This window comes from Herbiconiux daphne (assembly GCF_024979295.1).
GTDB lineage: Bacteria > Actinomycetota > Actinomycetes > Actinomycetales > Microbacteriaceae > Herbiconiux > Herbiconiux daphnes.
In genome coordinates this window covers 402,240-459,910 of record NZ_JANLCJ010000004.1, presented here as the reverse complement: position 1 = coordinate 459,910, position 57,671 = coordinate 402,240, and the positions used below count along the sequence as shown (strand labels likewise).

General features: G+C 70.0%; 49 protein-coding genes and 1 pseudogene (2 of these 50 cut by a window edge). 36 read left to right on the top strand and 14 right to left on the bottom strand.

Annotation, left to right across the window (positions count from 1 at the left end):
- Positions 1 to 189, bottom strand: the beginning of a protein-coding gene (locus tag N1032_RS13370; protein WP_259539596.1) for an SDR family oxidoreductase. 579 nt of this gene lie to the left of the window's left edge; only the first 189 of its 768 coding nucleotides appear in the window; the start codon lies at positions 187 to 189; its stop codon lies off the left edge, out of view.
- A 306-nt stretch (positions 190 to 495) separates the two neighbouring features.
- On the opposite strand from N1032_RS13370, the gene N1032_RS13365 reads away from it, so the two are divergent.
- From N1032_RS13365 to N1032_RS13315, 11 genes are all read left to right on the top strand, one after another.
- Complete coding sequence (locus tag N1032_RS13365; RefSeq protein WP_259539595.1) at positions 496 to 1,581, top strand: nitrilase-related carbon-nitrogen hydrolase; 1,086 nt, start codon at positions 496 to 498, stop codon at positions 1,579 to 1,581.
- A gap of 107 nt (positions 1,582 to 1,688) precedes the next feature.
- Complete coding sequence (locus tag N1032_RS13360; RefSeq protein WP_259539594.1) at positions 1,689 to 2,834, top strand: sugar ABC transporter substrate-binding protein; 1,146 nt, start codon at positions 1,689 to 1,691, stop codon at positions 2,832 to 2,834.
- Between the two features lie 90 nt (positions 2,835 to 2,924).
- Positions 2,925 to 3,911 (top strand): ABC transporter permease, encoded by a 987-nt coding sequence (locus tag N1032_RS13355; protein WP_259539592.1) that lies wholly within the window; start codon positions 2,925 to 2,927, stop codon positions 3,909 to 3,911.
- Positions 3,912 to 5,462: a sugar ABC transporter ATP-binding protein gene (locus N1032_RS13350; protein ID WP_259539591.1), complete on the top strand. Its 1,551-nt coding sequence runs from the start codon at positions 3,912 to 3,914 to the stop codon at positions 5,460 to 5,462. It abuts the gene before it with no gap.
- Entirely contained in the window at positions 5,462 to 6,514 is a 1,053-nt protein-coding gene (locus tag N1032_RS13345) for an ABC transporter permease (protein WP_259539590.1), read from the top strand. The genes N1032_RS13350 and N1032_RS13345 overlap by 1 nt, the downstream gene beginning before the upstream one ends.
- A gap of 33 nt (positions 6,515 to 6,547) precedes the next feature.
- Positions 6,548 to 8,248: a GMC family oxidoreductase gene (locus N1032_RS13340; RefSeq protein WP_259539588.1), complete on the top strand. Its 1,701-nt coding sequence runs from the start codon at positions 6,548 to 6,550 to the stop codon at positions 8,246 to 8,248.
- On the top strand, positions 8,245 to 8,955 hold the full coding sequence (locus N1032_RS13335) for a gluconate 2-dehydrogenase subunit 3 family protein (protein ID WP_259539587.1): 711 nt from the start codon (positions 8,245 to 8,247) through the stop codon (positions 8,953 to 8,955). Before N1032_RS13340 ends, N1032_RS13335 begins: the two co-directional genes overlap by 4 nt.
- Positions 8,952 to 9,404, top strand: coding sequence for a GlcG/HbpS family heme-binding protein (locus N1032_RS13330; RefSeq protein WP_259539586.1), 453 nt, complete (start codon positions 8,952 to 8,954; stop codon positions 9,402 to 9,404). Before N1032_RS13335 ends, N1032_RS13330 begins: the two co-directional genes overlap by 4 nt.
- Before the next feature lie 39 nt (positions 9,405 to 9,443).
- Positions 9,444 to 10,553 (top strand): LacI family DNA-binding transcriptional regulator, encoded by a 1,110-nt coding sequence (locus N1032_RS13325; RefSeq protein WP_259539584.1) that lies wholly within the window; start codon positions 9,444 to 9,446, stop codon positions 10,551 to 10,553.
- Complete coding sequence (locus tag N1032_RS13320) at positions 10,553 to 11,485, top strand: aldo/keto reductase (protein WP_259539583.1); 933 nt, start codon at positions 10,553 to 10,555, stop codon at positions 11,483 to 11,485. Before N1032_RS13325 ends, N1032_RS13320 begins: the two co-directional genes overlap by 1 nt.
- 115 nt (positions 11,486 to 11,600) lie before the next feature.
- Positions 11,601 to 12,593, top strand: coding sequence for a LacI family DNA-binding transcriptional regulator (locus N1032_RS13315; RefSeq protein WP_259539684.1), 993 nt, complete (start codon positions 11,601 to 11,603; stop codon positions 12,591 to 12,593).
- 53 nt (positions 12,594 to 12,646) lie between these two features.
- Here N1032_RS13315 and N1032_RS13310 read toward each other — a convergent pair whose 3' ends face one another.
- A complete protein-coding gene (locus N1032_RS13310) occupies positions 12,647 to 13,240 on the bottom strand; it encodes a TetR/AcrR family transcriptional regulator (RefSeq protein WP_259539582.1) in 594 nt (197 codons plus the stop codon).
- A gap of 136 nt (positions 13,241 to 13,376) precedes the next feature.
- Between N1032_RS13310 and N1032_RS13305 the strand changes: the two genes are divergently transcribed.
- Complete coding sequence (locus tag N1032_RS13305; protein ID WP_259539581.1) at positions 13,377 to 14,132, top strand: SDR family oxidoreductase; 756 nt, start codon at positions 13,377 to 13,379, stop codon at positions 14,130 to 14,132.
- Positions 14,133 to 14,203: 71 nt separating this feature from the next.
- Here the strand turns inward: N1032_RS13305 and N1032_RS13300 are convergent, their stop codons facing one another.
- Positions 14,204 to 16,579 (bottom strand): transglycosylase domain-containing protein, encoded by a 2,376-nt coding sequence (locus N1032_RS13300; RefSeq protein WP_259539580.1) that lies wholly within the window; start codon positions 16,577 to 16,579, stop codon positions 14,204 to 14,206.
- 59 nt (positions 16,580 to 16,638) lie between these two features.
- Between N1032_RS13300 and N1032_RS13295 the strand changes: the two genes are divergently transcribed.
- Positions 16,639 to 17,151: a mycothiol transferase gene (locus N1032_RS13295; protein WP_259539579.1), complete on the top strand. Its 513-nt coding sequence runs from the start codon at positions 16,639 to 16,641 to the stop codon at positions 17,149 to 17,151.
- Positions 17,152 to 17,229: 78 nt separating this feature from the next.
- Here N1032_RS13295 and N1032_RS13290 read toward each other — a convergent pair whose 3' ends face one another.
- The gene (locus tag N1032_RS13290) at positions 17,230 to 17,697 is read right to left on the bottom strand and encodes an NUDIX hydrolase (RefSeq protein ID WP_259539578.1); all 468 of its coding nucleotides are present in this window, start codon (positions 17,695 to 17,697) and stop codon (positions 17,230 to 17,232) included.
- A 62-nt stretch (positions 17,698 to 17,759) separates the two neighbouring features.
- Positions 17,760 to 19,217, bottom strand: a complete 1,458-nt coding sequence (purF, locus tag N1032_RS13285) for an amidophosphoribosyltransferase (RefSeq protein WP_259539577.1) — start codon at positions 19,215 to 19,217, stop codon at positions 17,760 to 17,762.
- An 87-nt stretch (positions 19,218 to 19,304) separates the two neighbouring features.
- Here purF and N1032_RS13280 point away from each other — a divergent pair, with 87 nt between their 5' ends.
- The 5 genes from N1032_RS13280 to N1032_RS13260 all read left to right on the top strand — a co-directional run bounded on the left by N1032_RS13280 (position 19,305) and on the right by N1032_RS13260 (position 24,319).
- Positions 19,305 to 20,354 (top strand): amidohydrolase family protein, encoded by a 1,050-nt coding sequence (locus N1032_RS13280; RefSeq protein ID WP_259539576.1) that lies wholly within the window; start codon positions 19,305 to 19,307, stop codon positions 20,352 to 20,354.
- On the top strand, positions 20,351 to 21,313 hold the full coding sequence (locus tag N1032_RS13275) for an aldo/keto reductase (RefSeq protein WP_259539574.1): 963 nt from the start codon (positions 20,351 to 20,353) through the stop codon (positions 21,311 to 21,313). The genes N1032_RS13280 and N1032_RS13275 overlap by 4 nt, the downstream gene beginning before the upstream one ends.
- 130 nt (positions 21,314 to 21,443) lie before the next feature.
- The gene (locus N1032_RS13270) at positions 21,444 to 22,583 is read left to right on the top strand and encodes a mandelate racemase/muconate lactonizing enzyme family protein (protein ID WP_259539573.1); all 1,140 of its coding nucleotides are present in this window, start codon (positions 21,444 to 21,446) and stop codon (positions 22,581 to 22,583) included.
- 40 nt (positions 22,584 to 22,623) lie between these two features.
- The gene (locus N1032_RS13265) at positions 22,624 to 23,475 is read left to right on the top strand and encodes a fumarylacetoacetate hydrolase family protein (RefSeq protein WP_259539572.1); all 852 of its coding nucleotides are present in this window, start codon (positions 22,624 to 22,626) and stop codon (positions 23,473 to 23,475) included.
- Positions 23,468 to 24,319, top strand: coding sequence for an SDR family NAD(P)-dependent oxidoreductase (locus N1032_RS13260; protein WP_259539571.1), 852 nt, complete (start codon positions 23,468 to 23,470; stop codon positions 24,317 to 24,319). Before N1032_RS13265 ends, N1032_RS13260 begins: the two co-directional genes overlap by 8 nt.
- 65 nt (positions 24,320 to 24,384) lie before the next feature.
- Here the strand turns inward: N1032_RS13260 and N1032_RS13255 are convergent, their stop codons facing one another.
- The gene (locus N1032_RS13255) at positions 24,385 to 25,134 is read right to left on the bottom strand and encodes a FadR/GntR family transcriptional regulator (protein WP_259539570.1); all 750 of its coding nucleotides are present in this window, start codon (positions 25,132 to 25,134) and stop codon (positions 24,385 to 24,387) included.
- A 169-nt stretch (positions 25,135 to 25,303) separates the two neighbouring features.
- On the opposite strand from N1032_RS13255, the gene N1032_RS13250 reads away from it, so the two are divergent.
- The 5 genes from N1032_RS13250 to N1032_RS13230 all read left to right on the top strand — a co-directional run bounded on the left by N1032_RS13250 (position 25,304) and on the right by N1032_RS13230 (position 31,679).
- The gene (locus N1032_RS13250; protein WP_259539569.1) at positions 25,304 to 26,659 is read left to right on the top strand and encodes an ABC transporter substrate-binding protein; all 1,356 of its coding nucleotides are present in this window, start codon (positions 25,304 to 25,306) and stop codon (positions 26,657 to 26,659) included.
- Between the two features lie 172 nt (positions 26,660 to 26,831).
- The gene (locus N1032_RS13245) at positions 26,832 to 27,620 is read left to right on the top strand and encodes a carbohydrate ABC transporter permease (protein WP_259539568.1); all 789 of its coding nucleotides are present in this window, start codon (positions 26,832 to 26,834) and stop codon (positions 27,618 to 27,620) included.
- Complete coding sequence (locus N1032_RS13240) at positions 27,607 to 28,506, top strand: carbohydrate ABC transporter permease (protein WP_259539566.1); 900 nt, start codon at positions 27,607 to 27,609, stop codon at positions 28,504 to 28,506. Before N1032_RS13245 ends, N1032_RS13240 begins: the two co-directional genes overlap by 14 nt.
- Before the next feature lie 168 nt (positions 28,507 to 28,674).
- A complete protein-coding gene (locus N1032_RS13235; RefSeq protein ID WP_259539565.1) occupies positions 28,675 to 30,204 on the top strand; it encodes a S1C family serine protease in 1,530 nt (509 codons plus the stop codon).
- A 74-nt stretch (positions 30,205 to 30,278) separates the two neighbouring features.
- Positions 30,279 to 31,679, top strand: coding sequence for an FAD-binding oxidoreductase (locus N1032_RS13230; protein WP_259539564.1), 1,401 nt, complete (start codon positions 30,279 to 30,281; stop codon positions 31,677 to 31,679).
- A gap of 85 nt (positions 31,680 to 31,764) precedes the next feature.
- Here the strand turns inward: N1032_RS13230 and N1032_RS13225 are convergent, their stop codons facing one another.
- Positions 31,765 to 35,379 carry a BTAD domain-containing putative transcriptional regulator gene (locus tag N1032_RS13225; protein ID WP_259539563.1) on the bottom strand — a complete coding sequence of 1,205 codons (3,615 nt, stop codon included), beginning with the start codon at positions 35,377 to 35,379 and terminating at the stop codon, positions 31,765 to 31,767.
- 193 nt (positions 35,380 to 35,572) lie between these two features.
- Between N1032_RS13225 and N1032_RS13220 the strand changes: the two genes are divergently transcribed.
- From N1032_RS13220 to N1032_RS13175, 9 genes are all read left to right on the top strand, one after another.
- The gene (locus tag N1032_RS13220) at positions 35,573 to 36,910 is read left to right on the top strand and encodes an efflux RND transporter periplasmic adaptor subunit (RefSeq protein WP_259539562.1); all 1,338 of its coding nucleotides are present in this window, start codon (positions 35,573 to 35,575) and stop codon (positions 36,908 to 36,910) included.
- Positions 36,903 to 37,829, top strand: a complete 927-nt coding sequence (locus tag N1032_RS13215) for an ABC transporter ATP-binding protein (protein ID WP_310795948.1) — start codon at positions 36,903 to 36,905, stop codon at positions 37,827 to 37,829. The genes N1032_RS13220 and N1032_RS13215 overlap by 8 nt, the downstream gene beginning before the upstream one ends.
- On the top strand, positions 37,826 to 39,058 hold the full coding sequence (locus N1032_RS13210; protein WP_259539561.1) for an ABC transporter permease: 1,233 nt from the start codon (positions 37,826 to 37,828) through the stop codon (positions 39,056 to 39,058). Before N1032_RS13215 ends, N1032_RS13210 begins: the two co-directional genes overlap by 4 nt.
- Positions 39,059 to 39,158: 100 nt before the next feature.
- Positions 39,159 to 40,334 carry a hypothetical protein gene (locus N1032_RS13205; protein ID WP_259539560.1) on the top strand — a complete coding sequence of 392 codons (1,176 nt, stop codon included), beginning with the start codon at positions 39,159 to 39,161 and terminating at the stop codon, positions 40,332 to 40,334.
- Between the two features lies 1 nt (position 40,335).
- A complete protein-coding gene (locus N1032_RS13200) occupies positions 40,336 to 42,738 on the top strand; it encodes an efflux RND transporter periplasmic adaptor subunit (RefSeq protein WP_259539559.1) in 2,403 nt (800 codons plus the stop codon).
- Between the two features lie 209 nt (positions 42,739 to 42,947).
- Complete coding sequence (locus tag N1032_RS13195; RefSeq protein ID WP_259539558.1) at positions 42,948 to 45,305, top strand: cell wall-binding repeat-containing protein; 2,358 nt, start codon at positions 42,948 to 42,950, stop codon at positions 45,303 to 45,305.
- 56 nt (positions 45,306 to 45,361) lie between these two features.
- Entirely contained in the window at positions 45,362 to 46,480 is a 1,119-nt protein-coding gene (purM, locus tag N1032_RS13190; protein ID WP_259539557.1) for a phosphoribosylformylglycinamidine cyclo-ligase, read from the top strand.
- 227 nt (positions 46,481 to 46,707) lie between these two features.
- Positions 46,708 to 48,189: an amidase family protein gene (locus tag N1032_RS13185; protein ID WP_259539556.1), complete on the top strand. Its 1,482-nt coding sequence runs from the start codon at positions 46,708 to 46,710 to the stop codon at positions 48,187 to 48,189.
- 298 nt (positions 48,190 to 48,487) lie between these two features.
- Entirely contained in the window at positions 48,488 to 48,850 is a 363-nt protein-coding gene (locus tag N1032_RS13175; RefSeq protein WP_259539555.1) for a TfoX/Sxy family protein, read from the top strand.
- A 25-nt stretch (positions 48,851 to 48,875) separates the two neighbouring features.
- Here the strand turns inward: N1032_RS13175 and N1032_RS13170 are convergent, their stop codons facing one another.
- Together N1032_RS13170 and N1032_RS13165 are read right to left on the bottom strand one after the other, a co-directional pair.
- Positions 48,876 to 49,583 carry a cadherin-like domain-containing protein gene (locus tag N1032_RS13170; RefSeq protein ID WP_259539554.1) on the bottom strand — a complete coding sequence of 236 codons (708 nt, stop codon included), beginning with the start codon at positions 49,581 to 49,583 and terminating at the stop codon, positions 48,876 to 48,878.
- Between the two features lie 85 nt (positions 49,584 to 49,668).
- On the bottom strand, positions 49,669 to 50,667 hold the full coding sequence (locus tag N1032_RS13165) for a DNA-3-methyladenine glycosylase family protein (protein WP_259539553.1): 999 nt from the start codon (positions 50,665 to 50,667) through the stop codon (positions 49,669 to 49,671).
- Positions 50,668 to 50,744: 77 nt separating this feature from the next.
- Between N1032_RS13165 and N1032_RS13160 the strand changes: the two genes are divergently transcribed.
- The 3 genes from N1032_RS13160 to N1032_RS13150 all read left to right on the top strand — a co-directional run bounded on the left by N1032_RS13160 (position 50,745) and on the right by N1032_RS13150 (position 53,040).
- A complete protein-coding gene (locus N1032_RS13160; protein WP_259539552.1) occupies positions 50,745 to 50,993 on the top strand; it encodes a response regulator in 249 nt (82 codons plus the stop codon).
- A gap of 102 nt (positions 50,994 to 51,095) precedes the next feature.
- A complete protein-coding gene (locus tag N1032_RS13155) occupies positions 51,096 to 52,139 on the top strand; it encodes an isopenicillin N synthase family dioxygenase (RefSeq protein WP_259539551.1) in 1,044 nt (347 codons plus the stop codon).
- A gap of 43 nt (positions 52,140 to 52,182) precedes the next feature.
- Positions 52,183 to 53,040 carry an alpha/beta fold hydrolase gene (locus N1032_RS13150; RefSeq protein WP_259539550.1) on the top strand — a complete coding sequence of 286 codons (858 nt, stop codon included), beginning with the start codon at positions 52,183 to 52,185 and terminating at the stop codon, positions 53,038 to 53,040.
- Between the two features lie 55 nt (positions 53,041 to 53,095).
- Here the strand turns inward: N1032_RS13150 and N1032_RS13145 are convergent, their stop codons facing one another.
- The 5 genes and pseudogenes from N1032_RS13145 to purD all read right to left on the bottom strand — a co-directional run.
- Positions 53,096 to 53,740: a cyclodeaminase/cyclohydrolase family protein gene (locus N1032_RS13145; protein ID WP_259539549.1), complete on the bottom strand. Its 645-nt coding sequence runs from the start codon at positions 53,738 to 53,740 to the stop codon at positions 53,096 to 53,098.
- A gap of 201 nt (positions 53,741 to 53,941) precedes the next feature.
- Positions 53,942 to 54,241: a hypothetical protein gene (locus N1032_RS13140; protein ID WP_259539548.1), complete on the bottom strand. Its 300-nt coding sequence runs from the start codon at positions 54,239 to 54,241 to the stop codon at positions 53,942 to 53,944.
- A 102-nt stretch (positions 54,242 to 54,343) separates the two neighbouring features.
- Positions 54,344 to 55,048, bottom strand: coding sequence for an alpha/beta fold hydrolase (locus tag N1032_RS13135; RefSeq protein ID WP_259539547.1), 705 nt, complete (start codon positions 55,046 to 55,048; stop codon positions 54,344 to 54,346).
- A gap of 88 nt (positions 55,049 to 55,136) precedes the next feature.
- Complete coding sequence (locus N1032_RS28410) at positions 55,137 to 56,084, bottom strand: phosphoribosylaminoimidazolesuccinocarboxamide synthase (RefSeq protein WP_407933038.1); 948 nt, start codon at positions 56,082 to 56,084, stop codon at positions 55,137 to 55,139.
- Between the two features lie 9 nt (positions 56,085 to 56,093).
- Positions 56,094 to 57,368, bottom strand: a pseudogene (gene purD, locus N1032_RS28405) (phosphoribosylamine--glycine ligase); the annotation flags it as partial.
- Between the two features lie 63 nt (positions 57,369 to 57,431).
- On the opposite strand from purD, the gene N1032_RS13125 reads away from it, so the two are divergent.
- Positions 57,432 to 57,671, top strand: the 5' portion of a protein-coding gene (locus tag N1032_RS13125) for a GNAT family N-acetyltransferase (RefSeq protein WP_259539545.1). Its footprint extends 201 nt past the window's final position; 240 of the gene's 441 nt are visible here — the first part of the coding sequence; the start codon lies at positions 57,432 to 57,434; the stop codon falls past the right edge of the window.

Below are 57,671 nucleotides of genomic sequence, written 5' to 3'. Positions count from 1 at the left end.
GAACGAGGGGGAGTTGGTCACGTCGACCACGACCTCGGCCCCCGTGAGAGCCTCGTCGAGCCCCTCGCCCGCCAGGGTGTTCACCCCGGTGTTGGGCGACGCGGCGGTCGCGGTGTGCCCGAGGGCGGTCAATCGCTTGATGACGTTCTTGCCGATGAGTCCGGTGCCCCCGACGACGACGATGTTCATGATGCTGCCTTTCTGCGACGCGACTCTCGCGCCCGTCATCAACTACGACCGGGCAGCCGTCTCGAATGTGACAAGGTCTGAGTTAGCGATAACTCGCCGTCTACAATCTTGAGTCGCCCGCGCTCACCTCGCTCGGAATTCCCCGATGTAACTGTGCGTTCAGAAATGACCCCTGATCAGGTAAACAACTCACATACGGAATTTGCATTAGCTAAGAATTCGGCCTCGATTCAAGAAAAGGCCTTGTCAACCGCGACTGATAGTGCGCTAACATAGCGATCACGAACCAACAACGAAGGAGTTGACGTGACTGAGCCGTACACCGTCGTGGCCCTCTCGCCACTGCAGATCCCGGTCGTCGAGCCGGAGGATGCGCTCAAGAACACGAAGCGCATCATCGGCTTCATGAAGACCGCGGTCGGAGTGGCCGCTACCGAAGGCCACCCGGTCAAGCTCGTGGTCATCCCCGAGATGGCCATCCAGGGCATGCACATGGCATTCAATGCCGGAAGCCGCGAGGCGGAGAAGAAGTTCGCCCGCACGATCCCGGGCCCCGAGACCGACGAACTCGGCAAAGCGGCACGGGAACTGAACACCTACATCGCCGGCGAGCTCTACCTCGTGGCCGACGATGACTTCCCCGACCGCTACTTCAACTGCGCATTCATCATCGACCCGAACGGCGACGTCATCTACCGGCGCGCCAAGGCGACGAGTGACGGATTCGAAGGCGGAACGCTGGGCACCACGAACCCGCACGACCTCTGGGACGAGTGGATCGTGAAGAAGGGCGACGGGAACGTGATGGACGCCATCTACCCGGTCGCCAAGACCCCGGACATCGGCAACATCGGCTACGTGATCTGCCACGAAGGTGCCTACCCCGAGATCGCTCGCGGCCTCGCCATGAACGGCGCCGAGATCATCATCCGGGCCACCTTGATCGAGCCCCAGACCTCGCACGGCATGTGGGAGGTGCAGAACAAGGCGCACGCCCTGTTCAACAACGCGATCGTCGTGGCGCCGAACCTCGGCCCCGAACTCGGACCGGACGGCGTCATCAACGACCTCTTCGGTGGTCGCTCGATGATCGTCAACCAGCGCGGCAAGATCATCGTCGAGACCCCGGGCGTCACCGCCGGCGACACGTTCGTCAGCACGACCATCGACGTCGACGCCCTCCGTCGCGATCGACAGTCGAACGGTGTCTTCAACGGCTTCAAAGACCTGCGCACGGAGCAGTACGCAGCCATCTACGAGAAGCCGATCTACCCGAAGAACCAGTACCTGGATGCGCCTCCCGGCGAGAACTGGCTGGCCCGCGAGCGCGAGACCCGTGCCCGCAACATCAAACTGCTCGAAGAGCGTGGGGTCTTCACCCCGCTCGACTGAGTCATCCGGCTGCCGGAGCCTCACCAGCTCCGGCAGCCGCGGAACGGCTCGATCTCCGGGCATTCCGCGCCCCTTCAATCACAGGTGAGTGCACAAAGGAGTGTCAAATGCAACGAATCACCAGCACGACGTCTCGCAGAGGTCGAGCCGTCCACCTCATCCGCCGCTCGGCCCTCGCGGGTCTGGTCGCGTCCACCGTTCTCGTAGCGGCAGGGTGCTCCACCGGCGGAGCGTCGAACGCCGATTCCGGCGAGACCTGTGACGAGACGAACACGCATCTCGTGATGAGCTTCCGCGGAATCGACAACGAGTACTACATCGCAGTCGAGGCGGGGGCGAAGGCCTTCGCCGAGTCCGTCGGCGCGGGCGACCGCTACCAGTGGATCGAGAACAAGAACGATTCCGCGAAGCAAGTGGCACAGATCACCCAGATCCTCGCAGAGACGGGCAAATGCACCGCGATCAACGTCGACCCGAACGAGAACGCCATCGTTCCGGCGATCCTCAACGCCGCCAAGAAGGTAGGCGCCAAGGTCGTCGTGCAATGGACCCTTCCGCCGGGCGACGTCACGCCCGAATCCTACGGCTCGACCTTCACCTCCTTCATGGCGGAGAACGCAGAAACCCAGGGCTACGGCATCGCGAAGGCGCTGTTCGACTCGATGGGCGGCAAGGGCAACGTCGTCGCGATCCAGGGTCTGCTGGACAACACCGCCCAGCAGGGCCGGCAGGCCGGCCTCGAGCGAGCCCTCGAGGAGTACCCCGACATCACGTTGCTCGACGCTCAACCGGCCGACTGGGATCGCACTCTCGCCCAGAACCTGATGCAGTCGTACCTGACCAAGTACGGTGACCAGATCAACGGCGTCTGGGCAGCGAACGACTCGCTGGGGCTCGGAGCACTGGCAGCGCTGAGGGCGCAGGGCCGCACCGACGTGGGAGTCGTCGGCATCGACGGCCTGGAAGAGTCGCTCAACGAGATCGCCAAGGGCACCGGCAAGGGTGGCTACATCGCGACGAACATGTCCAAGGGATCCATCCAGGGCGGTATCGGACTCGACATCGCCTACCAGGCCGTGACGGGAGCCATCGATCCCGACAAGGAGCCCTCGCTGAACAGGGCCTTCTATCTCGAGACCGAGATCATCACCAAGGACAACGCCGAAACGGCGCTCAGCGCTCCGCTCGTGGCCGACATGGACTTCGACGACCCGTTCGCCGTCGCGTTCGAGCCCGTCTTCGACGACAAGTAGTCCCTCGCGGTCGGCCGTGGGGTCACGCCTGCGAATCGCGGGCGTCCACGGCCGACCGCCCATCCGTTCCGCTTCCGAGAAGGACTCATCGTGGACAATTCTCTCCTCGCGCGCTTCCGGCGCGCGACTCACGGACAACCGGTGCCGGCGCTCATCGCGCTCGCGCTGATCGTCGTTGTGATCGCAGCACAGGCGCCGGTTTTCATGACTGCGGGCAACATCGCAAACGTCATCGATCAAGCGGCCATCCCGGCGATCATCGTGGTCGGCCTGAGCTTCGTGATCCTCATGGGCAGCATCGACCTCTCCGTCGAGGGGGTCATGGCCGTCGGTTCGATGTCGGCTGCGCTCCTGGTGGCGAACGACCGCAACTCGCTCGACTTCGGTCTCTGGGCCCTCCCCGTGGTGATGATCATCGGTGGCGTGCTCGGACTCGTGAGCGGCCTCGCCGTCACACGGCTCCGCATCCCGTCGTTCCTCGCCACCATCGCCATCGCCAGCGTTGCTTCGGGCATCGCCCTGATCCTGTTCGGCACCAGCGCCAAGCCGCAGATCGTGGACCCGGTGTTCATCGATCTGACCCAGGGCACCTTCCTCGGTTTCACGAAGGTGTCGTGGCTCGCCTTGGTCATCGTGTTGCTCGGCCTCGTGATCCAGCGCTATACCCGCTTCGGCCGGTACGCGTACGTCATCGGGGGGAGCGAGGAGATCGCCAAACTCTCCGGCATCGACGTGAGGCGCTACCGCCTCCTGGCTTTCGTGATCGCCGGGATGTGCTCGTCGCTCGCAGGGGCGTTGACCGCCAGCCGCACGAGCATCGGCTCGACCACGCCGGGAGACGGCCTGTTGTTCCTCACGATCGCGAGCGTCGTCATCGGCGGAACGATCCTGACGGGCGGGCGGGGCGGGGTGCTCCACTCCGTCATCGGCGTGCTCATCATGGGCGTGATCGTGACCGGGATGGTGCTCATCGGGGTGAGCGGGTTCTACCAGCAGATCATCCAAGGCGTGGTGCTCCTCGTCGCCGTCACGGCGGTGGCATGGAAGCTCCGCCGACCCATGAGAGTGGTGATGTAAGTGTCCGCAGCAGAACCGACAGTGGCGCAGACCTCGACCGAGGCGCCCGCGTTGCGTCTGACCGACGTTTCCAAGTCGTTCGGCGTCGTCAACGCCCTGACGAAGGTCTCGCTCGAGATCCGTCCACGCGAAGTCGTGGGGCTGATCGGGGAGAACGGAGCCGGGAAGTCGTCGCTCCTGAAGATCTTGAGCGGCAACCAGACGGCCGACAGCGGCACCATGGAGCTCAGGGGGCGGCCGGTGACGTTCTCTTCGATCTCGCAGGCGATGTCGAACGGCGTCGCGATGGTCTACCAGGAACAATCGCTCCTGCCGAACGTCAGTGTTGCTGAGAACATTCTGCTCGGGAACGAGCGTGGTGCGGTGCGGGACGGGTTCTATCGCTGGAAGCAGATGCACCGCACGGCTCAGCGTCATCTCGACGAGGTCAAAAGCGGAGTGTCCCCGAGCGACATCACCGACACGCTTCCCTTCGCCCAACGTCAGATGGTCGAGGTCGCCAAGGCTCTTGCGACCGGCGACGGCTCGCCTTACGACCCGGTGATCCTGCTCGACGAACCGACCTCGGTGCTCGAATCGGGTGACATCGAGACGTTGTTCTCCGTCATCCGCCGGGTCAAGGAGCACGCATCCATCGTCTTCGTCTCGCATCGCCTCGAGGAGGTGCTCGAGATCTGCGATCGCGTCTACGTCATGCGAGACGGCGAGGTGGTCGCCGAGGTCGACCCTGCCGAGGCCGACGTCGACCAGCTGTTCCGGCTCATGGTCGGACGCGATCTCACGAGCGGGTACTTCCGGGAAGATCTCTCGACGGAGCCCACGCCCGACGTGCGGCTCGCGATCGAATCGCTCACCGGCCCAGGATTCTCCGATGTATCGCTCGGAATCAATCGGGGCGAGATCGTCTCGATTCTCGGCGTGCAGGATTCCGGACGAGAGAACCTCGGCCGCGTACTCTTCGGGGCGCTGCCGGCCGCGCACGGATCGGTCAGGATCGACGGCGAACGGGTGGGCCTGCGCAGCACGCGCGATGCGGTAGCGAGAGGGATCGGTTACCTTCCCAGCGAGCGCAAGATCGACGGCGCGATCATGGGTATGTCGGTGGCCGACAACATGACACTCGCGCATCCTGACGTCGTGTCGACACTCGGTGTGATGCGATCCCGCCGAGTGCGCGAGGTCGCAGACGAATGGATCCGCCGGCTCGCCATAAAGACCTCAGGGCCGGCAGCCGAGATGGTGAATCTCAGCGGCGGCAACCAGCAGAAGGTCGTGCTGGCCAAATGGATGCTGGCTCCCGACCTCCGGGTGCTCATCCTCGACACCCCCACTCGCGGACTCGATGTCGGTGCGAAGTCAGAGGTCTACGCGATCCTCCACGGACTCGCCGCGAAGGGGGTTTCGATCATCCTGCTCGCCGATTCGCTCGAGGAAGGCATCTACGTCTCCCATCGGGTCATCACCATGGCCGACGGCAAGGTCACGGGGGAGTTCACGTCACGGCCGGGCAACCGCCCGAGCCGAACCTCGCTCATCGAAAGGATGCTGTGATGCCGACCAGCTCAGAGGTCACGCCTGTGGTCGAGGTCGAGAAGGGGCGCCGCCCGGCTGGATCGACAACGCGCTCGGCGAAACGAGGGGAACGGAAGGGCGCGGCCGCACGGGTGCTCGGCTTCGTCAACCAGAAGGGGCTGACGCCGGCGATCGTCGTCGTTCTCATGATCGTGGTCTTCTGGGCCATGAATCCGTCCGGCGTCACGCTGAACACGCTCTCCACACTGTTCGACCAGTCCGCGGCCTTGCTGATGTTGGCGCTCGCGCAGTCTCTGGTCGTTCTGATGGGGCGGATCGATCTCGCGAACAGCGCGTTGGCATCGTTCCTCTGTGTGCTGCTCGTCATCTGGCTGAACACACTCGGGCCGATAGCGATCCCCCTCGTGCTTCTTCTCGGGGTGGCCATCGGTGCGCTTCAGGGCTGGGTGCACATGTACTTCCAGATTCCGTCGTTCGTCGTGACGCTCGCCGTCTCGGGGATCGTCGGAGGGGCAGGCCTCATCGCGTCGGGTGCTTCGGCGGTCAGTCTCATCCAGAACTTCGAACTGGTGCAGTGGTTCTATGAGTCGCCCGGCGGAATTCCGCTCGCCTTCGTGATCGGTGCAGCGATCGCGGCGGTTCTCGCGTTCTTCGTCGCGAAGACGGCACGCGGGCGCACACTGAAGGCGATCGGATCGAACCAGCGCGCCACGGCGTACAGCGGAATCAGGACGACGGTCACCGTCGTGCTCGGGTTCGCCCTGGCGGGCCTTCTGATCGGCATTGCGGCCATCATGACCGTGGGTCAGCTCGGCACGGCATCGTCGGGAATCGCGAACAGCCTTCTCTTGCCGAGTATTGCAGCGGTGGTGGTGGGTGGAACCGCCATCTCCGGCGGCACCGGTGGCCCGGGACGGATCGTATTCGGCGCCTTGATCATCGCCCTGTTGCGCATCGGGCTCGACATCATCGGCGTGCCCCAGGAGTTCCAGCCGATCGTCTACGGCGTGATCGTCATCGCCGCGATCGCCATCACCGTCAACCGTTCGCGCACGCTGTCCGTGGTCTAGGGCCACAGCGCGTCGACTGAAGAAGGAAGCAGCATGACCAACAGCGACAAGACGACTCCGGAGCACGCCGATGTGCTGATCGTTGGGATGGGCGCTTCAGGAGGAACGGCCGCAAAGGTGCTCTCCGAAGCCGGCTACAGCGTGGTGGGCCTCGAGCGAGGTCCGTGGTTGACACCCGCGAAGCACTTCTCGGGTGACGAGGTGAAGTTCGTCAACCGCAACTATCTCTGGGCCGATCCGCGGATCGCGCCGCGCACGCTCCGCATGTCGGAGGACGAGGTGGCGGAACGTTATCCCTTCTCCATGGTTCCCTTCACCGTGGGAGGCGGAACGACCCACTGGGCGGGCTGGTTTCCACGGCCGCGAGAGTCCGACTTCCTGCAGCGGAGCCTGCATGGCGACATCCCCGGCGCGAGCCTGGTCGACTGGCCGTTCCGATATGAACATCTCGAGCCGTACCTGACCAAGGTCGAGTGGGCATTCGGATGCGCCGGGCTCGCCGGCGCCGACAAGTACGAACCGTTCCGGAGCGCCGGATACCCGACGGCACCGCTTCCGCCCACCAAGTTCGGCAAACGGTTCTACGACGCGTGCAACAGGTTGGGGATCAACGGATTCCCGATTCCGCAGGCGACGATCTCCGAACCGTATCGTGGTCGCACACCGACGAACTGGACGGGATTCTGGAACACCTACGGCGATCCGACATCCACTCGTTCGTCGACCCTGACCACGTTCATCCCGGATGCCGTCGCCACAGGCAACTTGGAACTCCGGCCGGAATGCTACGTGCGAGAGGTGATGGTCGGACCGGACGGGCGTGCGACCGGTGTGCTCTACACCGACGCCGACGGACGCGATGTCGTCCAAACCGCGAATGTCGTCATTCTCTGCCTTGGCGCCATCGAATCCGCGCGCCTGATGCTGCAGTCGACCTCGAGCAGTTTCCCCGATGGCATCGGAAACTCCAGCGGGCAGGTCGGCCGAAACGCGACCTTCCACGAGTACGTCTTCGCCGTCGGCCTCTTCGATGAGCCACTCGACGGCTGGGTGGGCAACTACATCAGCGGGGGATCGTTCGAGTTCTACGAGACCGACGAATCGCGTGGCTTCATCAACGGCGGTTTCATCGGAGCGTCGATGACGGGGCAGCCCGGGAACTGGATCCTGCCCGGCCGCCCCGCCTGGGGTCAGTCGGCGAAGGACGCCGACCGCGAGTTCTTCGGTCGGGCGATGAAGATCGGGAACACGGTGCATGACCTTCCGGTGGAATCGAACCGTGTCGATCTCGACCCGACCGTGAAGGACGCCTGGGGTTTGCCCGTGGCGCGCATCACGCATCGATCGCATCCGAACGACGTGGCCCTGTCGAGATGGCAGGTGAACAAGAACGCGGAGATTCTCGAAGCCGCCGGCGCCCGCAAGACCATCCCTGTCTACATCAACGAAGGCCACAGCACCGGCAACTCGTGTCATCAGCACGGCACCGCGCGCATGGGCACCGACCCGTCGAAGAGCGTGCTGAACGAGTGGGGACAGTCCCATGACGTCGACAATCTCTTCGTGCTCGACGGCTCCGGGTTCCCGACGGCTACCGGAGTGAACCCCACGCTCACGATCATGGCGAACGCGTGGCGGTGCGCGGAGTACATCGACGAGGTGTACGCGCGAGGCCGGGAGGCGGAGATTCCACGAGAGCATCGAACCTCGTCCTCGAAGGTGGGCACCCGATGAGCTCCAGCAAAGCCGACTGGCGAGTGGTCGTGCCCGAAACGGTCGACGACAACCAGCCCTTGTTCTTCAGCCCGCACGAATGGTCGACGATCGAGGCGGCTACCGCCCGGATCATGCCCACCGACCACGACCCCGGGGCGAGAGAAGCGGGAGTGGTGCGCTTCATCGACAGATACCTCTCGGGGATCACGTACATCTACGCAGCTGCAGACGGGTCGGGGTTTCTCGAACTCGCCGGCAAAGAAGCTGAAGCGTGGCGGGCGCGCATCTTCGACATGCGGCACACCTACCGCTGCGGCATCCGTGATCTCGACGCGTCCGCCGCGGGCCGGAGCGGGGGCCTCGACTTCGTGAGCCTCAGCGAGCCGGAACAGGATGCCGCGCTCGAGGAGCTCTCTGGTGCGAACAAGCCGGACCCATTGAGTTTCGAGACCGACACCATCGCCGGTGCGTTCCAAATGGGTGCGTTCGATGAGGGCCTGCCGTTCTTTCAGGCGCTCCTGCTGCACACCCGGCAGGGCTTCTATGGCGACCCGGTGTACGGAGGCAACCGCGACCGCGTGGGGTGGAAAGTGATCGGGTTCCCCGGCCCGGACTCCCTGGCCGACACCATCTCGGGAGCGTACAGCCTGCGCGATTCCTATCTCGCGGACTACTCCTGGCCAGAACTCATTCCGCACCTGAGAACGAAAGAAGCACGATCATGACTGCAGGACTGGTCTCCCTCGAGAGCGTCGGATTGGACCTCGCTCGCGCCGGCGTCGACGCGGCGGTGGCTGAATCGCGAGCGCGAGAGTTGCGCACGTGCTGCGCGATCGTCGATGCCGCTGGGCACCTCGTAGCGTTTGCGCGGATGGACGGGGCGCCTTTTCAGACCATCGACATCGCACGGGCCAAGGCCTTCTCCGTGGCCGGCAACTTGACGGCAACGCATCAGTACTGGGCCGATATCGCCGACGACGCTTGGCTCGTCCACGGGGTGCGGAACATCGACGGGCTCTCCCTCCTCGGGGGCGGAATTCCCATCCGCATGGGCGATACCGTCGTGGGTGCTGTCGGGGTCTCGGGTCAGAGTTCGATGAGCGATGACCAGGCCATCGCGGAGGTCGCCGCCGCCGCCATCGAGAGGCTTCTCGGATCAAGGCCGTCCCCGTGACGGGCTGGCATTCGATCGGCCGCCGTGGGGGCGGAAGCCATGACCGAGAATGACCCGAATTCCCCGATACCCGGGCCTTCACCTTTTCCGGCGGGGCCACCGGCAAAGAAGTCCGTGCGGATGGTCGAGGTCGCGCGGCTCGCAGGCGTTTCTCAGCAGACGGTCTCCCGGGTCGTCAACGGCAATCCGAACGTCGGAAAGGACGTCTTCCGTCGCGTCGACGAGGCCATTCGCCAGCTGGACTACCGGCCCAACAAGGCGGCGCGCGCACTGGCCACGAACAGGAGCATGAATCTCGGCGTCATCAGCTTCGGTCTGGCGCAGTACGGCCCGTCGGTCGCGCTGTTCGGCATCGCGGAGGAAGCACGTCGACACGGCTACGCCACGAGCCTGGTCACCCTCGGCGACGTCGACAAGCGAACCATCCAGTCGGCCCTCGATCATCTGACGGCGACCTCCGTGGACGGCGTTCTGGTGCTCGCGCCGGTGCAGGCAGCACGCGTCGCGCTCAGCGGAATGGACTACGGGATACCGCTCGTGGTGTTCGACCCTGGGAGCGAAGGGCTTCCCAATCATGTCGCGGTCGACGAGGTCAGGGGAGCCCGGCTCGCGACGAGGCATCTGCTCGAGCTCGGGCATGAGACCGTGTGGCACGTGCGAGGGCCGGCCGGCTGGACCGGCGCTGAGGCGAGGGTGCGTGGTTGGGCCGCCGAACTGTCGGCCCAGCACCGGTTCGCACCCGATACGTTCGACGGCGACTGGACGAGTGAATCCGGCTACCGCGCCGGCCAGCTGGTAGCCGCAGACCCACGCATCACTGCCGTCCTCGTCGCCAATGATCAGATGGCTCTCGGACTGATGAAGGCGCTCTCGGAAAACGCTGTGCACATTCCGGGTGACGTCAGCGTCGTCGGGTTCGACGACATCCCCGAGTCTGCCTACTTCCGGCCGAGCCTCACGACCGTGCGGCTCGACTTCGACGAGGTGGGTAGCCGCGCGTTCGACCGCATCCTCGACCTGATGAAAGGCGCGCGGACCGACGACCCCATCCCGCTGATCGCTTCCGACCTCATCCTGCGAGACACCACCGGACCGCCGCCATCGCGCGCCCGCGGTCAGCAAACACAAGTCACACGAAAGGACCAATGATGACCACAACGACGAGCACACGAACACTGGGACGAACGGGGCTCGACGTCTCGACGCTCTGTGTGGGCACCAGTGCGCTGGGCAGCTTTCCCGAGCAATACGGCTACGAGGTCGACGAGGGGGTCGCGATCTCGACGATCCGGCGGGTGTTCGACAGCTCGATCACCTTCATCGACACCTCGAACGAGTACGGCAACGGCGACAGTGAGCGGCGTATCGGCGCGGCGATCGCAGCGGCCGGTGGCGTACCTGCGGGCACGGTTGTCGCAACGAAGGTCGATCCCCTTCGTGGTAGTGACGATTTCTCCGGAGCCCGCGTCAGAGCCTCGGTGGAGGAGAGCCTGGAGCGCCTGGGCCTGGACCGCCTCCCGCTGGTCTACTTCCACGATCCCGAGAAGATCGAGTTCGACGACGCCATGGCGTCCGGCGGCGCTGTGGAGGCGCTCGTCGCCCTCAAAGAACAGGGTGTCATCGAGCATCTGGGCGTGGCGGGCGGTCCGATCGATCTCGAGCTGCGCTACGTGCGCACCGGCATCTTCGACGTGGTGCTCAGCCACAACCGCTACACGCTGATCGACCAGACCGCCGCCCCGCTCATCGATGAAGCATTCGAAGCAGGGGTGGGATTCGTGAATGCAGCTCCGTTCGGCGGCGGCATGCTCGTGAAGGGGCCGGATGTGGTCAAGACCTACATGTATTCGCCCGCCAGCCAGTCGACTCTCGACCGGGTCGCCACCATCAAGTCCCATTGCGACCGGCACGGGGTTCCGTTGGCGGCACTCGCCCTGCAGTTCTCGACGCGGAACACCAAGGTCGCCTCGACCGTGGTGGGGATGTCCGACCCAGTGCGGGTGGATCAGACCCTCGAGCTCGCACACTGGGCCATCCCCGACGAGCTGTGGGACGATGTGCTGCCTCTGACCCGCGCGTAGGGGAGCCGGCCCCGCGAGCCGGGTTGCATAATGGGGTCATGCGGATCATCTCAGTCGGTCGTGACTCCGCGATCTGTTCATGAACAGAGCCGCATCCCGATCGCGGGGCCCCCGGATGGTCGACGTGGCGAAACTCGCCGGGGTGTCGCAGCAGACCGTTTCGCGGGTGGTCAACAATGCCACCAACGTGAGCCCCGACATTCGGGAGCGCGTCGAGACGGCGATCGAGCAGCTGCGCTACCGGCGCAACACCGCGGCCGCCGCCCTCGCGAGCAATCGCACCATGAATCTCGGGGTGGTGAGCTACGCGCTGTCGGTGCACGGCCCCTCCGTCGCCCTGTTCGGCATCTCGGAGGAGGCGAGGCTCAATGGCTACTCGACGCGCCTCATCACCATCGGGTCACTCGACCGGGCCAGCATGAGGGCAGCCCTTCGCGAATTGAACTCCGACGAGGTGGACGGCGTGATCGTGCTGGCCCCGCTCTATTCGGCGGTCGAGATGCTGCGCGGCATCGAGACGGATGTGCCGGTGATCACCTTCGAGCAGGGATCTCCCGAGACCTCGATGAGTGTGTCGATCGACGAGGTGACGGGCGCTCGCCGCGTGGTGCGGCATCTGCTCGACCTCGGGCACGAGACGGTCTGGCACGTCGAGGGACCTCCCGGCTGGATGGCCAGCACGGCTCGACACCGGGGTTGGTCCGCGGAACTCTCCGCCGCCGGGCGGGTCGTTCCGCCGGTGGTGACGACCGCCGATTGGAGCGCGGAATCGGGTTACCGTGCCGGCCTCGAACTGGCCGACCGACCGGGAATCACCGCGGTGTTCGCCGCGAACGACCCCTTCGCGCTCGGCGTGATGAAAGCGTTCGACGAGCGGAGGATTGCCGTGCCCGCCGACGTCAGCGTCGTGGGCTTCGACGATGTCGCCGAGGCCCGTTACTTCCAGCCCGCGCTGACAACCGTGGTGCTCGACTTCGAAGAGGTCGGGCGGGTCGCGGTCGAGCGTATCCTCGCGATGATGCGCGGCGAAGACGCCGAGACCATCCCCTTGATCGAGCCGATGCTGGTCGTGCGAGACAGCACCGCACCACCTCCCGAGCGCGGATAACCGATCGCTCCATGTGACACGGATGCCGCGGCCGACGCGCGGGCCGGCTCGAGTCAGGGCGCTCCCGCCGCCGGCAGCGCCGTGCGCGCGGCCGACGTCTGCAGCCCGTCGAGCGCGAGCGCGAGGTAGCGTCGCCACAGCTCGGGCCGCGTCGCACTGAGGGGCGCGGCGGTCTGGTAGATGCCGCTCAGCAGCAGCACGATGTCGTCGCCGGTCACGTCGGGCCGCAGAGCCCCCTGGCTCTGAGCGCGGGCGGTCAGTCGCGCGACCACGTCTTCCAGCGCCGCGATCGACTCCCGGATGCGCCTGTCACCCACGGCTGTTCCCGCCACGACCTCGCAGAATGCGCGGTCGTGCGCCTGCAGTTCGATGGTCTCGCTCATGAACGCCTCGAGCGCCGCGGCGGCATCCGGAGCCGTTGTGAGGTCTTCGCCGCGGCGCAGCAGCGTGTCGAGCACGTCGCCCACGATGGTGCCGAGCAGTTCGTCTTTCGAGGCGAAATGCCGGAACACGGTGCCCTTGCCCACCCCGGCACGCTCGGCGATGTCGGCAACGGATGCCTCGGTGCCCACCGTCGCGAACGCCTCCGCCGCGGCGCTCACCAGCCGCTGCCGGTTGCGCCGGGCGTCGGATCGCTGTTCGCTCATGGCTCGAGTCTAACGTGACCGGACGGTCCGCTTGTCGACTACTGTGAATGTGACCGCCTGGTCCGTTTCGGAACCGGCGCTCGACGACCAGCACTCGAGACCAGCACGCGAAGACCAGCACTGAAGGAGATCCACGATGAACACCACGCCCACACACACCAGCACGCTGACCGGCAAGGTCGCCTTGATCACCGGAGCGTCATCGGGCATCGGCGAGGCGATCGCCCTGACCCTCTCGCAGGCCGGAGCCCTCGTCGCCGTCGGAGCGCGACGCACCGAGCGGCTCGCAGGCCTGACAGAACGGATGCCGGGGGAGACACTCGTGCTGCACCTCGACGTCACCGACGCCGAGTCGGTGCGCGCCGCCGTCGACGCCACGGTCGAGCGCTTCGGGCGACTCGACGTGCTCGTCAACAACGCCGGTGTGATGCTGAGCGGGCCTGTCGCGGGGGCCGACCCGGCCGAGTGGAAGACGATGATCGACACCAATCTGCTCGGCACGATGTATGCGACGCACGCCGCCCTGCCTCATCTGCTGCAGAGCAAAGGCACGATCGTGCAGACGTCGTCGACGTCGGGTCGCGTCGCCTCGGCAGCGGGAGCCGTGTATTCGGCCTCGAAGTTCGGCGTGAACGCCTTCTCGGAGGGGCTGCGGCAGGAGGTCACGGCCGAGGGCGTGCGGGTCGTGGTGATCGAGCCCGGCTTCGTGGCCACCGAACTGGCGAGCCACACCACGAACGCCGATATGCGAGCCCTGGCCCAGCAGCTGCATGAGTCGATGCGCGCGCTCCAGCCCGACGACATCGCCCGGGCCGTGCTCTACGCGGTGAGCCAGCCCGAGCACGTCTCGGTGAACGAGCTGCTCATCCGCCCCACCGATCAGGTGCGCTGACCGCCGAGGGCGAGTGGGAGCGAGCGCGACCGGGCGGGCGGGAGCGGGCGGCACCGCGCCGCGTCCCGCGCCTACTGGCCCGGGGCCGGCGCGGCGCCGCCCGTGCCCGGGTCGGCGCCCGGCGTGGGCGCGACCGTGGGCTCGGGGGCAGGAGTCGGCTCGGCGGGAGCCTGGGTCGGCGCGGGGGCCGGGACATCCGGAACCGTCGCCGGGGGAACCGTCGGCGTCGTGCCGTCGGAATCACCCGAGCCCGAACCCGTGCCCGAATCCGACCCCGACCCGGTGCTCGTGCCGTTCGAGTCGAAGCGGGTCGTCGAGCCGTCGACGAGCGCCTCGTCGGGCTCGGGGAACTCACCGCCGCCCAGCACGTCGTCGTTCGCCGTCATCACCGACCGCCAGATGCGGTGGCGCACGGTGCTGCCGGCGTAGTCATTGGGATCGATCTCGGTCATCGACACGTTGCCCGACACGTTGCCCACCCACACGGCGGTCGCGGCGGCGGTCGAGGCGCCCACCATCCAGGTGTCCTTCTCGTTGTCGGTGGTGCCGGTCTTGCCGATGTGGGTGATGTCGTCGTTCGGGTTCGACGCGGTGGCGGTGCCGTCTTCGATCGGGCCCAGCATCGCGTAGGCGAGCGTGGCGGCGATGTTCGGCTGCACCGCCTGCGTGCAGTTCGCCTGCGGCGGGGTGATCTCGGTGCCCTCGGGGTCGACGATGCGGTCGATCGCCACGGGCGCGCAGTAGAGGCCGCTCGCCGCGATGCCGGCGTAGGCGGCGGCCATGGTGAGCGGCGCGATCTCGTTGGTGCCCAGGATGTCGCTGGGGTTCGTGCCGAGCTCGTCGCCGTCGGCCCGGTGCACGCCGAGCGACTCGGCCGACTTCTTGATGTCACACATGTCGAGCTGCTCGGCCATCACGGCGAAGGCGTTGTTGACGGAGTTGGTGAGCGCCGACTGCACGCTCATCGTGCCGGGGCGGGCACTGCCGTCGTTCTTCGGGGTCCAGGTGCCGCTCGTCGGTCCCGTGCACGAGTTCGTGAACTGCGAGAAGTCGTAGGTCTGCTCGTTGCCGCTGACCCGGTCGCTCAGCGTGTGGCCCTTCGAGAGCCAGTCGGCGAGGGTGAAGACCTTGTAGGTAGAGCCGACCTGGAACCCCGACGACCCTCCGTAGTCGATGTCGGTGTTGTAGTTGACCGCGGTCGCGCCGGGGGTGGTGGTCGACGGGTCGTCGTCGAAGGTCGTGTTCTGGGCCATGGCCAGGATGCGCCCGGTGCCCGGCTCGACCGTCACGATCGTGGAGCCGAGGTCGGCCCCGTCGTAGGTGGCCGGGATGTACTCCTTCATCGTCTCGTCGGCGTTGGCCTGCAGCGCGGTGTTGAGCGTGGTGTAGATCTTGTAGCCGCCCTGCTTGAAGTGCTGCCAGCGCTGGTCGGCGGTGTCGCCGAACGTGGGGTCGTTCTTCACGATCCAGGTCACGTAGTCGCAGAAGTAGGCGGCGCCGCTCGCGGCGGCCTGGCATCCGGTGGTCGGCTCGGTGATGTTGGGGGTGACCGGGGTGGCGACCGCCTCGTCGTACTGCGCCTTCGTGATGGACTGCTCCTTCAGCATCGAGGCGAGCACGTCTTCGTTGCGGCGGGCCTCGTTGTCGGCGATGTTCTCGGGCCGGTCGATGCGCAGGCCGTTCGGCTCGTTGACGGTGGCCGCGAGCGTCGCCGCCTGGGCGATGGTGAGATCGCGTGCCGACACCCCGAAGTAGTACTGGGCGGCCGCTTCGATGCCGTAGACCGAGCCGCCGAAGTTGGCGATGTTGAGGTAGCCGAGCAGGATGTCGTCTTTGGAGTACTGCTTCTCGAGCGCGATCGCGTAGCGCATCTCCATCAGTTTGCGGTCGAGCGATTCCGTGGTCGCGGCCTCGTAGGCGGCATCCCGTTCGGCTTTGGTGTCGAGCATCTCGGCCTGCTGCACCAGGATGTTGCGCACGTACTGCATGGTGATTGTCGAGGCGCCGCTCTCGACGCCGCCCGACGTGAGGTTGCCCACCGCGGCGCGCAGGGTCGACGCGAGGTCGACTCCGCTGTGCTCGTAGAACCGCGGGTCTTCCGTCGACACGACGGCGTCTTTGACGTATTGCGAGATGTCGTCCCAGCCGACCTCCTGGCGGTTCTGGTCGAACACGGTGGCGAGCAGGCTGGTCGAGCCGTCGCTGTTCGTGGCGTAGATCTCGGACTTCTGCGCGAGCGTGCCGGGCCGGATGCCGTCAGGCAGCGTGTCGAGCACGTCGACCGACCGCGAGGCGTAGACCCCCGTGACGGCCATCGCCGGCACCGCCATCACCGTCACGAGCAGCGCGGCGACGACCGAGAGACCGAGGATCATGCCGACAGGACGCTTGGTGCCGTCGACCAGCCGCTGGAAGGCGTTGACGAGACGGTTGGGACTTTCGGGCATATCGGCCAGGGTACGGCGCTTCGTTCAGAAGACCCTGATAGCGGCGTAGGGTGGCGCGCATGACGACCAGCACCGACCTTCTCGAAGACGCGTTCACGCGCATCCGCGACACCGTGCGCCGGGCCGCCGGCGGGCTCTCCGACGACGACCTGGCGTTCCGCGTCGACCCGGCGGCCAATTCGATCGCGTGGCTGGTGTGGCACCTCACCCGCGTGCAGGACGACCACATCGCGGATGTCGCGGGCACCGAACAGGTGTGGACGCGCGACGGCTGGCAGCAGAGGTTCGGCCTGCCGTTCGACGCCGACGCGACCGGCTACGGGCAGTCGCCCGAGCAGGTAGGGCAGGTGAAGGATGTCTCGGCCGAGCTGCTGGTCGACTACCACGAGGCCGTCTACTCCTCGACCGTCACCTACCTGCGGTCGCTCGGCGAGGTCGATCTCGCGCGCGTGGTCGACGAGTCGTGGAACCCGCCGGTGACGCTCGCCGTGCGGCTCGTCAGTGTGATCAACGACGACCTGCAGCACGCCGGCCAGGCGTCGTTCGTGCGCGGCATCGTCTCGCGGCGCTGAGTCGCTGCGGGTGGGGCGCAGCCGGGCGGCAGCACCGAACCGCCGCGCCGCCGCCGAACGGCCGCCCCGCCGCAGCCCTCAGCTCTCGAAGCGCGCCCGCTCCACCCCGTCGAGCGCGTGCCGCACCCGGGCGCGCATCTCGTCGCTCATCTCGGGCAGCTCGTGCGGCGCGAACCAGCGCGCCTCGGTGTTCTCGCCGTCGGCCGGGAACGGCTCGCCCGACTCGTAGCGCATGCGGAAGGTGATGTCGAGATAGAGCGAGCGGTCGCCGTTGGGGTAGACCACCTCGGGAATGGTGTGCACCCACGCGAGGTGCTCCGCGGATGCCACGACCGAAGCCTCTTCGAGCACTTCTCGCGCCGCGGCGATCGCGGGCTCCTCGCCCGGGTCGACGATGCCGGTCACCGGGGTCCAGGCGCCGTTGTCGCTGCGCCTCACGAGCAACAGGTCGTCGCCGCGGGTCACCACGGCGGTGATGCCGGTGAGCCAGAGCTGGTCGTTGCCGATCTTCTCGCGCAGCGCGAGCACGAAGTCAGGGGTGGCCATGTCTCGAGCCTAGCGGCGCCTGCTGCCGCGACATCCCACCCGCCGCCGGGGGTGCACCGCGGTCAGGAGAGCTGGTTGGCCTCGACCCAGGCGAGGTATTCGGGGCTGACGCTGCCGGTGACGTAGTCACCCGTGAAGCAGCTCATCTCGAGGTCGGTCACGTCGGAGCCGAGCGTGATGGCCTTGCGCATGTCTTCCACCTCTTGATAGATGAGGTGGTCGGCGCCGATGGCCTGCGCGATCTCGGGGATCTTGCGGTCGTGCGCCACGAGCTCGTGCCGCGACGGCATGTTGATGCCGTAGACGTGCGGGTAGCGCACGGGAGGCGCGGCCGAGGCGAAGGTGACCTTGTTGGCGCCGGCCTGGCGTGCCATGTCGACGATCTCTTTCGACGTGGTGCCGCGCACGATCGAGTCGTCGACGATCAGGATGTTCTTGCCCTTGAACTCGCTCGACATGGCGTTGAGCTTCTGCCGCACCGACTTCTTGCGCGCGGCCTGCCCGGGCATGATGAACGTGCGGCCGACGTAGCGGTTCTTGTAGAACCCCTCGCGATATTCGACGCCGAGCTTCTGCGCCACCTGCATGGCCGCGGGCCGCGACGAGTCGGGAATCGGCATGACCACGTCGATGTCGCCCATCGGCGTGTAGCGCGCCACCGTGTCGGCGAGGTAGTCGCCGAGTCGCAGCCGCGCCTCGTAGACCGAGATGCCCGACATCACCGAGTCGGGCCGGGCGAGGTAGACGTATTCGAACGAGCACGGCACGAGCACCGAGTTCGGCGCGCACTGCTTCGTGATGAGTTCGCCGGCGAGCGTGATGAACACGGCCTCACCCGGCGCGACATCCCGCAGCACCGTGTAGCCGAGGCTCTCCATGACGAGCGACTCGGATGCCACGACGTATTCCATCTGGCCCGAGTCGAGCAGCCGGCTGCCGAGCGTGAGCGGCCGGATGCCGAACGGGTCGCGGAACGCGAGCAGCCCGTGCCCGGCGATCATCGCGATGGTGGCGTAGGAGCCCTCCACCCGCTCGTGCACACGCTCGACGGCGGTGAAGATCTGGTCGGGGTCGAGCGAGAGGCCGGTGATCTGCGACTGCAGTTCGTTGGCGAAGACGTTGAGCAGCACCTCGGTGTCGGAGTTCGTGTTGAGGTGCCGGCGGTCGATGCTGTAGAGCTCGTCGGTGAGCTCGCGCGTGTTCGTGAGGTTGCCGTTGTGCACGAGGATGATGCCGTAGGGCGCGTTCACGTAGAACGGCTGGGCCTCCTGCTCAGCCGAGGCGGTGCCCTGGGTGGCGTAGCGCACGTGCCCGAGCCCCATGGTGCCGAGCAGCGAGCGCATGTCACGGGTGCGGAACGCCTCGCGCACCTGGCCCTTGGCCTTCACGATGTGGAAGATGCTGCCCTCGGCGGTGGCGATGCCCGTCGAATCCTGCCCCCGGTGCTGCAACAGGAGGAGGGAGTCGTAGACGAGTTGGTTGACGGGGTCTGACGAGACGATTCCCACGATTCCGCACATTGCGCCAATTCTACCGTGCCGAGGAGGTGCCCGGTCGAGAGTTCGGTGAGCGCGAACCCGACCCTGTTGGCGTTAAAGATCACATGTATGATCAGCCGCGTGCGCACCCTCGTCGACTCCCACGCCCACGTCTGGAATCGCGCCCGCACACCGATCGACTGGATCGACGAATCACTGCCCGAGATCGACCGCGACTTCTCGGTCGCCGAGCTCGACGACGTGGCTGGTGCTGCGGCGGGCGGCTCGGCGGGCGTGCGGATGGGCGCCGCCGTGCTCGTGCAGGCGCTCAACGACGCGGGCGAGACGCGCGACCTGCTCGCGACGGCTCGGGGACCGGTGGTGGGCTGGGTCGACCTCGCCGCCCACGACGTGAGCGAGCGATTGGATGCCACGCGCGAGCTGCCGGGGGGCGCGCGCCTCGCCGGCATCCGTCATCTGGCGCACGTCGACGCCGACCCCGAGTGGCTGCTGCGCCCCGAGGTCGGCCGGGGGCTCGAGGCCCTCGCCGAGCGCGGGCTCGTGTTCGACCTCGTGGTGCGCGCCTGGCAGCTCCCGCAGGCGGCGCGGCTCGCCGATGCGCACCCCGACCTGCTCTTCGTGCTCGATCACCTCGGCCAGCCGCCCGCCGGCACGACGGATGCGCCGCTCGACACAGACGGCAACGGCGGCGGCGGTAGCGCCGGTGGCGACGGCGCGCCCGGCTTCGAGCGGTGGGCGGCCGACCTGCGAGCGCTCGCCCGACGCCCGAACGTGCGGGCGAAGGTCTCGGGCGTCGCCGTGCGGGGCGCGGCGGCGAGTGCCGCGCGCCTCGAGCGCGTGGGAGCGGTGGGGCTCGAGGCGTTCGGGCCCCACCGGCTCATGTTCGGGTCGGACTGGCCCCTCGTGCGCCTCGCCGACGGCTACGGCGCCTGGCTCGAGCAGTACCTCGCGTGGTCGTCCGTGCTCTCGCACGATGAACGCCGCTCGATCGACGAGCTCGCCGCCACCGAGGCCTACGGTCTCGGGCGAGTCGCCGCCGCGCCCGACAGACCCGCCGCGCCCGACAGCGCCCCCGCACTCGACAGCGCCGCCGCACCCGAGGCCGCCCCCGCACCCACCGCACCCCACCCGCCCCGACCCCAAGGAGCCGCCGGATGACCCGACCCCTCCCCGTGCGCGCCCTCGCCGGCACGCCGATCACGGTCACCGAGCTCGGGTTCGGCGCCGCGAGTCTCGGCAACCTCTACCGCGAGACCTCCGATGCCGAGGCCCGAGCGGCCGTCGACCGGGCGTGGGAGCGCGGCATCCGCCTTTTCGACACCGCGCCGCACTACGGGCTCGGGCTCTCCGAGAGGCGTCTGGGCGAGGCGCTCGCGGCTCATCCCCGCGACGACTACGTGCTCTCGACCAAGGTGGGGTGCCTGCTCGTGCCCAACGAGCATCCGACCGGCCGCGACGCCGATTTCGTGGTTCCGGATGCGCTCCGTCGCCAGTGGGACTTCTCGCGCGACGGCATCCTGCGCTCCCTCGATCAGAGCCTCGCGCGTCTGGGCACCGACCGCATCGACATCGTCTACGCCCACGACCCCGACCAGTTCGGCGAGCGGGCGGCCTGGGATGCCGCGGAGACCCTCACCGAACTGCGCGACCAGGGCGTGATCGGCGCCCGCGGTGTCGGCACCAATGACGCAAGCCAGCTGGCCGAGCTCTTCGCCGCCGATGCCATCGACGTGGCCATGCTCGCGGGCCGCTACACGTTGCTCGAGCAGGAGTCGGCGCTCGCGGCTCTCGAGGCGGCGGTCGCCCATGCCAAGTCGGTGGTGGCGGTGGCGGTGTTCAACTCGGGGCTGCTGGCCACCGATCGGCCGGCGCCCGATGCCCGCTACGACTACGGCCCGGTGCCCGACGAGCTGCGCGCGCGGGCGATCGCGCTCGCCGAACGGTGCGAGGCGTTCGGGGTCACCCTGCCGCAGGCGGCCATCGCCTTTCCGCTCACCCACCCGGCGGTGGTGAACGTGACCCTCGGTATGCGGACGGCAGCGCAGGTCGACCGCAACGCCGACCTCTACGAGAGGCGCGTGCCGCCCGAGGTCTGGGCTGCGGTCACCGACCTCTAGCGGCCGACATCCGGACTCCACACCTCACGCGATTGGGAGGGGCGCGAGACGAAGAACGTATGATGTATGCTCTTTAGCAGCCGCACCGCCGCGGTGCAGAGCGCCCCGCGCCGACGGAATCAGGGACAGCATGAAGATCACCGGCTTCACGAGCCTCAGCACCGTGCACGACTGGGGCCGCCCGGTCGGCGACGTCAACGGCGTGATCACCGGGGGAGTCACCGAGGTGGGTGTGCTGCTGCTGCACACCGACGCGGGGCTCACCGGAGTCGGGCTCGGCGCTCACGGCGACATCGGCCGGGTCTTTCCTGCGATCGAGGGCGAAGACCCGCGGGCCGTCATCGCGCTCTACGACCGCATGCTCGCCCACGTGTTCAAGACCGGCCACGCCGGCGCGACGTTCGGCACCATCGGAGCCGTCGACATGGCGCTCTGGGACCTCAAGGCCAAGATGGCCGACGAGCCGCTCTGGCGCACCCTCGGCGCCCGCGACAGATTTGTGCCGGCCTACGCGTCGGGCCTCGACATCGCGCTCGGCGACGAAGAACTGCTCGCTCTCTACGAGCGCTACGCCGACCACGGGTTCACGAGCGCGAAGCTCAAGGGCGGGCTGGATGCCGAGACCGACATCGCGCGGCTCAAGGGCGTGAGCGACGTGCTGCGCCGCAACACTCCTCGACCGGCGCTGATGCTCGACGCGAACGAGGCGTGGAACCGCAAACAGGCCGTGCGCTACGTCTCCGAGGTCGAGGCGCAGGTGCCGCTCACCTGGATCGAGGAGCCCGTCAGGCGATGGGATGCCGAGGGCCACGCCGTGGTGGGCCGCTCGGTGAAGGCCTCGATCGCCACGGGTGAGAACCTGGTGGGGCTCGAGCAGTACGGCCCGTTGCTCGCGGCCAACGCCGTCGACGTCGTTCAGGCCGGCATGATCTGGGGCATCACCCACTTCCTGCGGGTGTCGGCCGTCGCCCACGCCCGCGACCTGCCGGTGAGCCCCGTCGGCTACAACGGCAACCCGGTCGCCCACGCCGCCGCGGCCGTGCCGAACCACCTCACCACCGAGGTGCAGGATCTCGCCTTCCCCGTGGGCCTCGCCGTCGACCAGACCATCGCCGACGGCGGCATCGTGCTCGGCGACTCGCCCGGGCTCGGCATCACCGTCGATCTCGACGCCATCGCCGCTCTCGACGAGACCCCGGGTTGGCGCCTGCCCGCCGGGCCGCACGTGCGCCCGGAGCGCGCAGGGCTGCGCCTCGTTCCCGGGCAGTGAGCATCCGTCTTCTCCGTTCCCCGAGCAGAAAGCACTCCGCATGAAGTTGCAACGCCGTGGCCCCCTCGGCCACGAGACCCCCGCCGTTCTGGTCGACGGGGTCGCCTACGACCTCTCGCCCGTCACCGCCGACATCGACGGCGCCTTCTTGGCCGGTGACGGTGTCGCCCGGGCCGAGGCCGCGCTCGAGGCCGGCGAACTGACCCCCCTCGCCGATCAGCAGGCGCGGCTCGGCGCGCCGCTCGCGCAGCCGACCAAGATCGTCTGCATCGGCCTGAACTACCGCGACCACGCCGATGAGACCGGCGCCGCCTACCCACCCGAACCCGTGGTTTTCATGAAGGACCCGTCGACCCTCGGTGGCGCGACCGACCAGGTGCCGATTCCGCGCGCGTCGGTCAAGACCGACTGGGAGGTCGAGCTGGGCATCGTGATCGGGCGCACCGCGCGCTACCTCGACTCGGTCGACGAGGCTGCCGGGCACATCGCCGGCTACGTGCTCTCGCACGACGTGTCGGAGCGCGAGTTCCAGCTCGAGCGCGGCGGCCAGTGGGACAAGGGCAAGAGCTGCGAGGGCTTCAACCCGCTCGGCCCGTGGTTCGCCACCGCCGACGAGTTCGACGACCCGCAGGCACTCGGCCTGCGCCTCTGGGTGAACGGTGAGCTGCGGCAGAACGGCTCCACCGCCAACCAGATCTTCGGTCTGCAGCACGTGGTGTGGTACCTCAGCCAGTTCATGGTGCTGCGCCCCGGCGACATCATCAACACCGGCACCCCGGCGGGTGTCGCCATGGGCATGCCCGACCAGCCCTACCTGCGGGTGGGCGACGTGGTCGAACTCGAGATCGACGGCCTCGGCCGCGCACGGCAGGAGTTCGTGAGCCATGACTGACCCCAGCGGCACCGACACCGGCAGCGACATCCGCACCGCCGCCACCAGCACCGCCGCCATCAGCACCACGGATGCCGGCACCACCGCCCCCGGCGAACTCGCCGGCCTGACCGCGATCGTCACCGGCGGCGCCTCGGGAATCGGGCTCGCCACATCCCGCCTGCTCGCCGCCCGCGGTGCCCGCGTGGCGGTGCTCGACCTCAACGCCGACGGGCTTCCCGAGGGGCTGACCGGCTTCACGACCGACGTCACCTCGCGAGAATCGGTCGACGCCGCCGTCGCCGCCGTGGCCGAATGGGCCGGTGGCATCGACATCGTCATCAACAACGCCGGCGTCAGCGCCATCGGCACGGTCGAGGCCAACGGCGACGACGACTGGCGCCGGGTGCTCGACATCAACGTCATCGGCGTGGCCCGCGTCTCGGCCGCGGCGCTTCCGTGGCTGCGGCGCTCGGCGCACGCCGCGATCGTGAACACCTGCTCGGTGGCGGCGAGCAACGGCATCCCCGACCGGGCGCTCTACAGCGCCTCGAAGGGCGCCGTGCTCGCGCTCACCTACGGCATGGCGGTCGACCACGTTCGCGACGGCGTGCGCGTGAACTGCGTGCGGCCCGGCACCGTCGACACCCCGTTCGTGTCGAACTACCTCAAGCGCTACGACGACCCCGCCGCCGAGCGCGCGGCCCTGGACGCCCGGCAGCCGACAGGACGCATGGTCACGCCCGAGGAGGTCGCGCACGCGATCGCCTACCTGGCGAGCCCGTTCGCCTCGTCGACCACCGGCACCGCGCTCGACGTCGACGGCGGACTGACGACCCTGCGCATCCGCCCGCTCGCGACCTGACGGGGCGGCCGCAGCGTCGGCCGAAGCAGCGACTCCTAGTCGCGGCCGCGGCTCCCAGCCTGGAACTACCGCGGCAGCCGGCGCCGCTCCCACGACCGCGCGATGTGCTCGCGCATCGCCTCGGCGGCGTCGTCGGCATCGCCCGCGGCGACGGCGTCGAGCACGCGCTGGTGCTCCACGAGCGTGAGCGCGAAGCCCTCCGGGCCGGGATCGCCGTGGAAGCGCGCGTACTCGCTGGCGCGCTGCACCAGGGTGTGGGCGATCGACTCCGCCAGCCGGCTGCCGGAGGTCTTCATGACCACGTCGTGAAAACGGCGGTCGAGCTGCTGGAACGCGTCGAGGTCGCCGAGCGCCTCCCGCTGCACCTGCAGCGCCGCCGTCAGGTGCTCCACATCGTTCTCGGTGCGTCGCCGGGCCGCCTCGGCCGCCATCGACGACTCCAGGTCGCCGCGCACCTGGGCCAGCTCGTCGAGGATGCCGAGGGTCTCGTCGTTCTCGATCATGGTCGAGATCACCACCCGGTCGAGCAGGTTCCATTCCGAGGGAGCCGTCACGACGGTGCCGCGACCCTGCGACACCGTCACCAGGCCCTTCTCCTCCAGTCGCTTCACCGACTCGCGCACGACCGTGCGGCTGACTCCGAACGAGCTCACGAGGTCGCCCTCGGGGGGCAGCGGCTCGCCCGGCTTCACCGCGCCGGTCACGATCGCGGCGACGAGATCGTGCACCACGGCGACGCCCAGTCGTGCCGCCGGAGCCCGTCTCTCGCCACTGCCCAGGATGCCCGAAGTCGCGGGGGTGCTCGCCACAGTCATGTCGCACAGTGTAGACGGCGTACGTATGATGACTCCGCTCGGCGCGGAGAACTGCGAAGATGGAGCCGTGGCAGCGCTAACTATTGCTCATACGTAAGATGTATGATCTGATAGAGCCACCGCCGCACAGCGGCAGATCGTCAACGACGCCGACACGAAGGATCCGCTCATGGCAGCACAGCACCGCCGCCCACTCACCCGACTTCTCGCCACCGCCACGGCGGTCGTGGGCATCGCCGCACTCGCCGGATGCTCCGGCGGCGGCAGCGAGGTGAACAGCGACTACGGCTTCGCCTCGGCCGAGCAGACGGCCGACAGCACCATCACCGTCTGGGTCGACGCCGCTCGCGAGCCCGTCGCGAAGGCCTTCGAAGAGGCCAACCCCGACGTGCCGATCAGCATCGAGACCTACGACGGCAACGCAGGCGGATCGGGCTCGTTCCAGACCAAGGTCGCCCTGTTCGACCAGTCGGGCGAGGGATGGCCGGATGTCGTCTTCTCGACGCAGACGAACGACGCGTCGTGGGCGGCCAAAGAGACCAACGGCGTGCAGGCCTTCGCGGCCCCGCTCAACAAGGGCTACCTCTCCGACGACTTCCTCTCAGGATTCACCGACGGCGCGAACGACCCGATGACGGTCGACGGCACGGTCTACGGCCTGCGCAACGACCTCGCCCCGGTGGTGCTCTGGTACAACCAGAAGCTGCTCGACGAGTTCGGTTACGCCATCCCCACCACGTGGGAGGAATACCAGGCCCTCGGCGACAAGCTCGCGGCCGAGCACCCCGGCTACATCCTCGGCTCGATCGGCGACTCCTTCGTCGGCACCTACGTCTACTACTGGGGCGCGCAGGCACCGATCTTCCAGCTCGACGGCGACACCTTCTCGTCCGACTTCGACGACGACCACTCGGTGGCCATGACCGACATGCTCGACAGCATGGTGGCCAACGGCACGCTCGTGCAGGACAGCGTCTTCAGCGCTCCCTTCGTCGAGAACTACTCCGACAAGATCGTCGCCATGCCGGGCCCGGCGTGGTACGCAGGCGCCCTGTTCCAGAACCCCGACAGCCTCAACTCCACGGCGGGCGAGATCGGCGCCGCCGACCCGCTCTACTGGGAGGGTGAAGACAAGGTCACCGGCAACGTCGGCGGTGGTGTCTGGTATGCCTCGAGCCACTCCAAGAACCTCGCGGCGGCCAAGACGTTCCTCGAGTTCGTGACCTCGTCCGACGAAGCGGCGGCGCTGGCCTCCGGCCTGCCGGCCTACGACTCGGCCGCCTCCACCTGGCTCGACACGCAGGCCGAGAGCAACTTCTTCACCGGCGACTTCAAGTCGGCCGTGCAGACCGCCGCCGGTAGCGTGTGGGGCGGCTGGGGCTTCCCGAGCTTCAGCCCGGAGACGGCCTATGCCGCCGTGGTGGTGCCGGCCCTGGCCGACGGAAAGACCATCGCCGACGTCGTGCCCGAGTGGCACGACCAGATTCTGAACGAAGCCCAGGTTCAGGGCTACACCGTCAAGTAGACAGGCGAGCATCATCACCACCACCGCTCAGATCACGGCTCCCGCCGTCGGCCCCCTCGATGAGGAGGGCCGGCGGCGCAGCCGCCGTCGTCGCAAGCCCGACCGCAGCCAGACCCGCATCGGCTACATCTTCTCGAGCGGCTACGCCGTTCTGCTGATCGTCTTCGGCATCGTGCCGGCGATCTACGCGGTGTTCCTCGCCTTCACCAAGAATGGCGCGTTCGTCGGAGTCGACAACTTCGTCAAGGTCTTCGGCGACTACCGCTTCTGGCCCGCCGTGCAGCACGTGGCGCTGTTCGTGGTGATCTGGCTCATCTCGCTGACCATCCTCGTGGTGCTGCTGGCACTGCTCGTGCACGCCGTGCGGGTGCGCTGGCTCTCGTCGGCCTCGCGATTCCTCTTCTACATCCCCGGCGCGCTGGCGGGAGCGTCGAGCGTCATGCTCTGGCTGTTCCTGCTCGACCCCGCCGTGAGCCCGGTAGCCGGCATCCTGCGCCTGTTCGGCTTCGAGACCTTCGTGCAGACCGTGTCGATCGGCAACCTGCCCGTCATCTTCACCCTGATCGCCTTCTGGGCGGGGGCCGGCGGCTGGATCATCATCATGTACGGCGCGCTGAACAACATCCCGGTCGAGGTGATGGAGGCGGCGCGCATCGACGGCGCCGGCCCCGTGAAGACGGCCTGGCACATCCAGATCCCGCTGATGCGCAAATGGATCTCGTACATGGCCGTCATGTCGCTCGCCGCCGGCACCCAGCTGTTCGTCGAACCGCGCGTGCTCTCGCAGGCGTCGAAGGGCGTCGTGCCACCCGACTACTCGCTCAACCAATTGGCCTATCTCTTCGCCTTCCGCCAGAACGACTTCAACGGCTCGGCTGCGATCTCGCTGCTGCTGCTCGTGGTCGCCGCCGGGCTCTCGGCACTGTTCGTCTTCCGAGGAGGCCTCTTTGAGCGCGACTGAGCGACTCGCACCGTCGCCCGCCCCCGCCCGCTGGATCGGGCGGGTGCTCGGCTGGAGCGTCATCGGCGTCTTCGTGCTGTTCTTCGTCATCCCGATCGTCTGGCTCGTGCTGGCCCCCACCAAGACGGCCCGTCAGCTGCTGCTCGACGGCCCCTTCACCTTCGGCGCCTTCGACACGCTCGCGTCGAACTGGTCGGAGCTGATGGCGTTCCAAGACGGCATCGTCTGGGTGTGGCTCGGCAACGCGACCCTCTACACGGGCGTCGCGCTCGTCATCACCCTCGTGGTGAGCATCCCGGCCGGCTACGCGCTGGCCATGGTGGAGTTCCGGTTCCGGCGGGCGCTGCTCGTCACGACCCTGATCGTCATGCTCATTCCCAACACGGCGCTCGTGCTGCCGATCTTCCTCGAGCTGAGCTCGGTGCGGCTGGTGGGAACGCCGCTGTCGGTCATCCTGCCGTTCTCGTTCTTCCCGTTCGGGGTCTACCTGACCTACATCTACTTCTCGACCGCGGTCTCGCGTGATCTGCTGAACGCGGCCCGCATCGACGGGGCCGGGGAGTTCCGCGTGTTCGCGCAGGTGGCCATGCCGCTCGCCACCCCCGTGGTGGCACTCGTCGGGTTCTTCAGCCTGGTCGGCAACTGGAACAACTACTTCCTGCCGTTCGTGATGGTGCCGGGGCGCAAGTCGCCCATCCAGGTGGGGCTCGCCGAACTGCTGTCGAACGTTCCGCTGTTCAACCCCACCACCGCGGGCTCGGTGACCATCTCGCTGCCCGTGCTCGCGCTCGCGACCATCCTCTCGGTGGCGCCGGTGCTCGTGATCTTCCTGTTCTCGCAGCGGTTCCTGGTGAGCGGGCTGACCGCGGGCGGCACCAAGGAGTAACCGCCGGCGTCGCCAAGCGAACGCCAAGAATCCGCAAGAACCCCCAAGAACGCGCCAACCGGCGTGCGGGATCGTCTATCTGCGCCACTTCGGCCCTTCGGGTCGGGCGCCACCGGCCATTGCCAGACGATCCTCACGCCCGTTTCCGTTCAAGGAGTTCTCACCACCATGTCCACCCGGTCTGCGGCCCTCGCCGCTCCCGTTCTCCTGCTCGGAGCAGCCTTCGCGCTCTCCGGCTGTTCCTTCTCCCTCCCCGGCATCTCGCCGGCCGGAGGCGACACCTCGGCCGCCGTCGACTTCGACGGCGTGCAGTCGGCCACCGTGCAGATCGAGTCGGTCGGCACCTTCGTCTCGCCCGAGGAGGGCGGCTACGAAGCCGCCGGCCGCGGCTCGGGATTCGTCATCTCGCCCGACGGTCTCGTGGTCACCAACAACCACGTCGTCGCCGGCGCCGGCACGCTCAAGGTGTGGCTCGGCGGCGACACCTCGACCACCTTGAACGCCAAAGTGCTCGGCTCGTCGGAGTGCATGGATCTCGCCGTCATCCAGTTGCAGCAGGGCGACTACCCCTACTTCGACTGGCGCGAGGGTGAGATCGAGACGGCGACCGATGTCTACGCCGCCGGCTACCCGCTCGGCGACCCCACCTTCACCGAGACCCGCGGCATCGTGTCGAAGGCGTCGACCGCCGGTGAGACCCCGTGGGCCTCGATCGACAGCGTCATCGAGCACGACGCGCGCATCCGGCCCGGCAACTCGGGCGGGCCGCTCGTCGACACCAGCGGACACGTCGTCGGCGTCAACTACGCCGGCAACGACCTCTACGACACCAACCTGGCCATCCACCGCGACCAGGTGCTCGCCGTGCTCGACGACCTCCAGCAGGGGGTCGACCACGACAGCATCGGCGTCAACGCCGAGGCCATCACCGACGACGAGGGCAACGGCCTCGGCGTCTGGGCCTCATCGGTGGTCGCGGGATCGGCTGCCGATCAGGCCGGCATCCAGCCCGGCGACCTCATCACCCGCATGGCGGGGGTGACGCTCGCGACCGACGGCACCATGGCCGACTACTGCGACGTGCTGCGCACCCAGGGCAGCGACGCCGCCATCGACGTCGAGGTCTTCCGCCCGAGCGAGGGCGTCTACTACGACGGTCAGGTGAACGGCACACCGCTCGCCGCCGTGCAGCAGATCGCCCAGGGCGGCTCCACCGCCGACGGCGACTACACCACGATCACCGACGACAACGGCATCATCCAGGTGGAGGTGCCGAGCACGTGGTCGGATGTCGACGGCGCACCGTTCACCGACGAGACCGGCGCCGCGTGGGCGGGCATCATCGCGAGCCCCGACGTCGCCTCGTTCACCTCGAGCTGGGACACCCCCGGCGTCTCGATCGCCGCCTCGCACGACGCCGTGCCCACGAGCACCGTCGACGGGCTGCTGCAGCCGTCGATCGACTTCCTCAACACCCAGGGCTGCACGGCCCAGGGCGTCGAGGAGTATGCCGACGGCTACCACACCGGCCGCTACGAGATCTTCGACAACTGCGGCGGCGTCGGCGCGAAATACGTCACCCTCGCCGCGGTGGCCGACGACGGCTCCTACGTCATCACGGTGAACGTGCAGGCGAACACCGACGACGACCTCGCGGCCATCGACCGCATCGTCGGCAGCTTCATCGCCGAGTTCTGATGCGCCTCCACCGATCCCACCGACCACAACCACCACACCCACTCACCACCCCACCTCAAGGAGAAGAAGACACCATGACCACCATCCCCGTGCTCACCGAGGGCACCTTCGATGAGCTCGCCGCGAGCCTCAGCGGTGCGCTGCACCTGCCCGGCACGGCCGACTACGAGCGGCTCGCCACCCCCTGGAACGTGGCCGTGCCGGCCCGCGCCGCCGCGGTCGTCGAGGCGGCCGACGCCGCCGACGTGGCGACCGCTGTGCGGTTCGCCAATCGTGCGGGCATCGTGGTGGCGGTGCGCGCAACCGGCCACGGCGCCTCGAGCGATCTCGACGGCCAGCTGCTCGTGCACACCGGCCGCCTCGACGAGCTCGTCGTGCACGAGGAGGGCTGGGCGCGCATCGGGTCGGGCGTCAAATGGGGCCCGGTGCTCGAGGCGGCCGCGCCGTTCGGGCTCGCCCCGCTGGTGGGTTCGGCTCCGGATGTCGGCGCCGTCGGCTACCTCACGGGCGGCGGACTCGGCCCGGTGGCCCGCACCTACGGCATCGCCTCCGACACGGTGCGCGCGTTCGACGTGGTCACCGGCGACGGCGAACTGCGCCGCGCGACGCCCGACGAGAACCCCTCGCTGTTCTGGGCCCTCCGCGGCGGAAAAGGCGCGCTCGGCATCGTGACCGCCGTCGAGATCGATCTCGTGCGTCAGCCCACCGTCTATGGCGGAGCGCTGTTCTTCTCGGCTGCCGACACCGACGACGTGGTGCGGGCCTGGGCCGAGTGGAGCCCCGGCCTCGACCGTCAGGGCACCACCTCGCTGGCCATCAACCGGCTGCCGGAGCTGCCGTTCCTGCCGGAGCCCATCGCCGGCAAGCAGACGGTCTCGGTGCGGTTCGCCTGGACCGGCGACCCGGCCGAGGGCGAACGGGCCTTCGCCGCGATGGCGTCGGCGGCCGCGCCGGTGTTCGGCGGCATCGGCGTGATGCCCTACGCGGCGATCGGCATGATCCACTCCGACCCGGTCGACCCGCTGCCGAGCCACGAGGAATTCAGCCTGCTGCGCGGCTTGCCCGCCGACGCCGTCGAGGCGCTTCTCGACGTGGCCGGCGCCGGCGCGGCGAGTCTGCAGCTGGTGACCGAACTGCGCCTGCTGGGCGGCGCCCTCGATGAGCCCTCGGCGCAGCCGAGCGCTTTCGGAGAGATCGACGCGGCTTACACGTTGCTCACGGTGGGCATCGCGGCGGGCCCCGCCGTCGACCTCTCGGTAACGGATGGCCGCGGCATCCACGAGGCCCTGGCTCCGTGGGCCACCGGTCGTCAGCTGCCGAACTTCGCCCCGGCCGACGATGCCGAGCACATCCGGCGCATCTACGACGAGTCCACGCTCGCGCGGCTCGCCAGCCTCATCGCGGCGTTCGACCCCCGTGGCGTGATCGCGGTCGGCCGCCCGCTGCGCGCGGCGGTCGCCGCCGCGACGGCGTAGCGCCCGCTGGGTCACTTTGCTGCGGGCATCGGGCCGATTCGGGAGGAGGTGACGCGAGCCGGGCGCCATAGAGGCCCGCTTCGCGTCACCTCCTCCCGAGATTCCGTTCGGCGGCTTCGTCGGCGCGATCGGCGGCCTCGCGGGCCTGCCGGGCCACGCCGTGCATGCCGAGGCGAGTGGCATCGTGGGCGATCTCGTCGTAGACGGAGGCCGCCGCCTGGTCGAGCTCGGCCTCGAGCAGGCGGCACCGCAGCAGGGCGCACCGGCCGCCGTTCGACTCCGCCAGGGCGCGGGCCGCGGCCACGCGCCGCCGGGCGTCGTCTCGGCGCCCGAGCAGGGCGTCGAGTCGTGCGAGGGCGAGACTCACGGGCCCGGCGCCACCGATCTGGCCGAAGATGGCGATGAAGCCCTCGAAGGGTTCGAGCCGGGCGGCGAGCGCCTCGGCATGACGGGGGCGCCTGGCATCCGCCATCTGATGGGCCAGGAAGGCCATCTCGCCGAGGGTCGTCCAGAACTCGCCGGTGGGGCGGGCGAGCACCTCGCCGAGCAGGCGGTCGGCCTCGTCGGGATCGTCGGCGAAGGTCAGCGCGGCGACGGCCCAGGGCAGCGCGGCGGCGTTGTCTTCGGGCATGGCGTTCACCTCGTCGAGCCGGCCCTGCTCCCAGCGCAGCAGCAGCATCGCGATGTCGTAGACGCCCGAGGTGTACATCTCGGTCTGGATCTGCAGCTGGATCGCCAGATCGTAGAGTGCCTCGGCCCGGTCGAGGTCGCCCGACCAGAGGGCGAGCTCGCCTTCCGACCAGCGCATCTGCATGCGGGTGACCGGCAGCCGCAACGCGTCGCTGCCCGTGGTGCCGTCGCGGATGAGCTGTTCCACCCGGTCGCGGTCGCCGACCATCGCGTAGCAGAGGTGCAGCAGAGCGGTGCCGATCACCTCGTCGATGCGTCCGGTGGTGTGCGGAAGGGCGCGCGGCCGGCCGACGAGCTCGAGCTGCTCGGTGCGGTGACTCGGCACCGCCGTGAAGGCCAGCGCGCGACCGAGCAGCGCGTCGGCCAGTGCATCCGGGTCGCCGAGCCGCTCGGCGATCTCGATCGCCCGGCGGCTCAAACGGTCGGGAACCTCGGCGTCGATCTCGTAGTAGCTGCCGACCGCGAGGGCGGCGAGCACCCTCACGTGCGCGGCCGCGTCGGTCGCCACGAGCGGTTCGATGCCGGCGAGGCGGGCGAGGAGTCGCTCGGGGTGGTCGCTGTAGATCCAGGGCCACGAGCCCGCCGTGCGCAACAGTGTCGACGCGAGGCGCCCCGCCGAGTTGGTGCGCCCCTCGCGCATGGCGTCGAGCAGGGCCTCGTCGACCACATCGAGCACCGTCTGCCGCCGGCCGGCGCGGGCGAGGGCGGCGACGCGGGCCACGAGCAGGTCGTCGCGCACCGATTCCGAGCGGTCGGCGGTCGGAAGCCACTCCCACGCCTGGAGGGCCCGGCCCCACCAGTCGGCGGCGGCCTCGGAGTTCCAGCGCTCTTCGGCGTCGAGCGCGGCGTCGCGGCAGCCGTCGAGCACGTCGGCCGCGGCGACGAACGGATGCGCCGCCACGAGGTTCACGGCCCGCCGGGCCACCCAGTCGTCGCCGCTCTGCCGCAGGGCGTCGGCGATGCGGGCGTGCAACCGCTGCCGCCGGGGAGCGCTCAGGCCGGCCAGCACCTCGTCGCGCAGCAGGCCGTGGGCGAAGATGTAGGTGGCGCTGCCCGGCGCCAGCACGATCAGCTGCTCGTCGGCGGCCTCGTCGAGCAGATCGGCGAGCTCGTCGCGGCTCAGGCGGGTGACGGTGCAGAGCAGGTCGATGTCGAGCGGGTCTCCGGCCACGGCCGCCGTGCGCAGCACCTGCAGCACGTCGGCGTCGACGGCGGCGAGCCGCCGCCCGAGCACCGAGCTCACGGCCACGGGCACACCGGCCGTCGCCCGCTCCTCGCGCGGCACGCGGGCGTATTCGGCCACGAGGAACGGGTTGCCGCCCGTCTGACCCGAGAGCTCGAGTGCCTCGGCCGCGCCCACCTCGTCGCCGCTGACGCGACCGGCGAGCGTGGCGATCTCGCCCACGGCGAGCGGGGGCACCGTGAGCTGGCGGGCTCCCTGGTGGCGGGCCAGGGTGGCGAGCAGTTTGTCGAGCTCAGGGGAGTCGACCCCGCTGCGCACCGTGGTGACGAAGGCGAGCGGGATGTCGTGCACCGACGAGGCGACATGGGTGAGCCAGCGGAACGTGCTGCTGTCGGCCCATTGCACGTCGTCGACCAGCACCGCGAGACCGTGTTGCGCCGCCTCGCGCAGCAGCAGGTCGAGCCGTTCGTAGACGGCGAACCGGGCGGCATCGGCATCGACGCCGTGCGGCGGAGTCAGCACGGCGTCGGGATCGGCGCCGAGCGAGCGCACGATGGCGCGCACGGGCCACCAGGGCGGGGTTCCGGCGTCTTCGGGGCAACTGGTGCGCACGACCCGTCGACCGTGCCAGCCGGCGGCGATCGCCTCTTCGGCGAGCCTCGTCTTGCCGATGCCCGCCGGCCCCGTGAGCACCAGCCACCGGGTCGACGCGAGCGTGTCGAGCACCGAACCCATGGCGTGCAGCTCGCCTTCCCGCCCCACGAAGTCCGAGCCCCCGGCGGTGCCCGGGGCGCCGGCCCGGGGGCCCGGATGTTCGGGCGGCGCGGCGGCGGGGGTGCTGCTGCCGTGTGCGCCGGTGCTCCTGGGGGCAGTGTCCGTTGGCGGGTTCGCCCCGCCGGGACCATCCGCGGGCCCTCCCGCCTCGCCGAGAGGGTCGGCGCCTCGCGGGTCGTCGCCGTGCCCCGGGTCGTCGGGGTGCCCGGCGCTCGCACGGCCCGGGGCAGCGGCCGCGGCATCCGGAGCGTCGGCCGGCGCCGGCGACGGCGATGGCTGCGACTCGCGGCGTGGCCAGCGGTCGAGCCAGCTCTCCTGGCGCAGCAGCGCCGTGTGCAGCTCGCGCACCGCGGCGGCGGGTTCGAGCCCGAGCTCGTCGTCGAGGGCCTCGGCGTGCGTGCGGTAGAGCTCGAGCGCGTCGAGCGAGCGGCCCACGCGATAGAGGCTGAGCATGCGCAACCACACTCCGCGCTCGCGCAGGGCATCGGCGCGCACCACCTCGTCGGCCACGGCGAGGGCGGCGGTCGGCTGTCCGAGGGCGAGCAGGCCCGCCACGAGGTGCTCGCGGCACTCGAGCCGCAGCGGTTCGAGCCGGTCACGTTCCGCGCGCGCCCAGTCGTCGTCGGCGAAGTCGGCGAGCACCGGTCCGCGCCAGAGCGACAGGGCCGATCGCGCCGCCTGGACCACCTCGTGCCAGGCGCCGGCCGCCGTGGCGTCCCGCACGGTCGAGACGAGCCCGAGAAACACGTCGCGGTCGACATCGGCGGCGGGAACGTCGAGCAGGTAGCCCGGCGCCCGGCGCACGAGCGGCGACGCCGCGGTCGACTCGTCGCGCAGCACCCGCCGCAGATTCGACACGTAGGCCTGCAGACTGGCCGCCACGCTCGTCGGCGGTTCATCGCCCCAGACCGCGTCGACGATCGCGTCGACCGACACCACCGCGCCGCGCTCGACCAGCAGCACCCCCAGCACGGCACGTTGCTTGGGCGCACCGAGTTCGAGCATCGACTCGCCGCTCTCGACTTCGAGCGGCCCCAGCAGGCGGTAGCGCACGACAACATTGTGATGCGCCGGGCGCCTCGAGCCAATCCCCGATCCGGGGGCGGATGCCGCGGCCACCCGGTCGGCGAGCCGCTCGCATCTTCATAGCCGCCTGCAAGCATCGCGCAATCCCCTTGATAAGCGCCGTTTCTACGCTCGACGAGTCCGACGCCCGCCCGGGCCGCTCCGGCCGTTGAGGGAGAACATGAAACTCGCCGCATTCGTCACACGCATCCGCCTACGAACCTGGATCATCTGCGGCGCCGCCGCGCTCGTTGTGGTCGGCGGGGGCGCCACGTGGGCCGCGCTCGCGTTCTCGTCGTCGTCGGCGCAGGCGCAGACCGCGCCCACGGCCATGAGCGTCGCCGCCTCGTTGCAGACCCTGCAGAAGACGGTCGACGCCACCGGCACCCTCGCCCCGACGGTGCAGCAAGACGTCGACTTCGCCGTGGCCGGCACCGTCACCGCCGTGAACGTGGCGGCCGGCAGCACCGTGACCGCGGGCGACGTGCTCGCCACGGTCGACACCCTGACCGTGCAGGCCGATCTGCTCGAGGCACAGGCCACCCTCGCCTCCGCGGCGGCCAAGCTGTCGTCGGCTCAGGCCGACGACGACGGCAGCGACGCGTCGGCCACGCAGATCGCCGCCGACGCGGCATCCGTCGCCGTCGCTCAGGCAGCGGCCGACAAAGCCGCGGCCGCCGTGGCCGACACCACGCTCACCGCGCCGGTCGCCGGGCTCGTGACCGCGGTGAACCTCGAGGTCGGCGACACGACGACGGGGTCGGGGTCGGCCTCCGGGTCGTCGGCGTCGGGCTCGGGCTCGGCGGGCGACTCGGCCTCGGGCGCCTCCGGCAGCGACACGAGCACGGCGCAGTTCACCATCGTCAGCACCGACTCGTGGCAGGTGAGCGTGTCGGTCGGAGAGACGGATGTCCCGCAGGTCGCCGCGGGCGACCAGGTCGAGCTCTCGACCGACGACGGCACCGCCTTCTTCGGCACCGTCAGCGAGGTGGGGCTCCTGCCCTCGACCGATTCGGGAGCCGCGACCTATCCGGTCACCGTCGCCGTCACCGGATCGCCCGACGGTCTGCACGACGGGGTGTCGGTGACCGCGTCGATCGTCTACGAGCGCCGCACCGACGTGCTCACCGTGCCGAGCGCGGCCGTGACGACGGATGCCGACGGAGCGACATCCGTCACCGTCGTCGACGCCGACGGCAACGAGACCGTGAAGTCGGTCACCGTAGGCGAGACGGTCGGCACGCTGACCGAGATCACCGACGGGCTGGCCGAGGGCGACCTCGTGCAGGTCACCGTGTTCACGCCGGGAGGCGGCGGCAGTGGCACGGGCGGCGCTGGCGGCACCGGCACAGGCACAGGCACCGGCACCGGCGGCCAGCAGGGCGGCACGGGCACCTTCCCGGGCGGGGGCACTCCACCCGACGGGTTCGATCCGACCCAGCTCGGCGGCACCGGCACCGGCACCGGCCCCGGCGGAACGGGCACCGGCGGCTTCGGAGGGGTGACGAACGGTGGTTGACACGCAGGGCACCGCGGGGCTCCTCGCGCAGTCCAACCAGCCCAATCAGCCTGACCAGCCCAGCCAGCCCAGCCAGCGCAACCCGCACGACACCCTCGAGCGCTACGGCGAGCCCGTCATCGAGCTGACCGCCGCCCGCAAGGTCTACTCGACCGGGTCGATCGAGTTCGAGGCGCTGCGGGGCGTCGACCTCGAGATCCGTCAGGGTGAATACGTCGCCATCATGGGCCCGAGCGGTTCGGGCAAGTCGACGCTCATGAACATCCTGGGCTGCCTCGACGTGCTCACCAGCGGCCACTACCGGCTCGCCGGGCACGACGTCGACGATCTCGACGAGGCCGAGCTGGCCGAGATCCGCAACAAGGAGATCGGCTTCGTCTTTCAGCAGTTCAACCTGCTGCCCTCGCTCGAGGCGTGGCGCAACGTCGAACTGCCGCTGATGTACGCCCGCGTTCCGGGGCACGAGCGGCGCGAGCGTGCCGAACGCGCTCTCGAACGGGTGGGCCTCGGTTCGCGACTCGGCAACAAGCCGGGCGAGCTCTCGGGCGGGCAGCAGCAGCGGGTCGCGGTGGCCCGAGCGCTCGTGGGGGAGCCCACCATGATCCTGGCCGATGAACCCACCGGCAACCTCGACTCGGTGTCGACGGGCGACGTGCTCGCACTCTTCGACGAGTTGCACGAGCTCGGCCGCACGATCGTGCTCATCACCCACGAGCTCGAGGTGGCCCGTCGTGCGCGGCGCATCGTGTTCGTGCGCGATGGCGAGATTCAGGATGCGCCGCCCGGCCACGAGGAGGGCGCGCCCCTCCGAGAGGCAGATCCGCCACGCCCCCAGGCCGATGCGTCCGAGGCCGATGCGTCCGAGGCCGAGGCTGACGCACCCGCGGCCGGCCGCCGGCAGAACGGGGCCGTCGCATGAACTGGGCCGAGACCTTCCGCACCAGCTGGGCGGCCGTGCACTCGCACGCGATGCGGTCGCTGCTCACCGTGCTCGGCATCCTGATCGGAATCGCCGCCGTCATCATGACCGTGGGCCTCGGCCTCGGCACCCAGAAAGACGTGAGCGAGCAGATCAGCTCGCTCGGCAGCAACCTGCTGATCGTGTCGCCCGGATCGAGCACCGACAGTTCCGGCGTGCGCGGCGGATTCGGCACCGGCGCCACCCTGACGACAGCGGATGCCGCCGCCCTCGCCTCCTCGGTGAACGCGCCCGACATCGCCGGGGTCGCCGCCGAGAAGACCACGTCCCTCTCGCTCGAGGCCAACGACACCAACTGGACGACCACCGTCACCGGCACCACGCCCTCGTGGCTCGACGTTCGCTCTCGCGACCTCATCGCGGGCGAGTTCATCACCGACGACGACGAGGCCTCGTCGGCCGCGGTCACGGTGCTGGGCTCCGAGGCCGCCACCGAGCTCTTCGGCACCACGAACGTGGTGGGGCAGTCGGTCACGATCGACGACCGGACGTTCGAGATCGTGGGGGTGCTGGCATCCGCGGGTTCCGACTCGTCGTCGAACCTCGACGACGTGGCGATCGTGCCGATGTCGACCGCCGCGACGCAGCTGATCGGAGGGGTCGGCAGCAACACGGTGTCGACCATCTATCTGAAGGCGGCCGGCGACGGGGTGCTCGCGGCCGCCTACCAAGAGGCGCAGGGAGTGCTGCTGAACCTGCACTCCATCAGCGATGCCGACTCGGCCGACTTCACGATCAGCAGCCAAGACGCCCTGGTCGACACCGCCACGTCGATCTACCGCACCCTCACGGTGCTGCTGACCGGCATCGCGGCGCTGTCGCTGCTCGTGGGCGGCATCGGTGTGATGAACATCATGCTCGTGTCGGTCACCGAACGCACCCGCGAGATCGGGTTGCGCAAGGCGCTCGGGGCGCCGCCGTGGGCCATTCGGCGGCAGTTCCTGGTGGAGGCCGCGATCCTGGGCCTCGCCGGCGGCCTGCTCGGCGCGGTGCTCGGCATCGGCGCCGCCCTGGCGCTGCCGGGCGTGATCGGGTCGTCGATCGTCGTGTCGCCCGCGGCCGTCGGCGTCTCGATCGGCGTCGCCATCGCCATCGGCCTGGTGTTCGGCGTCTACCCCGCCACCCGCGCGGCCCGCCTCGCGCCCATCGACGCGCTGAGGAGCGAGTGATGGGCGGGCTCGCGCGGTCGTTCGCGGGCCAGCCGCTTTCGTGCCAGCCGGTCCGTGACCACATCCCGTATCTCGACCACCCGACCAGAGGACAGACCCGATGAACATCATCCGACCTTCCATCGACCGTTCCGAGCGCCGCCGCGTCGCGGACCGGCCCGCCGCCCGCCCCACCGCCCGCCCCGCCGCGGGCCGGCGCGCGGCCACCCGCCCCGCCGCCATCCGGTTGGGAGCCGTGCTCGCCGCCGTGAGCGTGTTCGCGCTCGCCGGCTGTGCGTCGGCGGGGTCGTCGACGACGAGCGGCAGCACCCCGGCCGCCACCAGCGCACCGAGCGAGCAGCGCATGCCGGGCGGCGGCGGAGTCTCCGGCGAGATCGCCGCCATCTCGGGCAGCACCCTTCAGGTGCAGGACACCGACTCGCAGACCGCCGTGACCTACTCCGACGCCACGGCCATCACCCGCACCGTCACCGCCGCCCTGACCGACGTGACCGCGGGAGTCTGCGTCACCACCATCAGCGGCGCCGGCTTCGGTGCGGCGCCCGGCACCGACTCGGCCCCGGGCTCGAGCACCGACAGTGGAGGCGGCACCGGATCCACCGACGACACGACCGCTGTGGCGACATCCGTCACCATCAGCGAGGCCGTCGACGGCGCGTGCACCACCACCGGTTTCGGAGGGGGCGGCGGCATGGGCGGCCTGCCCGACGGCGCCACGCCGCCGACCGGAGCCCCGGATGCCGCCACCCCGCCGACCTCCGCCCCCGATGGTTCGGCACCCGATGGTGCTGCCCCGGGCGATCTACCCGACGGCGCGGCTCCGACCGGCGGCGCCGGCGCTCCCGGTGGCGCGGGCGGCTTCGGCGGGTTCACCAGCGGCCTCGTCACCGCGGTCGCGGCATCCGCGATCACCGTCGAGACCACCGCGGCCGACGGCACCACGGCGAGTTCTGACGTTTCCGTCGACGATTCGACCACCTTCACGAAGACCGAATCGTCCGACGCCTCCGCCCTCGTGGTCGGGGCGTGTGTGTCGGCGACGGGCGAGTCCGACGACAGTGGCGCGGTCGCGGCCACCACCCTCGCGGTCTCGACCGCCGGCGACGACGGATGCTCCACCGGCTTCCGCGGCGGCCCCGGCGGCGCTGGTGGTCCCGGTGGCCAGGGCGGTTCCGCCACCTCCTCCGGTTCGGCCACCTCTGGTTCGGCCAGCTCCGGTTCGGCCGCCTCTGGTGCCCTCGCCTCCCGATCCACCACCTCGACGAGCGGAAGCTGACGTGCCGAAGAATCCACCGCGCAACCCCGCCGCTGCTGACCCCGCCGCCGCTGACCCCGCCAACGGTACTGAGCGCCACACGCCGCCGGCGTCCTCGCGCCGCGCCGCCCCGACCGCACCCGGCGCCGTCGCGGCATCCGGGGCATCCGGGGCATCCGGCGCCTCCGCGACCACGACGACGAGTGCGCGCCCGGTGCTGTCGGCCAAGCGAGCGGCGGCGAAACGACGGCGCACGAGACGGGCGCTCGCCATCGGCATCACCACGGTGGTGCTCTGCGCTTTCGGCGGGGGAGCGGTCTTCGCCCTCTCGCAGCAATCGGGCAACGCCTACCGCACGGCGGTCGCCGCCCTCGGAACCGTCGACGAGACCCTCGCACTCAGCGGCACCGTGGCGTCGGCGACCCGGCGCGACACGGCGTTCCAGGCGGGGGGAACGGTGAACGGGGTGTCCGTCGCCGTCGGCGACACCGTCACCGCCGGGCAGCAGCTCGCGACCATCGACACCTCCGACCTGCAAGACGCCATCGACACCGCTCAGGATGCCGTCACCACCGCCGAAGACCAGCTCGAGAGCGACCTCGAAGCGCAGTCGTCGACCGACACGTCCACAACCGGCACGGACACCGGCAGCGGCACCACCGCTGGAACTCCGGATGCCGCGGGCACGGGTGCGGGCGCGGGCTCGGGTGCGGCTTCCGGCACGGGCACCGGCGCCGGAATCGGCTCGGGAGCTGGCACCGGAACCGGCTCGGGCACTGGCCCCGATTCCGGCGACGGCTCGGGCACCGGAACAGGCGGCGGCTCGGGCGACGGCACCGGCACTGGCACGGGCGACGGCACCGGCGTAGACACCGTGGCGCTGCAGGCTGCGGTCGCCGCCGTGACCTCGGCCCAGCAGGCGTTGCTGGCGCAGTACTCGGTCGCGTCCGACGCGCTCGCCGCAACCCAGCAGACGATCGCCACCTCCGACACCACCTGCCAGCCGTTCCTCGAGGCCACCCTCGACGACCTCGCCGCGGGCGCCGGTGACGGCACCTCGGGCACGGGGTCGGGCACCGACGGCACCGACCCCGCTTCCACCGACCCCAGCTCCTCCGACCCCACCTCCAGCGGCTCGGGCACATCCGCTGACGGGTCGACCGCCGCCGACGGCAACGCGCTGCTCGACACCATCAAGGCCGACCTCGCCGCCTGCCAAGGCGCGATCACCCAGGTGCAGACCGAACAGACCACCGCGAACGACGCCCAGACCACCGTCCTTTCCCTCATGGACCAGCTCGACTCCGCCGTCGCCACCCTCCAATCGGTGCTCATCACCTCCACCCCCGCCGAACCCTCCAGCGACGCACCGACGACCGACGACCCCACGCCGGCCCCCACGTCAGACCGCTCCGCCACGCCAACCACCGACTCCGACTCCGCCGTCCCCACGGCCGCCGTCCGCACGGCCGCCGTCCGCAACGCCGCCGCCACCGGCGCTCCCCTGTTCGCGCTCGCGTCGTCAGTCACGCAGCCGGCCTCGGCCACCACCGCGGTCGACGACCCCACAGGCGGCACCGGAAGCACCACCACCGGCACCAGCGGCACCGGAACCACCGGCACGGGAAGCACCACCGCCTCCACCACCATCACCGCCGAAACCATCGTCGCCGACCAGGCCCAGATCGACCTCGCCCAAGCGAACCTCGCCATCGCGCGGCAACAACTCACGCTCGCCACCCTCACGAGCCCCATCGCGGGCACGGTGGCGGCCGTCGCGCTGAGCGTCGGCGACACGGTGAGCGCGGCATCCGCCACCGCCGTCATCACCGTCATCGGCGACGACGGCTTCGTGGTCGACACCACCGTCACGCTCGCCGACGTGGCGAAGCTCGCCGTCGGCCAGGCCGCCGCCATCACCCTCGCGAGCACCGACACCGCGCTCACCGGTGTCGTGAGCGCGATCGGCGTGCTCGACGTGTCGACCGACTCCTCCACGCCCACCTACGACGTCACCGTCGCGATCGACCCCGCGGATGCCGCCCTGCTCAACGGCGCCTCCGCTCAGGTCGAGGTTGCCGTGGCCTCGCAGCAGTCCGTGCTCACCGTGCCCACCTCCGCCGTGCACCGATCGGGAACCGACTACACCGTCGACGTGCTCTCGAACGGCGATTCGACGGCCACGCCGGTCGAGGTCGGAGCCATGGGCGCCGAGCGCACCGAGGTCACATCCGGCCTCGCCGAGGGTGACGTCGTCGTGCTGGCCGACCTGAACGCCGACGTGCCCGGCACCGACGACACCACGGGCACCGGCACCGGCTCCGGCCTCACAGGCCTCGGCGGCTCCGGCACCACGGTCACCGTTCCGGGCGGCTTCGGCGGCGGCTCCGCGCCGTCGTTCCAGGGAGGTCCGCCCGCGCGCTGAGAGCGCCGTGCGAGAGCACCCGCCAGTGCCCCGCCAGCGCCCGGCCAGCGCCCCGCCAGGGCCCCGACACGGCGCGCGCCGCCGTCGCCAATTCGACACATGATGCTATTAGGATGAGTCCGATCCGAGCCGGGGGGACGCGGGCGTCGACGCTGACGGCAACCCTGGGATGCGACATCCGCTCTCGGCACGACCGAGAGGCACGACGCTTGTCCCTCCCCTTCCGCCGCGCAGGTCTGACCGGCGCTCTCACCGCACTCGTGCTCGCCGGAGCCTCGCTGGTCGGCGCCCCGCTCGCCGCCACGGCCGATGAGTCCCCGGCTCCGGTCGCTCCCGACGAGCGCGTGGTGATGGGCGACTTCTCGCCCGAGCTCTACGCCGAGCAGGCCGCCGTGACGCCCACCGAGCTCGCGACCGCCCTCCAGAACGACCTCGGCCTCACCCCCGCCGAGTACTACGCCCAGGCGGATGCCGCGGCCACCGCCGTCGACGTCGTCGACGAGCTCACCGCCGCCGGCACCACCGTGCTCGGCTCCCGGGTCGACGGCACCGAACTCGTGGTGAACGTCGCCTCCGACGCGGATGCCGCGGCCGTGGAGTCGCTCGGCGCCACCGCCGAGTTCGGCGCGCCGGTCGCCGCCGCGTCGCGCGACGTGATCGAGGCGACCCCCGACACCGCATTCCTCGGCGACCTCGTCGGCGGCCAGGGCTTCTACAGCCCCGACGACGCCGGTGGCGGATGGCTCTGCTCCACCGGTTTCAACGGCCGCGACCGCTCGAACAACTCGAACCTCTTCCTCACGGCCGGCCACTGCTACGTGCCCGACTCCAGCTGGGACGGCACGGTCTTCGAGCTGCAGCAGAGCGGCCCGGGTGTCGACCCGACCGGCGGCGCCATCCTCGGCGAGCCCATCCCCGGATCGGCCCACCTCGGCAACGGCTACGACGCCAGCCTCTTCTCGACCTACCCGTCGTGGACCTCGAAGCCCTCCGTCGGCACCTGGAACAACAACCAGGGCACCGTCACCTCCGGCTCACCCGTGCCGGTGCGCGACTACACCAAGGCCATCGTCGGCCAGTCGATCTGCAAGTCGGGCCGCACCACGGGCTGGACCTGCGGTGTCGTCGGCGCGGTCGACGAGGTCTACTCCATCGGGGGAACCCTCGTGAACTCGTTCACGTCGAACATGTGCTCGCTGAGCGGCGACAGCGGCGGCGCGGTGCTCTCGGGCAACTACGCCGTGGGCATCGTGTCGTTCGGCAACTACCAGAACAGCTGCTGGGATCTCGGCAGCATCACCGGCGCCTTCCCGATCGACTCGAACTACGAATCGGTGCTGAACGCCGAGCCGAACTACGAGCTGCTCGTCGATGTGCCGAAGCCCTCGAGCGCGACGCTCGGCGGCGGCGCCCCGGTCTACCAGGGCGGCAACGCCACCGGCACGGTGCCCGGCGGCAGCACGCGCTTCACCGTGCACCTCGCGATCGACGGGGGAGCCCAGGTCGACGTGCCGGTGGCGAGCAACGGCAGCTGGACCACGACCGCGACATCCGGTCTCGCCAACGGCCCCCACACCTTCAGCATGTTCGCCACCTACGGCCAGACCGGGCAGCAGTCGGCCACGGTCAGCGGCAGCTTCGTGGTGGCCGACCGGCCGGCGGTCGACCGCATCTCGGGCGCCACCCGTTTCGATGTGGCCGTCGAGATCGCGAACCGCATGTATCCCGACACGGCCCCCGTCGTCTACGTCGCCACCGGCTACAACTACCCCGACGCCCTGAGCGCGGGCCCCGCCGCCGTGAAGCAGGGTGGCCCGCTGCTGCTGACGCTCACCGACGGCGTGCCCGACGTCGTGGCCGCGAAGATCACGTCGCTCTCGCCCGAGCGCATCGTCGTGGTGGGCGGCCCGAACTCGGTCAACGAGTCGGTGCTGTCGACCCTGCGCACGCTGGTTCCGGATGCCGCCATCGAGCGCATCTCGGGCGCTGACCGCTACGCGGCCAGCCGCGCCGTGGTGGAATCGGTCTTCAGCACCGCCCCGCACGCCTACGTCGCCAACGGTGGCAACTTCCCCGACGCCCTGTCGGCGGGCGGCGCCGCGGGCTCGAAAGACGAGCCCGTCGTGCTCGTGAACGGCGGCGCCGGATCAGCGGACGCGCCGACGCTGTCGCTGTTCAAGAAGCTGCAGACCACGTCGCTCACCGTGGTCGGCGGTGTGAACTCGGTGTCGGAGTCGGTGAAGAACTCGCTCGCGTCGGGCATCCCGGCGACGGTGGACCGCGTCGCGGGCGCCGACCGCTACCAGGCGTCGATCTCGCTCAACCGGTCGGCGTTCACCACTGCCGACACGATCTACCTGGCGACCGGCTCGAACTTCCCCGACGCCCTCGCCGGTGGAGTGCTGGCCGGAAAGACGGATGCGCCGCTCTACGTGGTTCCGGGCGACTGCGTGCCGCGCGGGGTGCTCGCCGACGCGGCGGCCTTCGGCGCCACGAAGATCGTGCTGCTCGGCGGCCCGAACTCGCTCTCGCCCGCGGTGCAGAACCTCACGGCCTGCGCCTGGTAGGCGAGCGCGCGGTTCGCGTGCGCGCGCATCCGGGCGTCGTCCGCGAGAATGGAGACATGAGCAACAGTTACGCCGAGGCCGGAGTCGACACCCAGGCGGGCGACCGCGCCGTCGAGTTGATGAAGGCGGCGGTGCAACGCACCCACGGGCCCCAGGTGCTGGGCGGGGTGGGCGGCTTCGCCGGGTTGTTCGACGCGTCGGCTCTGAAGGAGTTCGCGCATCCGCTGCTCGCCACCTCGACCGACGGCGTCGGCACCAAGGTGGCCATCGCGCAGGCCCTCGACAAGCACGACACCATCGGGCAAGACCTGGTGGGCATGGTGGTCGACGACATCGTGGTGGTGGGAGCGAAGCCGTTGTTCATGACCGACTACATCGCCTGCGGGCGTGTGGTGCCCGAGCGCATCGCCACGATCGTGGCGGGCATCGCGCGGGCCTGCTCGGCCACCGGCACCGCCCTCGTGGGCGGCGAGACGGCGGAGCACCCGGGGCTGATGGGTGTCGACGACTACGACGTGGCGGGCGCGGCGGTCGGCGCGGTCGAGGCGGATGCCGTGCTCGGCGCCGATCGCGTGCGTGACGGCGATGTCGTGCTCGCGCTCGAGTCGTCGGGGCTGCACTCGAACGGCTACTCGCTAGTGCGGCACATCCTCGCCGGCGCGGGCCTCGGCTACACCGACCGGTCTGACGACTTCGGCGGCGTGGTCGGCGAGGTGCTGCTCGAGCCGACCCGGCTCTACACCGGCCCCCTCGTGCGGGTGCTCGCGAACCCGGCGCTCGGCGGCGCCATCCACTCGCTCTCGCACGTGACCGGCGGCGGCATCGCGGCCAACCTCGCGCGCGTGCTGCCGCGCGGCTCGTGGATCGAGGTCGACCGGTCGACCTGGTCGCCCGCGCCGGTGTTCCGCGTTCTCTCGTCGATCGCCGGCAGCTCGCTCGAGAGCGCCGAGGGCACCTGGAACCTCGGCATCGGTTTCTTCGCCGTGGTCTCCGCGTCGTCGGCGGCGGCCGTCGCGGCCGCGATCGAGGCCGAGGGCATCCGCACCTGGCCGGTCGGCACGGTGTCGACGGCCCCGCGCACGGCCGAGTCGCTCGCCGAGCAGGGCTTCGAACAGGGCGCCAAGGGCGTCGACGGCGGGGCCGTGCGCCTCGTCAGCGCCTACCCCGCGGCCTGAGCCGGGCGCGCGGCGCGGCGAGGGGGGCGCCTGCGCCCGTGAGCTGCGCGCCCGCGCGCGTCGGCACCTGGGCGCGTCGGCACCTGGGCGCGTGGGCGACTGGGCCGCTGGGCGCGTCGGCACCTGGATGCCTGGGTTGCGCATCGGCACCCGGGCGCGTTGTGCCTGGCTGGCGGCGGCGGGCCCCCCGAAACATGGGCGCAATGCGCGCGGGGCATGATCGAGCGATGGATGCCACCACCGACTCGCTCGCGCAGCTCGACGCCACCACGATGCTCGCCGCACTCGAGGCGCGCGAGCTCAGCGCGGTCGAGCTGCTCGAGCGGCACCTCGCGCTGATCGAGGCGCGCAATCCCGAGCTCAATGCCGTGGTCGCGACGGATGCCGCCTCCGCGCGGGCCACGGCGGCCGACGTCGACCGGCGCCGCGCGGCCGGCGAGGCGGTGGGCGCGCTCGCCGGGCTGCCCATGACCGTGAAGGACTCCTTCGACGTGCGCGGCCTGCGCACGTCGCAGGGCCGCCTGAGCGACTCGCGCGTCGCGGGCGACGACGCGCCGGTCGTGGCCCGCGTTCGCGCGGCCGATGCCATCCTGCTCGGCAAGACGAACCTGCCGCTCTTCCTCGCCGATTCGCAGACCGTGAACGACGACTTCGGGCGCACCGACAACCCGTGGAACGCCGAGCACACCCCCGGCGGATCCTCCGGCGGCTCCGCGGCCTCGGTCAGCGCCGGATTCGCGGCAGGCGAGATCGCCAGCGACCTGTCGGGATCGATTCGCGTTCCGGCATCCTGGTGCGGCCTGTTCGGGCACCGCCCGAGCAACGGCGTCATCTCGAAGCAGGGCCACATGCCCTGGCCCGAGGGCGGCCTGCTGGAGCCGTCGCTCTCGGCGACCGGTCCGCTGGCGCGTTCGGCCGTCGACCTCGACCGTCTCACCCGCGTGATGATGGGCGCCGCGCCGCAGGATGCCGTGGGCTGGCGCCTCGACCTCCCGGCGCCCCGCGTCACTCAGCTGGACGGTGCCCGGGTGGCCCTCTGGCTCGACGACCCGGCGGCGCCCGTCGACGACGAGACCCGGCAGGCCATCGAACTGTTCGCGCAGCGGCTCGAAGACTCCGGATGCCTCGTGACCGAGCTGACCGCGCCGCCGGTCGTGGGCGACGCCGCCATGCGGCTGTTCGAGCGGCTGCAGGCAGCCGAACTCGTGCACGCGCTCGACGACGAGAGCTGGTCGCGGCTGGTGGACATCGCCGGGCAGATGCCCGGAGCGGCCGGGAGCGCCGAATCGTCCGAGATCGAGAACGCCCTGCTCTACACCCAGCCCGTGCGCGCGACCTGGGCCGACTGGCAGCAGCAGCGCCGCATCGCCGCGGAGTGGAACGCGGTGTTCGAGACGGTCGACGTGGTGCTCGCGCCGACCGTGCCGACGGTCGCGCCCTGCCACTCGACGGTGCCGGCGGAGTCGCGCACCCTGCTCATCGACGGCTGGGAACATCCGGCCCAGGCGGTCATCGGGGCGTGGAGCCGGCTGGCGAGCCTCGGCCGTGGACCGTCGACCGTCGTGCCGCTCGGCGCGGGCGCGGCATCCGGACTCCCGGTCGGCGCCCAGCTCATCGGCCCCTACCTCGAAGACTTCACCCCGCTGCACGTCGCCGTGATCGCCGAGCGCGAGGGACTCATCGCCCACGAGCCCCCGCCCGGCTGGTGACGGCGCCGGCCGGACGCCCTCGACCGACACCGGGCCGCCGGACGCCGGGGGCCTGACTCCGGGCCGCCCGACGCCGGGGGCCTGACTCCGGGCCGCCTGACGCAGGGGCGCCTGACTCCGGGCCGCCTGACTCCGGGCCGCCTGACGCCGGGGCGGCTGACTCCGGGCCGGCTGATGCCGGGGCGCCCCGACCCCGGACTCCGACTCCGAAGCGGCTCGACCGGGTCGCGTCGCGGCGCTACGCTGTCGGCACGCGTCGGTTCGGCAGCCGTCCATTCGGTAGCCGACGGTGCGGGGAGTGCGACGAGAGGCGGGGGAGCGGATGGCGGCACCGGTGAGTTCCGAGGCCGCACTCGAGCAGCTCGACCTGCTGGTCGCCGAACTGGGTGACCCGGCGATCGCGCGCGGACGCATGATGGGTCGCCCGATTCTGATGCACAAGGGCGTGATGTTCGCGTGCCTCAACGGTGATGCGCTCGGCCTCAAGCTCGGTGCGGCGAGCCCGGAGCACGCGGCGGCCCTGGGCGTCGACGGCGCCGAGCTGTTCGACCCGTCGGGCAAGGGTCGGCCGTTCAAGGACTGGGTCAGCCTGCCCCTCGAGGCCTCCGCGGAGTGGGTGCCGTTCGCCGAGTGCGCACTGGCGTTCGTGGCGACCGACTGAGCCCGACCGCGCCCGTCGCGCGTGCTCAGTAGACGTGGAAGGTCACTCGCGCGATGTTCGACTCCACTCCGCCGTGCGCCTCGAGCCGATAGAGAAAGCCGTCGTCGCCCGAGAACCCGGGGTCGGGGCGATAGGTCAGGTCGCCCGTGAGCCGGTCGAACGTCAGCACGCCGTGCGTCGTGGGTGTGGCTCCCGCCTGAATCCACCATCCGCCGCTGACGCCGGTGACCTTGTCGTTGTCGAGCAGGCTCACACCGCTCAGTGTCGCGCCCCGGTCGATCGAGAACTCGTCGTCGACCGCCTGCGCCGGCTCCGCGACTGCGACCTGGAACGTGGTGGTGGGGCCGGTGCCCTCGCGCGAAGTGATCGCGGTGACCGTGATGGTGTCGATGCCCGAGAATGTCGCATCGGCCGCGTAGGTGAGTGACCCGAAGCTGTCGATGACGACCGTGCCGTGCGCAGATGAGGCCGACATGCCGCCCCGGCTCGTCGCATGGCAGAAGGTGCGCAGGTGCACGGTGACGCTCGCGATCACCGTTTCGATGGGTGCATCGTCGGCATCGGCGTAACCGCAGACCGGTGGCCCGACGGGTGGCGCCCAGGCGGCCGCCGGATATGCGATCGCGCCGACAGCCGCGAGAGGCAGCAGGCACGCGACGAGAACGGCGGCGATGCCGGCGGCGCGCGAGCGCAGAGAGGCAGCGCCACGGCGCGAACGGGCGGAGTGATTCATCGAACTCTTCTTCCTCGAGCGATCGACCCGTTCCCCAGGACGAGAATAGTCGAAAGTCGATCGAAAGTGAAGAAAGCTCGGAAAACTACCGAGCCGCGTCTGAGTCAGCCAGATCGTCTTCGTGTTGCGTGCGCAGAAGCAGGGTGGCCCAGGTGCGGAACGGCGCCCACGCCGCCGAGATCTCGGCCAGCTGCTCATCCGACGGCGGCGCGTCGAGCTCGTAGGCGTCTGCGACGGCGAGGCGCAGATGGGTCTCGTTCAGCGGCGCCCAGTCGGGGTCGCCCGCACCTCGCAGCAGGATGAGCTCGGCCGAGAAGGGCCCGACACCGGCGAGCGTCTCGAGCGACCGCAGCGCCTCATCGCGCGGGAGCGCGCGAAGGCTCGCACTGTCGAAGTCGTTGCGGCGGGCGGCATCCGCCAGCGCGCGCAGCCGCTCGACCTTGGCGACGGTGAGCCCGGGCATCCACTCGAGCCGCGCGAGGGCGGCCGGCGCCGGGAACGCCTGTCGGGCGACGCCGTTCACGAGCACCGGGGTGCCCAACTCGTCGGCCAGCCGCTGCTTCACCACGGCGGCCTGGGTGCGGCGCACCCGCTGCGAGATGATCGCCCAGGCCGCCGCCTCGTACCACGACCAGAAGCACACGGGCCGCAGCCCGGGATGACGCCGCTGGGCGGCACCGATCACCGGGTCGCGATCACCGACCCCTCCGGGCCCGGCGAACCCGGTGCCGTCGATGTCGAGCGACAGGATGCGCTCGACCTGCGCCCGCACCGCCGACAGCTCCGATCGCTTCAGTGCGCGCTCGGCGAACACCCGGCCGCGAACCTCGCCCGACACATCCGCTCCAGGCCGTCGCGCCCCCGCCTGCTCGGCCCCCATCTGCTCCAGGCTCACCCCCACCGTCAGCCACGACTCCTCGAGCGCGAACGCGAAGTCGAGCGTGCGCGCGGCCGGCGCCTCGTAGGTGACCGGCGGAAACCCCTCGAGAAAACGGATGCTCGCCTCGAGCGAGAACGCTCCGCGCGGTGCGATCGCGAACGTGCCGCGGGGAGCGGATCGCGCGTCGTCGTGCTCTTCGGTCACGGCTGCCTCCTGGGGTGCTCCGCCCATCCTGGCGGATGCCGCCGACAACCGACAGCGCATCCGGGTAGCCTGGGGGCATGACAACACCAGCTCTTGCGCACCTCTCCGGCGGACCCCTCCACGACCAGACCATCCCGCTCGACGACGGCGCTCCCGATGAGCTCGTTCTGCCCTACAGCGACGGCCAGATCGTCTACGTGCTCGTTCCGGCCGAAGACGGCGACGTGGTGCCCGAGGGCCCCGCCACTGCCGAATACCGGTTCACCGAGGTCTCCGAGATCCTCAACCAGAACCAGTACAACGACAACGACTTCGACCAGCGCTGACCGGCGAGCCGGCGCCCGCGAAGACCGGCTCCGGCGCCGGCGCACGCCCAACCGCCACCGCTTAATACCCCTGTAACGAGCGCGCGCTACTCTCGGGTCACTATGACATTCCAGGTTCCCGTGGTCGACATCGCCCCCTACGTGCAGGGCGGCTCACCCGACGAGAAGGCCGCCGTCGCCAGGGCGATCGACGTGGCGTGCAGCACGGTCGGGTTCATCCAGATCCTCGGCCACGGCATCCCGCTCGACACCCGCGCCGGCCTCGCGGCCGCCATGGACGAGTTCTTCTGCCTCACCCTCGACGAGAAGAAGACCTACCGCACCCCCTCGGGCATCAATCGCGGGTACTCGCCACCCAAGTCGGAGTCGCTGAGCCTCAGCCTCGGCGTGGAGTCGGCGAGCCGCATGAACGACTTCTTCGAGGCGTTCAACGTCGGGGCCGCGCAGTCCGACTACCCCGACGCCGAGGTCGACCCGGTGCACTACGCCGAGAACGTGTGGCCGGATGCCGCGCCCGGCTTCGAACCGCGGGTCAGCGCCTACTTCGCCGAGGCGCGCCGCGTGGCGAACACCATGACCGACATCTTCGCCGACGCCCTCGGCCTGCCCGCGGGCTTCTTCGACGCCTACACCGGTCACTCGCTCGACGTGCTGCGCATGAACAACTACGCCCTGCCGCCCGGCACGGTCGACCTCGACGGCGACCTCACCGGCATGGGCGAGCACACCGACTACGGCATCGTCACGGTGCTCTGGGCCGACCAGGTCGCCGGCCTGCAGGTGCTCGGCGCCGACGGCAGCTGGAACGACGTCAGCCCCGCCGACGACGCCCTGCTCATCAACCTCGGCGACGTGACGGCACGATGGACCAACGAGCGCTGGATGTCGACACTCCACCGCGTCAAACCGCCGATCGTCGACGGCACCATCGAGCGCCGCCGCTCCGCCGCCTACTTCCACGACGGCGACTTCGACGCCCTGATCGAGACGCTTCCCTCGTGCATCTCGGCGGAGCATCCGAATCTCTATGAACCCGTCACCGTGGGCGAGCACATCGCCGCCAAGCTCGCCGGATCGCGAGCGGGCGTGCGCAACGAGAAGGCCGCGCGCGAGGCTGCGCGCGTGCTGGCCGCCCAGCAGCAGTGACCGGCCCATTGCCTTCCGTCGCCCGCGCGGGCAGGGTGGGGGAATGTCGAGGGTTCGAGATCTGATCGAGGGTCTGCGTGACCCGCGCGCGCCGCTGCTGCACATCGCCGAAGACACCGGCGAGCCGGCGGGCGGCGGGGCGGCGGGCAGCGGGGCGGGGGGCGAGGCCAAGCCGGTCGTCGTGATGATCCACGGCATCGCCTCGTCGTCGAGCACCTTCTTCTACGTTTTGCCGCTCGTGCGAGAGACCCACCGCGTGATCGCCATCGACCTGCTGGGGTTCGGCGGGTCGCCGGCTCCGGATGACGCGGACTACACCCTCGAGGAGCACGTCGCCGCCATCGCGCACACGATCCGCTCGCTGCATCTCGAGCAGCCGTTCGTGCTGGTCGGGCACTCGCTCGGCACGCTCATCGGCGCCCGTTACGCCGCCACCCACGGCGACCACGTGCGCAGCCTCGTGCTCGTGAGCCCGCCGGTCTACCTGTCGCCGTCGGAGATCGGCGATCCTCGCGTGCGCCAGCGCATGGCGGGTTATCTGCAGGCCTACCAGTTCTTTCGCGAGAACAAGGACTTCACGATCGCCCGCGCCGCCTTCGTGTCGAAGCTGCTGCCGGTGGAGCACGTGATGGAGATCACCGAGAAGAACTGGGTGCCGTTCGTGAAGTCGATGTCGAACTGCATCGAGTCGCAGACGGTCATCAGCGACCTCGCCCGCGTCGATCAGCCGATCGAGATCGTCTACGGCCGGCTCGACGAATTCCTCGTGCCGGGCAATCTGGCCATCATCGAGAAGATGCGCAACGTCACCACGCACGTGGTGAACGTGAGCGACCACATGATCCGCAAGCCCATGGCGCGGGTGGTCGCCTCGGCGATCGACGCGGCATCCGTGGGCTGATCGCCCCGGCCGGTGCCGCTCAGTCGGTCGGCGGCGCCCGGTCGACTGGCGCCGCTCAGTCGGTCGGGGCCGCCCGATCGTCGATCGAGCGCGACAGGTCGTCGATGCGCGACAGCACCTGGTCGAACAGGGTGACGGTGGCGAAGAGCGCCGGATGCCCCAGCCGCACCTGCTCGAGGGTGTCACCCAGGTGCTCGAGAGCGCCGAGGTCGAAGCTGAGGTTGACGCGGCATCCGGAGATCGCGGCGCGCAGGGCGCCGAGCGCCACCGCCGCATCGGCGATCAGCGCGCGGTTGCCGTTCGCGGCGAGCCACTCGAGGTCGGGCAGCAGCTCGACGGCGCGTTCGCCGAGCGCGGCCGCAGCCCGAGCGCCCTGGATGCTCGCGGCCCGCACAGACTCGTCACGCTCGGGCCCGGCGGGCAGCCGGTAGGCGCCGCCGAACGAGTTCGAGGCGCTCGCGTCTTCGTCGGCCAGGGCGAGCGCGGCGAGCCGGTGCTCCCGCGCCCGCTCCAGGATGCGGTCGCGCTCGGGCGACGGCTCGGTGTAACCGGCCACCATCGACGTGAGGGCGGCCGCGATCGCCAGCATCACACCCGAGGCGGCGCCCCCGCCGGGTGACCCGTGCGACTGGGCGAGTGCCGCCATCCACGTCTCGACTCCCACATTGCGGGCGGATGCCTCGTGCGCCTCACTATCCATGCCCCCATTGTCTGCCGTCCCGCCCCCGCGCTGCCACCCGCCGCCGTGGGCTGCGACGCCCCGCAGTCCGCCGCGCTCTTCTTGTTCGTCCGCGCCCGTCAGGAGCGGCGCGCTCGAACAAGGAGGGCGCGATGCGGGGCAATGGGCGCGCCGACGGGGGCCGGGGGCAACGGGGCGCGACGCGACGCGCGGCGGAGCGCTCTAGTGCTGCGCGAGCACGCGAGCGCGGGCCGCCTGATACTCGTCGGGCGAGATGGCGGCGGAGGCGCGCAGGCGGTCGAGTTCGCCGAGGCGCTCCTCGGTGGAGCGTTCGGCGCTCAGGGCGTCGCTGTCGAGGAGTTTGGTGGCGAGGTCGGCCTGCAGGGTGAGCGGGTTGTGGCCCGAGCGCCTCACGCGCCGCGCGTTGGCGACCACCGACACGATGACCACCACGAACACGACCGCGATGATGGCGGCGACCACGACGAACAGTATGGGAAACAGACTCACGAGATCGGACACGATGGCCCCTTCCTGTCGTTCCCTCCAGCCTTGCGCGCTCGCCGACCGATCGACCCGATGGTCAGAAACCTCGGAGGAAACCAGAAACGGCCAGTAGCAGGCTCACCGCCCGACCGCGTCGAGGATGGCCTGCGCGAGTTCGGCCGGCTTCGTGAACTGCGGCCAGTGCCCGGTGGGCAACTCGACGATGGTCGCACGCTCCATGAGCGGCACCTCGCTGAAGTAGGGCACGCCGGCCGCGATGGCCCCGTCGATCTCGGCGCGGGTGAAGGTCGACGAGATCAGTGTGATGGGCACGGCGTAGCGCGCCGTGTCGAACAACTGCTGCGGGTCGTGAGCGACCCGCGCGGGCTCGGGCACCGCGATGCTGCGGAACCACGAGAGCTGCTCGTCGGAGAGATCACGCAGGTCGGCGTCGCCGAACTCCTCCCACGGTGGCAGGGGCGCGTCGGCGCCGGTGGCGTCGAGACGCTCGTTGATGGCCACGCCCTCGGGAGTCGGCCCGCTGTCGACGTAGATCGCCCGCGCGACGCGGTCGGGCCGGGCGTCGACGGCGCCGTGGATGATGGCCCCGCCGCCCGAATGCCCGACGAGCACCAGCTCGTCGGCGGGGTCGAGTTCATCGACGAGCGCCACCACCTCGGCGGTCTGCGAGGCGAGGGTCACGCCCGAGCGGTCGTCGTCGACCGAGCCGAGCCCCTGCAGCGTCGGCGTGTGCACAGTGAGGCCGGCGGCCTCGAGCGATGGCACGACCTCGGCCCACGAGTCGCCGCCGAGCCAGAAGCCGGGAATGAGGATGACGTTCATGGCCAGACCCTACTCCCGGCCGCCGACACCCCCGCCGACACAAGACTCAGACCGCTCCCGGCCGCCGACAGCCCCGCCGAAACGCGACTCAGGCGGCCCCCGTCAGCCGCGCCAGCAGCTCCCGGTAGCGCAGCACGGTCTGCTCCACGATCTCCTGCGGCAGCGTGGGCGGCGTGCCCGTCTGGTCCCAGTTCGCCGCGAGCCAGTTGCGCACGATCTGCTTGTCGAAGCTCGCGGTGCGCTCGCCGGAGTCGTAGGCGGCGGCATCCCAATATCGGCTCGAATCGCTCGTCAGCACCTCGTCGGCCAGCGTGATCTCGCCCGTCTCGGGGTCGCGGCCGAACTCGAACTTCGTGTCGGCGAGAATCACCCCGCGCGCCTCGGCGATGGCGGCGGCGCGGCGGTAGACCTCGAGCGACAGGTCGCGCAGAGCCGTCGCCGTCTCGAGCCCCACCAGCTCAACGGTGCGCTCGAACGTGATGTTCTCGTCGTGCTCACCCATCGGCGCCTTGTAGGCGGGCGTGTAGATGGGCTCGGGCAACCGGTCGCCGTCGTGCAGCCCGGGCGGCAGCGCCACGCCGCACACGCTCTGGCTCGCCTGGTACTCCTTCCACCCGCTGCCCGAGAGGTAGCCGCGCACCACGCACTCGATCGGGAACATCTCGAGCGACTTCACCACCATCGACCGCGCCGTGATCTCCGCCGGAACCGGCGGCAGCCCGGCATCGTCGCCCACCAAATGGTTCGGCACCCCCTGCAACTGGTGGAACCACCAGCGGCTGAGCTCGGTGAGCAGCTCACCCTTGCCATGGATGCCCGGCTCGAGCACGTGGTCGAACGCACTCACGCGATCGCTCGCCACCACGAGCAGAGCGGCGGGGGCGGCATCCGGTGCCGTCGTCTCGGGCACGAACAACTCGCGAACCTTGCCGCTGTAGAGGTGGCGCCAGCCGGGTGCTGCCGAGGCGCCGGCTCCGGATGCCGCGGCCGAGCTCTGCGGCGAGACGCCCGAGTCCCCGGCACGCGCCCCGGCCACAGCGTCCGCCCTCACCACCTTCGCGGCGATGTCGGTGCGGTGCTGCGACCCCTCGAGATGGATGCCGTCGATCGCCGCGTAGACGCGGTCCCGCGCGAGCGCGAAGTCGGGCGCGGTGGCGACGACGCTCAGCACGCGGCCGCCGGTGGCGCGCAGGCGGTCGCCGTCACGATCGGTGGCGGCGTGCATCACGGTCACGCCCTCGAAGCCGGTGCTGCCGGGGCCGAGCGCGTCGAGCCCGGTGATGACGCGGCCGGTGACGGGTGACCCGGGGTAGTTCTCGCTCGCCAGCACGACCGTGACGGCGACGTCGTCGCGGAACACCGGGCGCTCGTGCTCGCCCAGTGTGCCGGTCGCCGCCGCGAACAGCAGGCCGCTCAGCGGGGTCTCGAGCCTGGGCAGCACGACCTGCGTCTCGGGGTCGCCGAAGCGGGCGTTGAACTCGATCACACGAACGCCCTTGGCGGTGAGGATGAGACCGCAGTAGAGCAGGCCGATGAACGGCGTGCCCTCGGCCGCGAGCTGACGCACGGTCGGCAGGGCGATGGTGTCGATCACCTCGTCGACGAAGGCCTTCTCGCTGCCGAACCGCTCGTCGAGCCAGGGCAGGGGGGAATAGGCGCCCATTCCGCCGGTGTTGGGGCCCTCGTCGCCGTCGAGAAGGCGCTTGTAGTCCTGCGCAGGCGAGAGCGGCGCCACCGAGTGCCCGTCGCTCAGCAGGAACAGCGACACCTCCTCGCCGTCGAGGAACTCCTCGATCAGCACCTCGCCGTGCTCGAGCCAGTGCCGCGCGTGGGCGGTGGCCTCGGCGAGATCGTTCGTGACCAGAACGCCCTTGCCTGCCGCGAGCCCGTCGGCCTTCACCACGTAGGGCGCGCCGTAGTCGGCGAGCACCGCCTCGGCCTCGGCGAGGGTCGACGCGTTCTGTGCACGCCCGGTCGGCACGCCGGCCGCCTGCATGATGCGCTTCGCGAAAGCCTTGCTGCCCTCGAGTGCCGCCGCCTCGCGACCGGGGCCGAACACCGGGATGCCGCGGGTGCGCAGGGCGTCGGCGACGCCCGCCACCAAGGGCGCCTCGGGCCCGATCACCACGAACTGCACGTCTTCGGCCAGCGCGTAGTTCGCCACCGCCTGCGGGTCGTTCGGGTCGAGCTCGACGGTGGTCACGTCGGCGGCGATGCCGGCGTTGCCCGGAGCGGCGATGATCTCGTGCGCCTGCTCGCCGAGCAGCGCGGTGATGATGGCGTGCTCGCGCGCGCCGGAGCCGAGGACCAGAATTTTCACGGCTCCAGCCTAGGGTGTGGCGCGGGCGGGCACCTGGCCGGGCGCCGCGAGTAGCGTGGGGGCATGACGGTGCAGATCGAGCGGGTGACGGATGCTCGCGCCCTCGCCCGCGGTGCCCACCTCTTCGACGAGGCGGTCGACGACTCCGCGGCACGGCGGTTCCTCTCCAGCCCCACGCACCACCTGCTGTTCGCCTACCGCGCGGGCGATGCCGACCTGGCGCATCCCATCGGCATGATCTCGGGCGTCGAGACCACCCACCCCGACCACGGCACCGAGATGTTCCTCTACGAACTCGGCGTC

Bases quoted from the DNA above. Each gene is read 5' to 3' on its own strand.
- N1032_RS13265 (WP_259539572.1), top strand. From the start codon at position 22,624: ATGAAGTTGCAACGCCGTGGCCCCCTCGGCCACGAGACCCCCGCCGTT.
- N1032_RS13160 (WP_259539552.1), top strand. From the start codon at position 50,745: ATGACAACACCAGCTCTTGCGCACCTCTCCGGCGGACCCCTCCACGAC.
- N1032_RS13270 (WP_259539573.1), top strand. From the start codon at position 21,444: ATGAAGATCACCGGCTTCACGAGCCTCAGCACCGTGCACGACTGGGGC.
- N1032_RS13155 (WP_259539551.1), top strand. From the start codon at position 51,096: ATGACATTCCAGGTTCCCGTGGTCGACATCGCCCCCTACGTGCAGGGC.
- N1032_RS13305 (WP_259539581.1), top strand. From the start codon at position 13,377: ATGAACACCACGCCCACACACACCAGCACGCTGACCGGCAAGGTCGCC.
- N1032_RS13320 (WP_259539583.1), top strand. From the start codon at position 10,553: ATGACCACAACGACGAGCACACGAACACTGGGACGAACGGGGCTCGAC.
- N1032_RS13170 (WP_259539554.1), bottom strand. From the start codon at position 49,583: ATGAATCACTCCGCCCGTTCGCGCCGTGGCGCTGCCTCTCTGCGCTCG.
- N1032_RS13235 (WP_259539565.1), top strand. From the start codon at position 28,675: ATGTCCACCCGGTCTGCGGCCCTCGCCGCTCCCGTTCTCCTGCTCGGA.
- N1032_RS13325 (WP_259539584.1), top strand. From the start codon at position 9,444: ATGACCGAGAATGACCCGAATTCCCCGATACCCGGGCCTTCACCTTTT.
- N1032_RS13255 (WP_259539570.1), bottom strand. From the start codon at position 25,134: ATGACTGTGGCGAGCACCCCCGCGACTTCGGGCATCCTGGGCAGTGGC.
- N1032_RS13250 (WP_259539569.1), top strand. From the start codon at position 25,304: ATGGCAGCACAGCACCGCCGCCCACTCACCCGACTTCTCGCCACCGCC.
- purF (WP_259539577.1), bottom strand. From the start codon at position 19,217: ATGTGCGGAATCGTGGGAATCGTCTCGTCAGACCCCGTCAACCAACTC.
- N1032_RS13135 (WP_259539547.1), bottom strand. From the start codon at position 55,048: ATGAACGTCATCCTCATTCCCGGCTTCTGGCTCGGCGGCGACTCGTGG.
- purM (WP_259539557.1), top strand. From the start codon at position 45,362: ATGAGCAACAGTTACGCCGAGGCCGGAGTCGACACCCAGGCGGGCGAC.
- N1032_RS13205 (WP_259539560.1), top strand. From the start codon at position 39,159: ATGAACATCATCCGACCTTCCATCGACCGTTCCGAGCGCCGCCGCGTC.
- N1032_RS13220 (WP_259539562.1), top strand. From the start codon at position 35,573: ATGAAACTCGCCGCATTCGTCACACGCATCCGCCTACGAACCTGGATC.
- N1032_RS13210 (WP_259539561.1), top strand. From the start codon at position 37,826: ATGAACTGGGCCGAGACCTTCCGCACCAGCTGGGCGGCCGTGCACTCG.
- N1032_RS13300 (WP_259539580.1), bottom strand. From the start codon at position 16,579: ATGCCCGAAAGTCCCAACCGTCTCGTCAACGCCTTCCAGCGGCTGGTC.
- N1032_RS13145 (WP_259539549.1), bottom strand. From the start codon at position 53,740: ATGGATAGTGAGGCGCACGAGGCATCCGCCCGCAATGTGGGAGTCGAG.
- N1032_RS13150 (WP_259539550.1), top strand. From the start codon at position 52,183: ATGTCGAGGGTTCGAGATCTGATCGAGGGTCTGCGTGACCCGCGCGCG.
- N1032_RS13360 (WP_259539594.1), top strand. From the start codon at position 1,689: ATGCAACGAATCACCAGCACGACGTCTCGCAGAGGTCGAGCCGTCCAC.
- N1032_RS13230 (WP_259539564.1), top strand. From the start codon at position 30,279: ATGACCACCATCCCCGTGCTCACCGAGGGCACCTTCGATGAGCTCGCC.
- N1032_RS13260 (WP_259539571.1), top strand. From the start codon at position 23,468: ATGACTGACCCCAGCGGCACCGACACCGGCAGCGACATCCGCACCGCC.
- N1032_RS13335 (WP_259539587.1), top strand. From the start codon at position 8,245: ATGAGCTCCAGCAAAGCCGACTGGCGAGTGGTCGTGCCCGAAACGGTC.
- N1032_RS13310 (WP_259539582.1), bottom strand. From the start codon at position 13,240: ATGAGCGAACAGCGATCCGACGCCCGGCGCAACCGGCAGCGGCTGGTG.
- N1032_RS13345 (WP_259539590.1), top strand. From the start codon at position 5,462: ATGCCGACCAGCTCAGAGGTCACGCCTGTGGTCGAGGTCGAGAAGGGG.
- N1032_RS13295 (WP_259539579.1), top strand. From the start codon at position 16,639: ATGACGACCAGCACCGACCTTCTCGAAGACGCGTTCACGCGCATCCGC.
- N1032_RS13280 (WP_259539576.1), top strand. From the start codon at position 19,305: ATGATCAGCCGCGTGCGCACCCTCGTCGACTCCCACGCCCACGTCTGG.
- N1032_RS13315 (WP_259539684.1), top strand. From the start codon at position 11,601: ATGGTCGACGTGGCGAAACTCGCCGGGGTGTCGCAGCAGACCGTTTCG.
- N1032_RS13340 (WP_259539588.1), top strand. From the start codon at position 6,548: ATGACCAACAGCGACAAGACGACTCCGGAGCACGCCGATGTGCTGATC.
- N1032_RS13290 (WP_259539578.1), bottom strand. From the start codon at position 17,697: ATGGCCACCCCTGACTTCGTGCTCGCGCTGCGCGAGAAGATCGGCAAC.
- N1032_RS13330 (WP_259539586.1), top strand. From the start codon at position 8,952: ATGACTGCAGGACTGGTCTCCCTCGAGAGCGTCGGATTGGACCTCGCT.
- N1032_RS13185 (WP_259539556.1), top strand. From the start codon at position 46,708: ATGGATGCCACCACCGACTCGCTCGCGCAGCTCGACGCCACCACGATG.
- N1032_RS13275 (WP_259539574.1), top strand. From the start codon at position 20,351: ATGACCCGACCCCTCCCCGTGCGCGCCCTCGCCGGCACGCCGATCACG.